This window comes from Streptomyces sp. NPDC005494 (assembly GCF_042872025.1).
In the GTDB taxonomy this organism is placed as follows: domain Bacteria; phylum Actinomycetota; class Actinomycetes; order Streptomycetales; family Streptomycetaceae; genus Streptomyces.
The window spans coordinates 56351-113117 of the sequence record NZ_JBIAJR010000013.1 but is presented as its reverse complement, the minus strand read 5'-3'; the positions used below and the strand labels follow the sequence as shown (position 1 = coordinate 113117).

The 56767-nt window shown below is 71.0% G+C and carries 51 protein-coding genes and 1 tRNA gene (2 of these 52 cut by a window edge); 32 read left to right on the top strand and 20 right to left on the bottom strand.

Annotation, left to right across the window (positions count from 1 at the left end):
* From topA to ACFYQ6_RS31010, 5 genes are all read left to right on the top strand, one after another.
* Nucleotides 1–2847, top strand: partial view of a type I DNA topoisomerase gene (gene topA, locus ACFYQ6_RS31030; RefSeq protein WP_361579628.1) — the 3' portion only. The gene continues 15 nt to the left of window position 1, outside the view; 2847 of the gene's 2862 nt are visible here — the last part of the coding sequence; its start codon lies beyond the left edge, outside the window; its stop codon occupies nucleotides 2845–2847.
* Nucleotides 2848–3006: 159 nt separating this feature from the next.
* Nucleotides 3007–6153, top strand: a complete 3147-nt coding sequence (gene tmk / locus ACFYQ6_RS31025) for a dTMP kinase (protein WP_388766124.1) — start codon at nucleotides 3007–3009, stop codon at nucleotides 6151–6153.
* Nucleotides 6154–6405: 252 nt separating this feature from the next.
* Nucleotides 6406–7611 (top strand): DNA polymerase III subunit delta', encoded by a 1206-nt coding sequence (locus tag ACFYQ6_RS31020; protein WP_388766122.1) that lies wholly within the window; start codon nucleotides 6406–6408, stop codon nucleotides 7609–7611.
* 182 nt (nucleotides 7612–7793) lie between these two features.
* Nucleotides 7794–9323, top strand: coding sequence for an alpha/beta hydrolase (locus ACFYQ6_RS31015; protein WP_388766120.1), 1530 nt, complete (start codon nucleotides 7794–7796; stop codon nucleotides 9321–9323).
* 97 nt (nucleotides 9324–9420) lie between these two features.
* A tRNA-Thr gene (locus ACFYQ6_RS31010) sits at nucleotides 9421–9494 on the top strand.
* Nucleotides 9495–9605: 111 nt separating this feature from the next.
* Here ACFYQ6_RS31010 and ACFYQ6_RS31005 read toward each other — a convergent pair.
* Complete coding sequence (locus tag ACFYQ6_RS31005) at nucleotides 9606–9854, bottom strand: integrase (RefSeq protein WP_388766118.1); 249 nt, start codon at nucleotides 9852–9854, stop codon at nucleotides 9606–9608.
* Between the two features lie 30 nt (nucleotides 9855–9884).
* A complete protein-coding gene (locus ACFYQ6_RS31000; protein ID WP_361579620.1) occupies nucleotides 9885–10028 on the bottom strand; it encodes a hypothetical protein in 144 nt (47 codons plus the stop codon).
* Nucleotides 10029–10610: 582 nt separating this feature from the next.
* Between ACFYQ6_RS31000 and ACFYQ6_RS30995 the strand changes: the two genes are divergently transcribed.
* Entirely contained in the window at nucleotides 10611–10808 is a 198-nt protein-coding gene (locus tag ACFYQ6_RS30995; protein ID WP_361579884.1) for a hypothetical protein, read from the top strand.
* Nucleotides 10809–11119: 311 nt separating this feature from the next.
* On the opposite strand, the gene ACFYQ6_RS30990 is transcribed toward ACFYQ6_RS30995, so the two are convergent.
* Entirely contained in the window at nucleotides 11120–11248 is a 129-nt protein-coding gene (locus ACFYQ6_RS30990; protein ID WP_361579882.1) for a hypothetical protein, read from the bottom strand.
* Nucleotides 11249–12158: 910 nt separating this feature from the next.
* Here ACFYQ6_RS30990 and ACFYQ6_RS30985 point away from each other — a divergent pair.
* From ACFYQ6_RS30985 to ACFYQ6_RS30945, 9 genes are all read left to right on the top strand, one after another.
* Nucleotides 12159–12497 (top strand): MerR family transcriptional regulator, encoded by a 339-nt coding sequence (locus ACFYQ6_RS30985; RefSeq protein WP_361579618.1) that lies wholly within the window; start codon nucleotides 12159–12161, stop codon nucleotides 12495–12497.
* A gap of 661 nt (nucleotides 12498–13158) precedes the next feature.
* Nucleotides 13159–13362, top strand: coding sequence for a cold-shock protein (locus ACFYQ6_RS30980; RefSeq protein ID WP_361579616.1), 204 nt, complete (start codon nucleotides 13159–13161; stop codon nucleotides 13360–13362).
* A gap of 320 nt (nucleotides 13363–13682) precedes the next feature.
* Nucleotides 13683–15194, top strand: coding sequence for a DEAD/DEAH box helicase (locus ACFYQ6_RS30975; protein WP_388766112.1), 1512 nt, complete (start codon nucleotides 13683–13685; stop codon nucleotides 15192–15194).
* Nucleotides 15195–15240: 46 nt separating this feature from the next.
* The gene (locus tag ACFYQ6_RS30970; RefSeq protein WP_361579612.1) at nucleotides 15241–15645 is read left to right on the top strand and encodes a CBS domain-containing protein; all 405 of its coding nucleotides are present in this window, start codon (nucleotides 15241–15243) and stop codon (nucleotides 15643–15645) included.
* Nucleotides 15646–15701: 56 nt separating this feature from the next.
* Entirely contained in the window at nucleotides 15702–16013 is a 312-nt protein-coding gene (locus ACFYQ6_RS30965) for an SCO5918 family protein (RefSeq protein ID WP_361579610.1), read from the top strand.
* Between the two features lie 631 nt (nucleotides 16014–16644).
* The gene (locus ACFYQ6_RS30960) at nucleotides 16645–16956 is read left to right on the top strand and encodes an SCO4225 family membrane protein (RefSeq protein ID WP_361579608.1); all 312 of its coding nucleotides are present in this window, start codon (nucleotides 16645–16647) and stop codon (nucleotides 16954–16956) included.
* A 384-nt stretch (nucleotides 16957–17340) separates the two neighbouring features.
* Entirely contained in the window at nucleotides 17341–17979 is a 639-nt protein-coding gene (locus ACFYQ6_RS30955; RefSeq protein WP_361579606.1) for an SMI1/KNR4 family protein, read from the top strand.
* Between the two features lie 367 nt (nucleotides 17980–18346).
* Complete coding sequence (locus tag ACFYQ6_RS30950; RefSeq protein WP_388766108.1) at nucleotides 18347–18697, top strand: PRC-barrel domain containing protein; 351 nt, start codon at nucleotides 18347–18349, stop codon at nucleotides 18695–18697.
* Between the two features lie 576 nt (nucleotides 18698–19273).
* Nucleotides 19274–19435 (top strand): hypothetical protein, encoded by a 162-nt coding sequence (locus ACFYQ6_RS30945; protein ID WP_361579601.1) that lies wholly within the window; start codon nucleotides 19274–19276, stop codon nucleotides 19433–19435.
* Between the two features lie 138 nt (nucleotides 19436–19573).
* On the opposite strand, the gene ACFYQ6_RS30940 is transcribed toward ACFYQ6_RS30945, so the two are convergent.
* Together ACFYQ6_RS30940 and ACFYQ6_RS30935 are read right to left on the bottom strand one after the other, a co-directional pair.
* Entirely contained in the window at nucleotides 19574–22048 is a 2475-nt protein-coding gene (locus ACFYQ6_RS30940; protein ID WP_388766105.1) for an ABC transporter permease, read from the bottom strand.
* Complete coding sequence (locus ACFYQ6_RS30935) at nucleotides 22042–22782, bottom strand: ABC transporter ATP-binding protein (protein ID WP_361579597.1); 741 nt, start codon at nucleotides 22780–22782, stop codon at nucleotides 22042–22044. The genes ACFYQ6_RS30940 and ACFYQ6_RS30935 overlap by 7 nt, the downstream gene beginning before the upstream one ends.
* A gap of 134 nt (nucleotides 22783–22916) precedes the next feature.
* On the opposite strand from ACFYQ6_RS30935, the gene ACFYQ6_RS30930 reads away from it, so the two are divergent.
* On the top strand, nucleotides 22917–24206 hold the full coding sequence (locus ACFYQ6_RS30930) for a sensor histidine kinase (protein WP_388766103.1): 1290 nt from the start codon (nucleotides 22917–22919) through the stop codon (nucleotides 24204–24206).
* A 7-nt stretch (nucleotides 24207–24213) separates the two neighbouring features.
* Entirely contained in the window at nucleotides 24214–24858 is a 645-nt protein-coding gene (locus tag ACFYQ6_RS30925; RefSeq protein ID WP_388766101.1) for a LuxR C-terminal-related transcriptional regulator, read from the top strand.
* Between the two features lie 26 nt (nucleotides 24859–24884).
* Here the strand turns inward: ACFYQ6_RS30925 and ACFYQ6_RS30920 are convergent, their stop codons facing one another.
* From ACFYQ6_RS30920 to ACFYQ6_RS30910, 3 genes are all read right to left on the bottom strand, one after another.
* Nucleotides 24885–25556: a phosphotransferase gene (locus ACFYQ6_RS30920; RefSeq protein ID WP_388766099.1), complete on the bottom strand. Its 672-nt coding sequence runs from the start codon at nucleotides 25554–25556 to the stop codon at nucleotides 24885–24887.
* A gap of 36 nt (nucleotides 25557–25592) precedes the next feature.
* Nucleotides 25593–26648: a DUF2804 domain-containing protein gene (locus ACFYQ6_RS30915; protein WP_361579589.1), complete on the bottom strand. Its 1056-nt coding sequence runs from the start codon at nucleotides 26646–26648 to the stop codon at nucleotides 25593–25595.
* A 142-nt stretch (nucleotides 26649–26790) separates the two neighbouring features.
* Nucleotides 26791–28491 carry a bifunctional 3'-5' exonuclease/DNA polymerase gene (locus ACFYQ6_RS30910; protein ID WP_361579587.1) on the bottom strand — a complete coding sequence of 567 codons (1701 nt, stop codon included), beginning with the start codon at nucleotides 28489–28491 and terminating at the stop codon, nucleotides 26791–26793.
* A 363-nt stretch (nucleotides 28492–28854) separates the two neighbouring features.
* On the opposite strand from ACFYQ6_RS30910, the gene ACFYQ6_RS30905 reads away from it, so the two are divergent.
* The 3 genes from ACFYQ6_RS30905 to ACFYQ6_RS30895 all read left to right on the top strand — a co-directional run bounded on the left by ACFYQ6_RS30905 (nucleotide 28855) and on the right by ACFYQ6_RS30895 (nucleotide 33399).
* Nucleotides 28855–29784, top strand: a complete 930-nt coding sequence (locus ACFYQ6_RS30905) for an NADP-dependent oxidoreductase (RefSeq protein WP_361579585.1) — start codon at nucleotides 28855–28857, stop codon at nucleotides 29782–29784.
* 28 nt (nucleotides 29785–29812) lie between these two features.
* Nucleotides 29813–30988, top strand: a complete 1176-nt coding sequence (locus ACFYQ6_RS30900; protein WP_388766096.1) for a DUF2786 domain-containing protein — start codon at nucleotides 29813–29815, stop codon at nucleotides 30986–30988.
* 326 nt (nucleotides 30989–31314) lie between these two features.
* Nucleotides 31315–33399, top strand: coding sequence for an FUSC family protein (locus ACFYQ6_RS30895; RefSeq protein WP_361579581.1), 2085 nt, complete (start codon nucleotides 31315–31317; stop codon nucleotides 33397–33399).
* Between the two features lie 10 nt (nucleotides 33400–33409).
* Here the strand turns inward: ACFYQ6_RS30895 and ACFYQ6_RS30890 are convergent, their stop codons facing one another.
* A complete protein-coding gene (locus ACFYQ6_RS30890; protein ID WP_361579579.1) occupies nucleotides 33410–33898 on the bottom strand; it encodes a hypothetical protein in 489 nt (162 codons plus the stop codon).
* Between the two features lie 274 nt (nucleotides 33899–34172).
* Here ACFYQ6_RS30890 and ACFYQ6_RS30885 point away from each other — a divergent pair, with 274 nt between their 5' ends.
* Nucleotides 34173–34415 (top strand): DUF397 domain-containing protein, encoded by a 243-nt coding sequence (locus tag ACFYQ6_RS30885; RefSeq protein WP_356744416.1) that lies wholly within the window; start codon nucleotides 34173–34175, stop codon nucleotides 34413–34415.
* Nucleotides 34416–34445: 30 nt separating this feature from the next.
* Here the strand turns inward: ACFYQ6_RS30885 and ACFYQ6_RS30880 are convergent, their stop codons facing one another.
* Nucleotides 34446–34985, bottom strand: a complete 540-nt coding sequence (locus ACFYQ6_RS30880; protein ID WP_361579577.1) for an ATP-binding protein — start codon at nucleotides 34983–34985, stop codon at nucleotides 34446–34448.
* Nucleotides 34986–35357: 372 nt separating this feature from the next.
* Between ACFYQ6_RS30880 and ACFYQ6_RS30875 the strand changes: the two genes are divergently transcribed.
* From ACFYQ6_RS30875 to ACFYQ6_RS30860, 4 genes are all read left to right on the top strand, one after another.
* Nucleotides 35358–36221 carry a helix-turn-helix transcriptional regulator gene (locus ACFYQ6_RS30875; protein ID WP_361579575.1) on the top strand — a complete coding sequence of 288 codons (864 nt, stop codon included), beginning with the start codon at nucleotides 35358–35360 and terminating at the stop codon, nucleotides 36219–36221.
* Nucleotides 36222–36269: 48 nt separating this feature from the next.
* Nucleotides 36270–37727 (top strand): aldehyde dehydrogenase family protein, encoded by a 1458-nt coding sequence (locus ACFYQ6_RS30870; protein ID WP_361579574.1) that lies wholly within the window; start codon nucleotides 36270–36272, stop codon nucleotides 37725–37727.
* A gap of 104 nt (nucleotides 37728–37831) precedes the next feature.
* A complete protein-coding gene (locus tag ACFYQ6_RS30865; protein WP_361579573.1) occupies nucleotides 37832–38386 on the top strand; it encodes a DinB family protein in 555 nt (184 codons plus the stop codon).
* Nucleotides 38387–38404: 18 nt separating this feature from the next.
* Nucleotides 38405–39046, top strand: a complete 642-nt coding sequence (locus ACFYQ6_RS30860) for a PadR family transcriptional regulator (RefSeq protein WP_361579571.1) — start codon at nucleotides 38405–38407, stop codon at nucleotides 39044–39046.
* A 130-nt stretch (nucleotides 39047–39176) separates the two neighbouring features.
* On the opposite strand, the gene ACFYQ6_RS30855 is transcribed toward ACFYQ6_RS30860, so the two are convergent.
* A complete protein-coding gene (locus ACFYQ6_RS30855) occupies nucleotides 39177–40601 on the bottom strand; it encodes a glutamate decarboxylase (RefSeq protein ID WP_361579569.1) in 1425 nt (474 codons plus the stop codon).
* A gap of 67 nt (nucleotides 40602–40668) precedes the next feature.
* Nucleotides 40669–41034, bottom strand: coding sequence for a YbjQ family protein (locus ACFYQ6_RS30850; RefSeq protein ID WP_361579567.1), 366 nt, complete (start codon nucleotides 41032–41034; stop codon nucleotides 40669–40671).
* A 149-nt stretch (nucleotides 41035–41183) separates the two neighbouring features.
* On the opposite strand from ACFYQ6_RS30850, the gene ACFYQ6_RS30845 reads away from it, so the two are divergent.
* A complete protein-coding gene (locus ACFYQ6_RS30845; protein WP_388766091.1) occupies nucleotides 41184–42578 on the top strand; it encodes a DedA family protein in 1395 nt (464 codons plus the stop codon).
* A 58-nt stretch (nucleotides 42579–42636) separates the two neighbouring features.
* Here ACFYQ6_RS30845 and ACFYQ6_RS30840 read toward each other — a convergent pair whose 3' ends face one another.
* Nucleotides 42637–44352 carry a threonine/serine exporter family protein gene (locus ACFYQ6_RS30840; RefSeq protein ID WP_361585527.1) on the bottom strand — a complete coding sequence of 572 codons (1716 nt, stop codon included), beginning with the start codon at nucleotides 44350–44352 and terminating at the stop codon, nucleotides 42637–42639.
* Between the two features lie 199 nt (nucleotides 44353–44551).
* On the bottom strand, nucleotides 44552–45046 hold the full coding sequence (locus ACFYQ6_RS30835) for an inorganic diphosphatase (RefSeq protein ID WP_145809691.1): 495 nt from the start codon (nucleotides 45044–45046) through the stop codon (nucleotides 44552–44554).
* A gap of 86 nt (nucleotides 45047–45132) precedes the next feature.
* On the opposite strand from ACFYQ6_RS30835, the gene dacB reads away from it, so the two are divergent.
* The 6 genes from dacB to folE all read left to right on the top strand — a co-directional run bounded on the left by dacB (nucleotide 45133) and on the right by folE (nucleotide 52751).
* A complete protein-coding gene (dacB, locus tag ACFYQ6_RS30830; RefSeq protein WP_361585524.1) occupies nucleotides 45133–46617 on the top strand; it encodes a D-alanyl-D-alanine carboxypeptidase/D-alanyl-D-alanine-endopeptidase in 1485 nt (494 codons plus the stop codon).
* Between the two features lie 48 nt (nucleotides 46618–46665).
* Nucleotides 46666–47802, top strand: coding sequence for a zinc-dependent metalloprotease (locus ACFYQ6_RS30825; protein ID WP_361585521.1), 1137 nt, complete (start codon nucleotides 46666–46668; stop codon nucleotides 47800–47802).
* A 189-nt stretch (nucleotides 47803–47991) separates the two neighbouring features.
* Nucleotides 47992–49065, top strand: a complete 1074-nt coding sequence (gene tilS / locus ACFYQ6_RS30820; RefSeq protein ID WP_361585519.1) for a tRNA lysidine(34) synthetase TilS — start codon at nucleotides 47992–47994, stop codon at nucleotides 49063–49065.
* Nucleotides 49066–49164: 99 nt separating this feature from the next.
* A complete protein-coding gene (gene hpt / locus ACFYQ6_RS30815; protein ID WP_014155504.1) occupies nucleotides 49165–49704 on the top strand; it encodes a hypoxanthine phosphoribosyltransferase in 540 nt (179 codons plus the stop codon).
* Between the two features lie 210 nt (nucleotides 49705–49914).
* Nucleotides 49915–51963, top strand: coding sequence for an ATP-dependent zinc metalloprotease FtsH (ftsH, locus tag ACFYQ6_RS30810; RefSeq protein WP_361585516.1), 2049 nt, complete (start codon nucleotides 49915–49917; stop codon nucleotides 51961–51963).
* Between the two features lie 182 nt (nucleotides 51964–52145).
* Nucleotides 52146–52751 carry a GTP cyclohydrolase I FolE gene (folE, locus tag ACFYQ6_RS30805; protein WP_361585514.1) on the top strand — a complete coding sequence of 202 codons (606 nt, stop codon included), beginning with the start codon at nucleotides 52146–52148 and terminating at the stop codon, nucleotides 52749–52751.
* A gap of 37 nt (nucleotides 52752–52788) precedes the next feature.
* On the opposite strand, the gene ACFYQ6_RS30800 is transcribed toward folE, so the two are convergent.
* From ACFYQ6_RS30800 to ACFYQ6_RS30775, 6 genes are all read right to left on the bottom strand, one after another.
* Entirely contained in the window at nucleotides 52789–53274 is a 486-nt protein-coding gene (locus ACFYQ6_RS30800) for a DUF3180 domain-containing protein (protein WP_361585511.1), read from the bottom strand.
* A 94-nt stretch (nucleotides 53275–53368) separates the two neighbouring features.
* Nucleotides 53369–53980, bottom strand: coding sequence for a 2-amino-4-hydroxy-6-hydroxymethyldihydropteridine diphosphokinase (folK, locus tag ACFYQ6_RS30795; protein WP_388766087.1), 612 nt, complete (start codon nucleotides 53978–53980; stop codon nucleotides 53369–53371).
* Complete coding sequence (folB, locus tag ACFYQ6_RS30790) at nucleotides 53977–54336, bottom strand: dihydroneopterin aldolase (RefSeq protein ID WP_145809563.1); 360 nt, start codon at nucleotides 54334–54336, stop codon at nucleotides 53977–53979. The genes folK and folB overlap by 4 nt, the downstream gene beginning before the upstream one ends.
* 193 nt (nucleotides 54337–54529) lie before the next feature.
* Nucleotides 54530–55012 (bottom strand): nuclear transport factor 2 family protein, encoded by a 483-nt coding sequence (locus ACFYQ6_RS30785; protein ID WP_361585509.1) that lies wholly within the window; start codon nucleotides 55010–55012, stop codon nucleotides 54530–54532.
* A complete protein-coding gene (gene folP, locus ACFYQ6_RS30780; protein ID WP_361585507.1) occupies nucleotides 55009–55869 on the bottom strand; it encodes a dihydropteroate synthase in 861 nt (286 codons plus the stop codon). Before folP ends, ACFYQ6_RS30785 begins: the two co-directional genes overlap by 4 nt.
* A gap of 402 nt (nucleotides 55870–56271) precedes the next feature.
* Nucleotides 56272–56767, bottom strand: the end of a protein-coding gene (locus ACFYQ6_RS30775; RefSeq protein WP_361585505.1) for a betaine/proline/choline family ABC transporter ATP-binding protein. It continues 680 nt past the right edge of the window; the window shows 496 of its 1176 coding nt (coding positions 681–1176); its start codon lies beyond the right edge, outside the window; its stop codon occupies nucleotides 56272–56274.

Sequence of the window (56767 nt, the reverse complement as noted above, 5' to 3'; positions counted from 1 at the left end):
GAGACCGCAGGCCGCCGACTCGTCATTGTCGAGTCGCCTGCCAAGGCGAAGACGATCAAGGGCTACCTCGGCCCCGGATACGTCGTCGAGGCGAGCGTCGGGCACATCCGCGACCTGCCGAACGGCGCCGCCGAGGTGCCGGACGAGTACACCGGTGAGGTACGCCGCCTCGGCGTGGACGTCGAGAACGACTTCCAGCCGATCTACGTCGTCAACGCTGACAAGAAATCCCAGGTCAGGAAGCTCAAGCAGCTCCTTGCCGAATCCGACGAACTCTTCCTCGCCACCGATGAGGACCGCGAGGGCGAAGCCATCGCGTGGCACCTGCAGGAAGTTCTCAGGCCCAAGGTCCCCGTCCACCGGATGGTCTTCCACGAGATCACCAAGGACGCGATCAGGGCCGCCGTCGCCAACCCGCGCGAGCTGAACCAGCGCATGGTCGACGCCCAGGAGACCCGCCGTATCCTCGACCGCCTCTACGGCTACGAGGTCTCGCCGGTCCTGTGGAAGAAGGTCATGCCGCGGCTGTCCGCCGGCCGCGTCCAGTCCGTCGCGACCCGCCTCGTCGTCGAGCGGGAGCGCGAACGCATCGCCTTCCGCTCCGCCGAGTACTGGGACCTGACCGGGACCTTCGGTACCGGCCGCACCGGTGACGCCTCCGACCCCTCCACGCTCACCGCCCGCCTCAGCGCGGTCGACGGGCGCCGTATCGCGCAGGGCCGTGACTTCGGTCCTGACGGACAGCTCAAGGCCGGTTCCGCCCAGACGCTGCACCTGGACGAGACGAACGCCCGGGCACTGGCCGTCGCGCTCGCCGACTCCGCGTTCGCGGTCCGCTCGGTCGAGTCGAAGCCGTACCGCCGCTCGCCGTACGCGCCCTTCCGCACGACGACCCTCCAGCAGGAGGCGAGCCGCAAGCTGGGCTTCGGGGCCAAGGCCACGATGCAGGTGGCGCAGAAGCTGTACGAGAACGGCTTCATCACCTACATGCGTACGGACTCCACGACCCTCTCGGACACCGCGGTCTCCGCGGCCCGGGCGCAGGTCACGCAGCTGTACGGGGCGAACTACCTGCCCGAGAAGCCCCGCACCTATGCGGGCAAGGTCAAGAACGCGCAGGAGGCGCACGAAGCGATCCGCCCCTCGGGCGACCGCTTCCGCACCCCGGCGGAGACCGGACTCACCGGCGACCAGTTCCGGCTGTACGAGCTGATCTGGAAGCGGACCGTCGCCTCCCAGATGAAGGACGCCACGGGTAACTCCGTGACCGTGAAGATCGGCGGCCGGGCGAGCGACGGCCGTGACGCCGAGTTCTCCGCGTCCGGCAAGACGATCACCTTCCACGGCTTCATGAAGGCGTACGTCGAGGGCGCGGACGACCCGAACGCCGAGCTGGACGACCGTGAGCGCAGGCTGCCGCAGGTCGCCGAGGGTGACGCGCTCTCCGCCGAGGAGATCACCGCGGACGGCCACTCCACCAAGCCGCCGGCCCGTTACACCGAGGCCTCGCTGGTCAAGGAGCTCGAAGAGCGCGAGATCGGCCGCCCGTCGACGTACGCCTCGATCATCGGGACCATCCTGGACCGCGGCTACGTGTTCAAGAAGGGCACGGCCCTGGTGCCGTCATTCCTCTCGTTCGCCGTGGTCAACCTGCTGGAGAAGCACTTCGGCCGCCTGGTCGACTACGACTTCACCGCGCGCATGGAGGACGACCTCGACCGCATCGCCCGGGGCGAGGCCCAGTCGGTGCCGTGGCTGCGCCGCTTCTACTTCGGCGCGAGGGACGACACGACCGGTGCCGGTGCGGCATCCGACGCGGGCAACGGCGACGGGGACCACCTCGGCGGCCTGAAGGAGCTCGTGACCGACCTGGGCGCGATCGACGCCCGCGAGATCTCCTCGTTCCCCGTCGGCAACGGCATCAAGCTCCGTGTCGGCCGCTACGGCCCGTACATCGAGCGTGGCGAGAAGGACTCCGAGGGCCACCAGCGCGCCGACGTGCCGGAGGACCTGGCGCCCGACGAGCTGTCCGTGGAACTCGCGGAGGAGCTGCTGGCCAAGCCGAGCGGCGACTTCGAGCTCGGCGCCGACCCGGTCAGCGGGAACCAGATCATCGCGAAGGACGGGCGCTACGGCCCGTACGTCACCGAGGTGCTGCCCGAGGGCACGCCGAAGACCGGCAAGAACGCCGTGAAGCCGCGGACCGCCTCGCTCTTCAAGACGATGTCGCTCGACACGGTGACGCTGGCCGACGCGCTCAAGCTGATGTCGCTGCCGCGCGTGGTCGGCGAGGACGCCGAGGGTGTCGAGATCACCGCGCAGAACGGCCGCTACGGCCCGTACCTGAAGAAGGGCACCGACTCCCGCTCGCTGACCTCCGAGGACCAGCTCTTCGACATCACCCTCGAAGAGGCCCTCGCGATCTACGCGCAGCCGAAGCAGCGCGGCCGGGCCGCCGCCAAGCCGCCTCTGAAGGAACTGGGCACGGACCCGGTGAGCGGTGCGCCGGTGGTCGTGAAGGACGGCCGCTTCGGCCCGTACGTCACGGACGGCGAGACGAACGCGACGCTGCGGACCGACGACAGCGTCGAGGACATCACGCCGGAGCGCGGCTACGAGCTGCTCGCCGAGAAGCGGGCCAAGGGGCCGGCGAAGAAGAAGACGGCGAAGAAGGCCCCGGCCAAGAAGACCGCGGCCAAGAAGGCGACCGCCGCGAAGAAGACGACGACCGCCAAGAAGGCGACCGCCACCAAGACGGCGGCCAAGAAGACGGCCACCGCGAAGAAGGCGACCACCAAGAAGGCGGCCACCTCGAAGACGGCTTCGGCTCCGGCCGACGAGAGCTGACCGCTGAAGGCGCCGTACTCGTACGCCGTCCACCGGAACACCGGAGGAGCTGGGACGACCCGGCTCCTCCGGTGTTCTCGTACGGGTGACCCGGGTCCCTGCGGGCACTTGTTCGGACGCGGCCCCCGGGTACCCCGCCGGTCCCGATAGGCTGGGCGGATGACGCGAGCCGAGCAGCCACCGGTCGTGAGCCCCACCTCCGACACACTTGCCGCAGACTCACGCGAGCGCGCCGTACGAGCCCTGTTGCGTGTTCCCCCGCTCCGGCGGTTGTGGAGCGCACAGCTCGTCGGGAGTATCGGCGATTCACTCGCCCTTCTCGTGCTGGTGTTGTTGTCGCTGCAAGCGGCGGTCCTCGAGGGCTCATTCGGCGCCGGATACCGCGGGGCGGCCTTTGCCGTCGCCGCCGTGTTCGGTGCCCGGATTCTTTCCACCGTGCTCTTCGGAGCCGTACTCCTGGGGCCGTTGACGGCACTCACGGCGCCCGCCGGTCCGCTGGACCGGCGCTGGCTGATGATCGGAGCGGACGGGCTGCGGCTCGCCCTGCTGGTCGTCGCGCCCCTGTGGATCGACTGGATGCCGGACAAGGCACTCATGATGATCCTGATCACCGTCTTCGTGGCCGGAGCCGGCGAGCGGGTGTGGACGGTGGCCAAGGAGAGTGCCGCCCCCGCCCTGCTGCCCGCACCGCCCCCCGAGGGCGCTGCCGTGCGCCCGCTGCCCGACCACCTCGACGCCCTGCGCAGGCTCTCCCTGCGGACGAACTTCCTGGCTGTGCCCGCCGCCGCGGTCGTACTGGTGGTCGCCGCACTGATCGGTGAACTGCTCGGTACGGGCTTCGACTGGTTCTCCGCCCACCAGGCCGCCCTCGGTTCCTACGTCGCGGCGGGGCTCTTCTCCGCCTCGATCTCGACGCTGTACTTCCTCCAGCTGCCGGGCACCCGGACGCCCCGCCCGCGCTCGCCCCTGGAGGGGCTGCGCCGGCCGGCCACCGGTACGGGGCCCGACAGGGGGCGCACCGGCAGCCTCCCGCTGGTCGTCGCCGCCTGCTCCATGGTCGCCGGGGCCGTGGCCGCCGCTGCCGGTGTCTCCGTGCTGCACGCCGCCGACCTCGGTGGCGGGCCCGCCACCTTCGCCCTGCTGATCCTGGTCCTGACCGGGGGCACCGCACTCGGTATCCGTACGGCGCGCGGCGTGCTGCCCGCGCTGTCACGGCGGCGGCTGCTCGCTCTGGCCATCGCGGTCACGGGAGTGGCGCTCCTCGCGCTCGGCCTGGTGCCGGACACGGCCACCGGCCTGCTGATCGCGCTGGTCGCCGGTTACGCGGCGGGCGTCGCCGCACACATCGGGCACGCGGTCATCGACCAGGAGACGGAGGTGACCCGGCAGGCCAGGGCCACCGAGCACCTCCAGGCCGTCGTCCGGGTGCTGGTCGCACTCGGCGCGGTGGGCGGTCCGCTGGTCGCGGCCGCCATCGGCCGGCACCGTCTGGGGTCCGGTGACTTCGTCTTCGCGCACGGCGGTGCCGCTTTCACCCTGATGCTCGTCGGCGCCCTGCTGCTGCCCGTCGCGGTGATCGTCCTCGCCAAGACCGACGACCGCGCCGGTGTGCCGCTCCGTCGCGACCTGCGTGAGGCGCTGCGCGGCGGTGACTCCGCGGAGGCGCACACGGCGAACGGCTTCTTCCTCGTTCTCGAGGGCGGCGACGGTGCCGGCAAGTCCACCCAGGTCGAAGCCCTCGCCGACTGGATCCGGGCCAAGGGCCACGAGGTCGTCGTCACCCGCGAACCGGGCGCCACCCCGGTCGGCAAACGGCTGCGCTCGATCCTGCTCGACGTGTCCTCGGGAGGCCTGTCCAACCGCGCCGAGGCGCTGCTGTACGCCGCGGACCGCGCCGAGCACGTCGACTCGGTCGTCCGTCCGGCGCTGGAGCGCGGCGCGATCGTCATCTCGGACCGCTACATCGACTCGTCCGTCGCCTACCAGGGCGCGGGCCGCGACCTCGCCCCGACCGAGATCGCCAGGATCTCGCGCTGGGCGACGAGCGGACTCGTACCGCACCTGACGGTCCTCCTGGACGTCGACCCGGAGACGGCCCGGGAACGCTTCACCGAGGCGCCCGACCGGCTGGAGTCCGAGCCGGCCGAATTCCACACCCGGGTGCGCTCCGGCTTCCTGACCCTGGCCGCGGCCGACCCGGCGCGTTACCTGGTCGTGGACGCCGCCCAGGAGCCCGAGGCGATCACCACGGTCGTACGCCACCGGCTCGACCAGCTCCTGCCGCTCTCCGAGGCCGAGATCCGGGCCCAGGAGGAGGCGCGCAGGGCGGCGGAGGAGGAGGCCCGGCGCAAGGCCGAGGAAGAGGCCGCCCGCAAGGCCGAGGAGGAGCGGCTGGAGCGTGAGCGGCAGGCTCAGCTCGCCAAGCTCCGTGCCGAGGAGGAGGAGCGCAAGCGCCGCGAGGAGGAAGAAGCGCGCCGGCGTGAGGCCGAGCGGCAGGCGGAGGAGGCCCGTCGGCGAGCCGAGGAGGCGCGCCGCCGAGCCGAGGAGGAGCGGGCGCGCATCGAGGCCGAGGAGCGTGTGCGCGAGGCCGAGCAGGAGCGGCTGAGGCTTCAGGCCCAGGAAGAGGCACGGCTGCGCAAGGAGGCGGAGGAGCTGCGCCTGGAGAAGCAGCGCAAGGCCGAGGAGGCGCTGGTCCGGGCCGAGGAGGCTCGCCGCCGCGCCGAGGCCGAGGCCGCTGCCCGGGCGGAGGAGGCCGAGGCCGCCGAGGCGGCGAAGCGTTCCCGCGAGACCGGGCACCCGGAGTCGGGACCGTCCGGGCCGGCTGGGTACTCCGGTCGACCGGGGTCGGCCGTACCGGACAACGAGCTCACCGTCCCGACCCCTGTCGTGAATCCGAACGAGATCACCCAGCCGGTCCCGATCGCCCGGCCGGACCAGCCGGCGCACGACGCGGAAGAGACGACGGTGATGCCGGCCGTACGCGACGCGGACGAGACGGCCGTGCTGCCGCCCGTCCGGGGGGAGGGCCCGACCGACCGGGTGCCGCCGGGCGTCTTCCGTGACGAGCGTGGCGCTTCCCGCTCCGAGGGCGAGAACGAGCGCACGCGCGAGCTGCCGCAGGTCAGCGACGACCCGCGGGCCGGACGGGACCCCCAGGGCGGTTCCGGACGCCAGAAGCGGCAGCGTTCCGACTGGGCGGAGGAGACGCCGCTCGACGATCTGCCGTCGCTGGCCGACGAGCTGCTCGGCGGTCAGGACGACGACCAGGGTGGCTCCGGCCGGGGTGGTCGCCGGCCGCGCCGCTGACGGTTCCGCGCCGCTCCTGGGCGGGCCGCTTGCGGGCGGGCCCGCTCACGGGCGCGCGGGGGTGACGTGACGGTCGCCCGGCGCCGGGCCACCTGCGCCGGCTGGCCCTGCGGACGGGCGGACGGGCGCCCTGCGGACGGGCGGACGGTGGGAGCGAGGCCGGAGCGCCGGGATTGTCAGACCCTTCCCGCACAATAGGGAAGCGCCGGGATTCCGGTTCTCCCGCACGACGCCTCCGGAAGGGCGGTGACCATGACCGTATGGGACGACCTGGTCGGACAGGACCGGGTGCAGGAGCAGCTCGGTGCCGCCGCCCGGGACGCCGATGCGCTGGTCACCGCCGTCTCCGCGGGCGAGACGATGCCCCCCGGCTCGAAGATGACCCACGCCTGGCTGTTCACGGGACCGCCCGGCTCCGGCCGGTCCACCGCCGCTCGTGCCTTCGCCGCCGCGCTCCAGTGCACCAGCCCGGACCGGGCCTTGGGCGGCGCGCCCGGCTGCGGTTTCTGCGACGGCTGCCACACGGCGTTGATCGGAACGCACGCCGACGTCGAGGTGATCCGCACGGATCTGCTCTCCATCGGCGTGAAGGAGACCCGTGAGCTGGTCCGCCGCGCTCAGCTCTCGCCGGCGGTGGGCCGCTGGCAGGTCATCGTCATGGAGGACGCCGACCGCCTCACGGAGGGCGCGGGCAACGTCCTTCTGAAGGCGGTGGAGGAGCCCGCGCCCCGCACGGTGTGGCTGCTCTGCGCTCCCTCCCTCGAGGACGTGCTGCCCACGATCCGCTCCCGCTGCCGCCATCTCACGCTGCGCACACCGCCGGTGGACGCCGTGGCGGACGTGCTGGTCAGACGCGACGGCATCGACCCCGAGCGGGCCGCCTCCGCCGCCCGTGCGACCCAGGGCCACATCGGGCGTGCGCGCCGTCTCGCCACGGACGAGCGGGCGCGGGCGCGCCGTGCAGCCGTGCTCAAGCTCCCGTTGCGTGTCCACGACGTCGGTGGCTGCCTCAAGGCGGCACAGGAGCTCATCGACACGGCCACGGACGACGCCAAGCAGGTCGCCGAGGAGGTCGACGTCAAGGAGACGGAGGACCTGAAGGCGGCGCTCGGGGGCGTGGCCGGGGGCCGGATGCCGCGCGGTACGGCCGGTGCGATGAAGGAGCTGGAGGACAGGCAGAAGCGCCGCCGGACGCGTACACAGCGCGACAGCCTCGACCTGGCGCTCAGTGAGCTCACCGGTTTCTACCGGGATGTGCTGGCCCTGCAGCTGGGCTCCCGGATCGCCCTCGCCAACACCGATGTTCGGGACGCCCTGGACCGGGTCGCCGAGTCCTCCACCCCCGAGCGCACCCTGCGCCGGATCGAGGCCGTGATCGCCTGCCGGCGCGCCCTCGACCGCAATGTCGCGCCTCTGCTCGCCGTGGAAGCCATGACGATGTCGCTGCGGGCCGGCTGACGCACGCCGGAGGCGGCGCAGCCCGGCCGGGGCGGATCCCGCCGGTCCTCCCTGGTCTGTGGGGAGCGTCTGTGAAGGGCCTCGGCCGCAGCACGGGTGGCTCGTGGGCCGCCAGGAGGAGTGAATTCACCCGTACGGGGAGGGAATCGGTCGACTCGTCACCCGGGGGCTACGCTCCGGGGATGGACTCCAGGCGCCTGCTCCGTACGTTCGCCACCGCGCTCGGCACTGCCGGCCTTCTCGTCTCGGGCTGCAGCAGCGGCAGTTCCGCCCCCAGCGCCTCGGCGACGGGTTCGGCCGTCGCCGAGGAGCTGGAACCGTATTACGGCCAGAAGCTGCGCTGGCGGGACTGCGGGGTGGAGGGCTTCCAGTGCGCCACGATGAAGGCCCCGCTGGACTACGCGAAGCCCGACGACGGTGACGTGAAGCTGGCCGTCTCCCGCAAGAAGGCCACGGGCCCCGGGAGGCGGATCGGCTCGCTCCTGGTGAACCCCGGCGGGCCCGGCGGCTCGGCCGTCGACTACCTCCAGGGGTACGCGGCCATCGGCTACCCCGCCCCCGTCCGCGCCCGGTACGACATGGTGGCCGTCGATCCCCGCGGGGTGGCCCGCAGCGAACCGGTCAGGTGCCTGACCGGCAAGGAGATGGACGCCTACACACAGGTGGACCAGACCCCCGACGACAAGGGTGAGGTCAACGCGCTGAGCAAGGCCTTCGACACGTTCGCGAACGGGTGCGAGAAGCGTTCGAGCAAGATCCTCCCGCACGTGTCCACGGTCGAGACGGCGCGTGACATGGACATCCTGCGGGCTCTCCTCGGTGACGAGAAGCTGCACTACGTGGGTGCTTCGTACGGCACCTTCCTCGGTGCGACGTACGCCGACCTCTTCCCCGCGCGGGTGGGCCGTCTGGTCCTGGACGGAGCGATGGACCCCTCGCTCCCCGCGATCGACATCAACCGCGACCAGACCGCCGGCTTCGAGGCGGCGTTCCAGTCCTTCGCCGCCGACTGCGTGAAGCAGGCCGACTGCCCGCTCGGCACCACGAACACCTCCGATGCGGCGACGGCGCTGAAGAAGCTGTTCACCGATCTGGACTCCGCACCGGTGAAGACCGGTGAAACCAGGCAGCTGACGGAGTCCCTGGCGACCACAGGGGTGATCGCCGCCATGTACGACGAGGCCGCATGGCCGCAGCTCCGAGAGGCCATCGACAGTGCGCAGCGTGGTGACGGGTCCGGCCTGCTCGCGCTGGCCGACAGCTACTACGAGCGCGAGCCGAGCGGCAAGTACGCCAATCTGATGTTCGCCAATGCCGCCGTGAACTGCCTCGACCTCGCCCCCGCCTTCGCGGACCCCTCGGCGGTGGAGAAGGCGATCCCCGACTTCGAGAAGGCCTCTCCGGTCTTCGGCAGGGGTTTCGCCTGGGCCGCTCTCAACTGCGGCTCCTGGCCCGTCGAGGCCACCGGCACCCCGCGCAGCACGGAAGCGGCGGGCGCCGCCCCGATCGTCGTGGTCGGAACCACCCGCGACCCGGCCACTCCCTACAAGTGGGCCGAGTCCCTCGCCGGCCAGCTCTCCTCCGGCACCCTTCTCACCTATGAGGGGGACGGGCACACCGCGTACGGCCGGGGAAGCGACTGCATCGACACCGCGATCAACACCTACCTGCTGGAGGGCACACCGCCCAAGAACGGCAAGAAGTGCAGCTGACCTGCGGATACGCCGACGAGGGCGGGCGGTGCGGAGCACCCCCGGAAACTGTGTAGACTTGGCGTCGCTGCTGCCGCACCATGGTGCGCCAGGGCGCGCCGCCTTAGCTCAGTTGGCCAGAGCAACGCACTCGTAATGCGTAGGTCTCGGGTTCGAATCCCGAAGGCGGCTCGGATCAGCCCCAGGACTCACTCGCCGTGACCTGGGGCTTTTTCATGCCCGGGGCATGCCGAGCCGCACGACGGGGATGCCGTGGAAGTGCCTGCGTGAGCGGAGCGGCCGTCAGCCCTTCTTCGCGGCCTTCTTGACCTTGCCCTTCGCCTTCTCGGCCTTCTTCGCTCCCTTGGCAGCCTCGCTGGCCTGCTCTTCTTGGTCAGCCTTTCGCTGGAGGGGGACGAGCTTCGCGGTGGCCTCGGCGGCGGTCTTGCCGACGTGGGGGAGCACGCTCTGGTAGATGTCGCGCGTGATCCGGGTGTCGCTGTGCCCGGGCGTGTCCGACATGATCTTGATGTCGATGTCGGCGGCCGGCATGAGTGTGGCCCTTCCGTGGGGGGTGGCCGGTCAGCGGCCTGTTGCGACGAAGCGGAGGTAGCGGCGCAGGCCAAAGGTGCGGCGGTGCGCCGCGCCCGCCGTGGCGAGCTGGGTGACCAGCAGGCCGTGCGTGGTGGTGGCGTCGGTGAGTTGAGCCTGGCGCTGAAGCAGCACCGCGCGCTGCTGCTGGTGGCCCCCTGGTGCTGCTGCTTCTCCGTGTTGGCCTGCTGTAGACGGGTGGTGATCCGCTGCTGAAGCTGGTCACGTTTGTGACGGGCCGCGTGCTCGGCCTGCGTGATTTCCGCTTCGTATCTCTTCTTCTGAGCAGCGAACTGTTGTCGGATCGCGGCCCGTTCCTGGACGCCTACGCTGGTGGGAGCCGACTTTCGGGCCCGCTGCTCCAGCGAGGTCCGCCAGCTTTCGAGCGCCGCTGCTCGGACCTCGCCGACGCCTGGGATCTTGACCTGATGTCCGTTGGAGCGGATGAGGTACGCGTCCCGGTTGCCGTATCTGCTGCCCTGTACGTACCGGACCCGGGTGAGGTCGGCGGCTGTGTGGATACCGGCGGCGGTCAGGTTCGTGACCGTCCCGCTGCCCATGTTGGAGAGCTTCTTGACGTCCTGGATGGACGGCCGGCGGAGTCTGTCCTGGACGTGCGTCCTGACCGTCGACGCCAGCGCGGCGTCCAGCTGATTCTGTTCCTTGCTGGTCAGACCGCTCAGCTTTGTTCTGAGATTGCCGGTTTCCTTGTTGAGCGTGACGGTGATCCGCGACTGCTCGTCGCGCAGCTCGGTCTGCAGGCTCTTGATCTGCTGGCTGATCTGCGTGTCCCGGCTCGCGCTGGCGGCGTTCAGGGCTTCGATCTCCTGGTGGATCTTCTGCGCCGCTGCCACCGAGTCCGCCCATGCGTCCACCTGCTGCTGGAGCACCACTATTCGGGCCTTCGAAGCCTGAGCTTCGGGGCGAGAGCGTCGGGTGGCGTGGAGGGCCCCGCCAGACAGGAGCAGAGCTCCCAGCTGAACGGCGCCCACGTAGCCGGTCGGCAGCATGCTGATGGCCGTCAGTGCGGCCGGTGCTGCCGATCCGGTCAGCGCGAACACACCAGCGAGGATGTCTGTGGGGCGCCGGCGGGCAAACCCTGTACCGGCGGCCGTACCCGTACCCGCGCCGCTTGCCGCGGGCGTGTTCCGGGGCTGCGGAATGTGCCCGGCCAGCCAGGAGGGGGCTCCGCCCTGCTGGATCGCGCACCGGGTCGATCGCCGCCTTCATGGCCATGCGGCGGGCACGGCTTGCCGCACCCTTCCAGGGGACTGCGCCAACTCCTCGACCGCGACACGCCCCTGGGTGTTCTGCTCCAGGATCTCGGCGTTGGCGTCGGTGATGGCGGTGAACATGGTGCTGAGGAGTGTCGGCGGCCGGTCTGCCAGAGCGCTGTGCCGCGGCCGGCCGCGTTTCACCTGTGTCCGCCCCGACTGTGCGGCGTCTCCACCGGGTCGGCGGCGCAGCCGGGGAAGTCCTCGGGTGGCGTTCCTGGTCAGTTGCTCCAGGCTCGGGCCGGGAAGGCCTTCCGGTGCACCGCCTGTGGTTCGGGTAGAGAGTCTTCCTGGCGAGCATCTGAAAATCTGTTCCGGTCAAGGTAGACATTGGCGTGCGAGGTAGTTATGGTTTTTCTCGTAGCCAAGAAGGACAGCAGCACGTGGCAGAGATGAACTGCCAGGCAGTAGTACCCAGTAGTGGCAGTGTGCAGGTCGGTGCGGTGGTGGAGTTCCGGAGCCGGGGTTTTCGCAGGATGGCGACGGGGCTGGCGACCGGACCGGGTGGCCCGCGGTTTTCAGGGGCTGCCGTCAGCAGTGCCGTAACAGGTAGGTGCAGTCGCGGTACCAGCGGTTCCTCGGTGAATGGCGTCAGACTGCGGCGCGCGCACCGGGAGGTTCGGCAGTGGGGTTCTGAGTCGGAGCAGATGCAGGACGGGCGACGGGGCCGGCTGCCGGAAGTGGCGCTGGGAGAGGCCACCAGCAGTAAGGAAGTAGTTGGTGCAGAGGGAAAGAACGGAGGAGTTGAGCGCCATCAGGATCGCCCGGGCGAACGACATGTGCCCGGGTACCGCAGGACATCGATAGTGAGGTGGTCCCCGGTCAAGCAACCGCGATCCCCGCAGCCCCCGGGCCTCTTCCCGGCAGGTATGCGGAAACACAGAGCCGGCGTAGCCGATCAAGGCCGGCTGATGGTGTAGCAGTTCCTTCGGGGCCCGGGTGCCATATGGCACCCGGGCCCCTCCGACGCGTGTTCCACAGGAAGGTACAGATGACAGCAGACGACTCGTTCGGCCGCCTCGACGACGACGACTACCCCGCCTACACCATGGGGCGGGCCGCCGAGATGCTCAACACCACGCAGGGATTCCTTCGTGCCATCGGCGAGGCTCGTCTCATCACCCCCCTGCGTTCCGCGGGTGGCCACCGCCGCTACTCCCGTTACCAGCTCCGTATCGCCGCCCGGGCCCGCGAGCTCGTCGACGCCGGTACTCCGATCGAGGCGGCCTGCCGCATCGTCGTCCTTGAGGACCAGCTCGAAGAAGCCCAGCGCATCAACGCCGAACTCCACCGAGGCGCCAAGCCGACCAGCGCACCACCCGCCGCCTGAAGCCCATCGCGGCCGGTGGGAGCCCGGCAGGTGGCGCCCCTTCCGGGATTGCGCTCAAGGGCTGCCTTCCGCTGTGGTTGTCATGCCGAAAGCGGGCTCTCGCCCTGGGCGCGAGCGCTCTGTCGTGCCGCTGCCTACTCGCGCAGGTGCCCGTCGGCTGCCGGCGCCGGTGTCTGCCGGTCGTTTTCAACACGGTCAAGGGGCCCGAATCCGGAGGCAGCGGAGCCCGGAGATGCATCGATCAGATTGTGGTGGGCTCTACCAGGCCCGCTTCCCTTACCCTTCGGCAGGCTGGCTACGCGCTGACCTGCGTCGGGTGGTCGGCATTCTCGCGCTGTGAGCAGTGGGCGTCTTTTCGGCAACGCTGTGCTCGGGGCGGGCCAATATCTATGGCCGCGGCATGAGGATGTAGCGCCCCGCGCTGGGAGTGTTATTAGAGCGGTAAAGAGAGTGGAGTTATTCGCCGTACGCGGATCATTACGGCATGCTACTGTCGATCTCGGTTGCAGTTGTGGTTCCCAGGATTTCAGGCTTCTGCGTGGCATTTTGGCCGGCGCGAGCTTCATTCTATTTCCGGCTCTCTCCGGTCGGGGCATCATCACGGCGACGCGGGATCCGTACCCACGGGTCTCGGCGCACCTGCCCCTGAAGGAGATATGACATGGCGTCAGGCACTGTGAAGTGGTTCAACGCGGCCAAGGGTTTCGGCTTCATCGAGCAGGACGGTGGCGGCGCTGACGTGTTCGCCCACTTCTCGAACATTGCCGCTCATGATCTCCGAGAGCTGATCGAAGGCCAGAAGGTCACCTTCGACATCGCATCGAGCCAGAAGGGTCCCACGGCCGAGAACATCGTTCTCGCCTGACGCTGACACGTACTTCGTAGCTGGGTCCCGCATCCTTCGGGGTGCGGGACCCAGCTCCGGGCATACTCCCGGCACGGCGCCGTCTGCGGCAGAAGTGTCGCCCGCAGAGTCGCTGCTCACTTCTTCGGAGTTCCGCTCGCCGGTGGGCCGGATTCCTCGCCCCTGTGGCTCCACTCATTTCATGGCCCGCATCCCGATCCGGGATGACCCACCGGCCGCATTTGACTTCTGTATTTCGCTCGGCCCGTTCTTGTGATTCCTTGCGCTGTTCTTCCGCTGCGGGAATTCCTTGATGCGTGCCGTATCAAGGAAGGTTCTGAATGAACCCCACCCGTTCGAACGACCGCTCTTCCCGCGCACGCAGCCGTACCGCCGACTCCGGTCGTGGCGGCAGCCGCTTCAACTCGACCGCCGCGACCCGGTCGGCTGCCCCGGCCCGTCCTGGCCGGTCTGTTCGCTCGGGTGGTAGTGGGCGGCGGCTCGCCGTGGTCCAGGGCGAGTTCGCTCTGCCGGTCACGGTCACTCCCGCGCTTCCCGCGGTCGAGGCGTTCGCCGACCTCGACATGCCGAAGCAGTTGCTGGCGGCGCTGACCGCACAGGGAGTGAGCGTTCCGTTCCCGATCCAGGGGGCTACCCTGCCCAACACCCTCGCGGGCCGTGATGCCCTGGGTCGAGGGCGCACCGGGTCCGGCAAGACCCTTGCCTTCGGCCTCGCCCTGCTGGCCCGTACCGCCGGTCAGCGGGCCGAGCCGCGACAGCCGCTGGCCCTGGTTCTCGTGCCGACGCGCGAGCTGGCCCAGCAGGTGACCGATGCGCTGGCTCCGTACGCCCGTTCGGTCAGGCTGCGGCTGGCCACCGTGGTCGGGGGAATGTCGATCGGCAGGCAGGCCAACGCGCTACGCGGTGGTGCCGAGGTGGTCGTGGCGACGCCGGGCCGGCTCAAGGACCTCATCGACCGTGGTGACTGCCGACTCGACCACGTCGCGATCACCGTCCTCGATGAGGCCGACCAGATGGCCGACATGGGCTTCATGCCCCAGGTCACCGAACTTCTCGACCAGGTCCGCCCCGAAGGCCAGCGGATGTTGTTCTCCGCCACTTTGGACCGCAACGTCGACCGCTTGGTCCGCCGCTATCTCAGTGACCCGGTCGTCCACTCCGTCGACCCCTCCGCCGGCGCGGTCACGACGATGGAGCACCACGTGCTCCACGTGCACGGCGCGGACAAGAACCGTACGACCACCGAGATCGCGGCCCGCGAAGGCCGGGTGATCATGTTCCTGGACACCAAGCGGGCCGTGGACAAGCTCACCGACCACCTGCTGGCCAGCGGTGTGCGGGCGGCGGCTCTGCACGGCGGGAAGGCGCAGTCCCAGCGCACCCGGACCCTGACCCAGTTCAAGACCGGGCACGTCACCGTGCTCGTGGCCACGAACGTCGCCGCCCGCGGCATCCACGTCGACAACCTCGACCTCGTCGTCAACGTCGACCCGCCGACCGACCACAAGGACTACCTCCACCGCGGCGGTCGAACCGCCCGGGCGGGGGAGTCCGGCAGCGTCGTCACCCTCGTCACCCCCAACCAGCGCCGCGACATGACCCGCCTCATGGCTGCCGCCGGCATCGTGCCCCAGACCACCCAGGTCCGCTCCGGCGAAGAGGCGCTCGGCCGCATCACCGGCGCCCAGACCCCTTCGGGCATTCCCGTGACGATCACCGCGCCGGTAGTCGAACGGCGTCAGCGCAGCGCGTCCTCACGAGGCAGGCGCAGCTCCGCCTCCGCAGCACGGCGTGCGACCGCGCATCAGTCCTCCTTCGACGCCGCAGCTTGAGAGCTCCCTGATCCGGAAACTCACCCCTCACCGCAGGAGGCACCTTTTGACGCCCGTCCAGATGCAGACCCGCACGACGCATGTCACTGCCACGGGCGGGACGGTGGCCGACGCCATGGACACCGCCGGGCCACAGGTCTGTGACGACATGACCGTCGAGGTGGCCCTGTCCGTCATGGCCAGTGCCCGTACGGGGCATCTGCTGGTCTGCGACGTCAGCGGCTTGTGCATCGGACTGGTCACCCACGCCCGGCTCGCAACAGTCCGTGAGGGCTCGGCGTACTCGGACAGGGTCCAGCTGCGGGACATCCTCGGCGACCGGGCACCGTTCACCTCACCGGTGACCACCATGGCCGAAGCCGGGCAGATGATGCGCTACAGCGACGTAGATGCCCTGCCTGTGGTCGACGAGCACGGCAGTGCCCTGGGCGTACTCGCCCGCGCCCGCTGAGCCGTCCCATCCGTTGCAGGACCACTCCATCGTCGTTTCTCTCCCTGTGAGGCATCATGCGCTGTGTCATCGCCCGCTTCCCGTTCGACCTGACCAGGAGCGGCGTCCTGGAATCGATGAAGGGCATCAAGCCCGAGGATGCCTCCGGTGAATCGGTGATCATCGGCCGGCGCACTTACCCTGCCAAGCAGGTCGGACAGGTCATCACACGCCAGGACCGCCGCGACTTCAGCGCAGGAGAAGTCCTGCGGGCCATGACCCAGCTCGGCTTCACCTGTCGCGACCTGGCCCCGGCCCCCACACCCGAGCGGGTTCTCAGTCCGGTGCAGCAGGCATCCGCGATGCTGGGTGCTCCTCTGGCTGCCTGAGGGACGGGCAGACGCGAGCTGCCGGCCAGAGCATTGGTGAGGGTCCGGCCGGGGTGTTCCGGCCGGACCCTCATCGCGTACGGAGGTCCCCGGCGAGGCGGCGGGTCGGTGGTCGGAGCACCTGCGTGGGGATCGGTGAACAGCATCAGTGCCACCACGCGTTGGGTCACTGCGAGCCAACCGTCAACCTCGGGCCGGGCAGCGCCGCACCCCGGACCGACACGCGACGAAACGGCCGGGTGGTCAGGCGTAGAGGGCTGTTGCCCGGGCTCATCCGGGCCGTACCCGGGCGGACTTGACCGGCTTGCCGAACGACCCCGACTCTGTCACGGCCCAGGACCCCCACGAGAAGCCACCCGTTCTGACTGGAAGTGCAGCGCCTTCAGGGAACGAGGGCGCCCTGAAGGACGGACAGGACGTGGACCCGGCGAGCGTCTCGGCGCCCGCATCAACCGCCCCTGCATGCTCAAACCCGGCCTGCAGCGGTGGAGAATGAAAACGAACATGAGTATGACTACTCATGTGGCGGAGGTCGGTTGACGGGCATTGTTCAGATCGTCAGCAGATCAGCCACCACCCCGGGCATTCCGGCATCTCCAGGAGATCCGACAAGGACAAGAATTCTCTTTCGTTGCCCAAGGCTCTCCGCCACTACCTGGTCAACCCACTGGCTCTGGGATATCTGGGCGTCGTACTCGCGGTGTGCCTGTGGGCGATCGTGAATGGCGTCTCCGCTTCCTCCTCCGGAGACGCCAGCTTCGCGGGGCTATGGGCAGTCCTTGCCACCGCACCGACCTCCATGGTGTTCCTCTTCGCCGGCCCCGTGGGACTGATTGGCATTCCCGTCGGCGCCGTGGTCCAGGCCACCGCGCTCGGTGCCCTGTACCGCTACATCACCGAACGGCGGGCGCTCGGGACCGAGAGTGGCATCAGCAACGCCTGACCTCCCGACACTCATTCCATCCCTGGGCCATGACAAGCCGTCAGACGCTGTGTCTGCGTCGAAGTCGGCGACCATGAGCTGGATGTCGCACACGGCAGTTGGCGTCCGCCGCGGGAATGCCCAGAGGTACGGAACCGGCGCCGGCAGACCAGGGCTTCCCGGAGTGGGCCACTGCGCGACTCGTCGGCTTCGGCCTCCTCGTACGGACCGAGGGTGACACCGCCGTACTCGTCGACGATGTCCGTACCGGCTGCTGCTGCGCCTCCTCGGCTCCGACGAGACGCGCACCTGCTGATGGCATCTGGTCGCAGAACCCGCCGGTGTTCTGATCGCGGAGGACAGTACGGTCAGCGGCCCTCGGCATTGTCCTGGCCACATGGCACCGTGATCGGCATGAGCAATACAACTGAGTCTGTAGGCACCGAAGTTGCCGGCGTGCTGACCACCCCGGAACAGTGGCGCGCCTTTCTGGAGCGATACGGCGAGCTGTATGTCAAGGTCCGTGCCGACGAGGAAGAGCTGGACGATCTTCTTGATGATGACCAGCTGGAGGCTCTGGACCGAGGGGACCGGATCGAGGCGTGGTTGGGTGGAGCCGCTGCTGGGGAGGAGGCTCTGGCGGCATCCGAGGAGCGGCTTGGCGTGCGGTTTCCACCGAGCCTGCGGGGATTCTTCCTGGCGAGCGACGGGTGGACGCACCTTGATGACAACGTGGACGGTGTCCATCCGTGCGGAAACGTCGTGTGGATGCGTGACAGCGAGGCCGGTGGCCGCGTGACCGACACCTATGCCTCGATACCCGGCAACGAGGACGATGTTCAGCTGGTCCGCCGGTCCCTCGAGATCGCCCGGGGAGAGGACTTCTGGCTTCTCGACCCGACCGACGTCGGGCCGGACGGCGAGTGGGCCGCCTACGAGTTCGCACCGAAGTACGGCGACCCGAGCAGGTACCCCAGCTTCTTCGCGCTCTTGCACTCCGGGTACGAGAGCATGGAGGAGGACGCGGACGAGGACCTGGACTGAGTTGGATCGTCGGGCCGGCTCTGCGCCTGCCACTGCCGGCCGCTGCGCTGCGGCTCGATTCGGGCCCGTGATCATTCGTCGCATGTGCCAGAACGAGTCCTTCACCTCGCCGGATACTGCTGTCGTACTTCCTTCGACCGGCCCTGGCACGCTTTTCGCGCAATGGCCACCTCCGCCGCAGGGCTTGGCGGCCGCGGAAGTCACCGGTCAGCCTGCGCCGCCGGCTGTCGACGTGGCCTGTCCGCGAGCCGACCGTCGCCTCGCATGCCTGATTGCCCGGCGGGTGGCAGGGAAGGAAGAGACCGTCGTAGAAGACCAGGCCGCCGTCAGCGGTGGTTGGCCGGGACGAAGGGCCGATTCTGTGAGCATGTGGATTTTTGCGCGGGACAGCGGTCATACGCACGGCCAGTCGCTGGTGGGCTTCACCGTGGAGGCCGCGGACGGGAGCATCGGCCACGTGGACCGGCAGCAGGACCAGCCCGGCATGCAGCACCTGGTCGTCGACACCGGTGTGTGGAAGTTCGGCAGGAGCGTGCTCATCCCGGCCGGTGCCGTCCTCGCCATCGACACCAGGGCGCAGACGGTGAAGGTCGCACCGTCCCGGGAGGAGATCAAGGCCGCTCCCCGGTTCGCCACCGACAGCGAGACAGGTGATCCCGACTACCTGTCGGCGGTCGGTGACTACTACTTCTCCCTCCGCCCTGCGCCCCTACGCTGAACCTGGGTGCGATCGGGGCCCATCTACCAGGGAAGCTGGCACTCCACTGTGGCGAGAACGGCCCTGGTACGCCTGTCTCGCCACCTCCCGTTCCGGTGTGCCGACCGACAGCCGTGTTCGGGGTGAAGTGGCAGGGAGGGCGTCGGTTGCCAAGTGGAGCCCACTCAGATGCCTTTGCGCCGGCCACGAGTGATCGCCGCCTTGCTGCCGCAGGTGCCCCGTATGCACCCCGGAAAGACCTCAGTCGTTTCCATGTTCAGTCCCTCGGACTTTCGCTGGCTCTGCGGTGATCTGACCCGCGGGTCTTGCTGCCCGTGGCAGTGTCAGCGGGAGAGGAAGGCCGTGACGGTCTTGCCTCCGGCTGCCCGGCGCGTGACCGCGGCCGTGCGGGCCGGTCGGCTGACCATGGGCCGGCCGAAGCCACCGCCGGAACCGGTCAAGTCAGCAGTCCGCATGCGTGGCCATCGCTTTTCCTGGATGCGGTGACGCCGCCGGGCGCGGGCGGGTGAGACGGTCCCCGGCCTGTCCGCACCGTGCGGCCCGGCAGCGCCTGACGGATGCCGCTAAGGTCGGGGCATGGGGGGACCGGACGTCAAGCTGCGGCGCAAGCCGTGCAAGTGGTGCAAACGGCCGATGAAGCAGGGTCGTTGGTGGCGCCCGAAGCGGTACTGCAACCGATGGCACCAGGTGAAGTACCGGGTCGTGGACCTGGTCGACAACGTGCTGGGCGGCCTCTGAGCACTCCGCTCGGCATCCTCGTCACGGCTCACGGCTCACGGCTCACGGCTCACGGCCCCTGGGTCACGGCTCACGGCTCAGGCCCCCGGCCCCAGCCCCCAGAACCCGGTACCCAGCCCTCGGCCCTCGGTGCTCCGCTCACTCGCGGGCGCCCGCCGTCTCGATCGGCCTCGTCCGCAGCGCCGCCAGCGCGGGCAGTACGGCGGAGACCGTGGCCAGTACGGCGCATGCGGTCAGGACCACGCCGAGCGCTGTCCAGGGCACGACCACCGGCGAGCTCACCGAGAGCAGTCCCAGAGCTCCCTTCACCCCCAGCAGGTTCAGCCCTGCCACCGCCGCTCCCAGGACCGCTCCCACCGCCACCACGACCAGGGCCTCGACCCCCACGAGGCGGAGCACCTGCGCGTTCGTGGCGCCGGTGAGGCGGAGCACCGCCAGGTCGCGTACCCGGTCCGATGTGGCCATGACCAGGGTGTTCGCCAGCGCGATGCCGGTGTAGAGCAGGGCGATGCCCAGGATGAGCAGCATGCCGGTCCGGGTGTTGCCACCGGTGGGCGTGTAGTGCGCCGCCACCCACGCGTCCCTGGTCAGGACCCGGGTGCCCGTGTCCTGCCCCGCCTCTTCCAGGAGAGCGCGTACCGCCGTGGCGTCAGCGTCGTCACGGAGCTTGACGTCGATACGGTCGACGGCGGCACCGGCCGCGTTGGCCGGTGTGACGTACACCCCGTTGCTCCCGGTGCCGGTTCGCATCACGGCCGCGATCCGGAGCGAGGCCCTGCGGCCGTCGCCCAGCCACACGTCGACGCTCCGCCCCACCGTCCGGGTCGCCCACTCCTCGTTGACCACGATGGAGTTGTCGTCCAGATCGGCGAGCCGTCCGGCGACGAGGGGCAGTCGGGCCGTCGCTGCGAGCGCCGCGGGGTCGGCCGCTCTCGCCTCCGACGAGATGAGCGCGGTGCCCTCCTCCAGGACGACGACGCCGGTGGAGCGGGAAGCGCTCGTGACGGTGCCGGGAATGCTCCGTACGCGTTGGACGAAGCGCGGGTCGAGCGGCCCGTCCCCGCCCACCACGTAGTCCGCCGCCGAGGAGACCGCCGCTTCGGTCGCCTTGGCCTCGTCGAGAGTGGCCACCGTGCCGGGCAGCGAGCCCGCCAGGGCCACGGTGATCAGGACCGGCGCTGCGACCGCCGCGGTGCGCCGGACGGTGGCGGACGCGTTCTGCCGGGCCAGCAGCCCGGTGGCACCCGGGAGCCGGGCGGGCAGCCAGGTGAGCAGGCGTGTCAGCGGGCGCACGAGCAGGGGCGCCAGCAGCGCGAAGCCGACGGTGATCCACATCGGCTGCAGGATGTACGTCTTCCGCTTGAGGACGTCCCCGGGGTCGGTCAGCAGGGCCCAGCCCAGCAGCGCGAGGCCGGTCAGCAGCACGGCCGCCCCCAGCAGGACGCGGCTCGGCGGCATCCGGCCCTCGTCCACGGCCGCGTCGCGGAGCGCCTCCACGGGCCGGACCCGTCCTGCCCGGTGCGCGGCCACGACCACCCCGGCGAGCGCTACGCACAGGCCGGTCCAGAACGCGGTGTGCAGGGGCCACGTCGCGTCCCCGACGGCGAACCACGCCGGGGCCAGGCCCTCGTCGACCAGCCGGCCGGCCAGCAGGGGCGCGGCGGCCTTGCCCAGCAGACAGCCGGCGGCCGAAGCCAGTACGCCGATCACGAGCGCCTCCGCGACGACCGCGCGCCGCACCTGTCCCGGGGTCGCGCCCGCCGTGCGGAGCAGCCCGAACTCCCTTCTGCGCTGGGCCACCGCGAAGGAGAACGTCGAGGCGACGACGAAGACCGACACGAATCCGGTGATGCCGGCCGCCGTGCCCAGCATCGCGTTGACGGCGGTCAGGGCCTCGGCGTCCCGGTCGGGATCGGGGTCGGCCCGTTGCCTGTCGTCGCCGGTGAGGACGCTCATGCCGGGGACCGGCGAGGTCAGCGCCCGTACGGCCTTCGCGTCGGCGTGCACAGCCACCGCGTCGACGGCCGGGTGGATGCGGGCGGCCTCCGCGTCGGCGAAGAACACCGCCTTCTCGAAGCCGGCGTCCGCCACGGTCCCCACGACCGTGCGGGACCCGGTTCCGGCGAGGGCCCCGGGAGTGGTGACCCGGACCCGGTCTCCGGGGCGCGGCCCCTCACCGGCGGAGACCGTCACGGCCACCTCACCGGCCGCGCCCGGAGCGCGGCCCGCGGTGAGGCGGTACGGAGTGGCGGCGGCGACCGACCAGGGGTGCCCGGTGCGGGGCTGCCCCGCCAGGCCCACGGGGAAGGTGCGGTCCTCCGCAGTACGCCCCAGACCGGCGAGCGCGGCGGCCAGGCTCGCGGGGACCGGGCGCGGGTCGGCGAGCTTCGCCGTGCGCTCCCCGACGGGGGTGGCGACCCGAAGGGTGTCCGACGGCGCCACCACCACGGGGACCGCGGCGAATCGTTCCGGGACGCGCTGGGGGGCGTCGAACGTGGCCGCCAGAGCCAGGCCCGTCATGGCGATCAGTCCGACGCCCAGGGCGAGCGCGACGAACGAGCCGATGAAGGTGACCCAGCGGGTCCGCATCGAGCGGAGGGCGGAGATCAGCACGGGACCACCGCCAGGGAGGTCATGAGCGCGGCGATCTGCTCGGCCGCCGGATCGAGCAGCTCGTCCCGTATCGATCCGTCGGCCAGGAACACGACGCGGTCCGCGTAGGAGGCCGCCACCGGATCGTGGGTGACCATGATGACCGTCCGGCCGTTGTCGGCCATCGACCGCAGCAGCTCCAGGACCTCCCGTCCCGTACGGGAGTCGAGTGCTCCGGTCGGTTCGTCACCGAAGAGCACCTCGGGGCGGGTGACCAGCGCACGTGCCAGGGCGACGCGTTGCTGCTGGCCACCGGAGAGTTCGGCGGGCCGGTGGCCGGCCCGGGAGCCGAGGCCGACCTGCTCCAGTACCGCACGCACCTCCGCCCGCCGGGGCCTGCGGCCCGCCAGCCGGAGGGGGAGTGCCACGTTCTGCTCGGCGGTGAGCGCGGGGAGCAGATTGAAGGCCTGGAAGACGAATCCGATCCGCTCACGGCGCAGCAGCGTCAGTTTCCGCTCGCTCAGCCCGGTCAGGTCCGTCTCGCCGAGGAACACCCTGCCGGAGGTGGGCCGGTCGAGCCCGGCCGTGCACTGGAGGAGCGTCGACTTCCCCGAACCGGACGGCCCCATGATCGCGGTGAAGGAGCCCCGGGGGACGGTGAGGCTGACGCCGTCCAGGGCCGTGACCGCGTCGGCGGCCTTCCCGAAGGACCTGGTGACGGTGTCGAGCCGGACGGCTGCTGGTGACTGATTCATGTGCACCACTCAACCGGCCGCGCTCGCCGCCCACATCGCAGCGAGGGAGAGTCCTGGGGGTGGAGCCAGCTCCACCCCCGTACCCCCGCCCGCCGGGTGGTGGACGCGCGTCCGGGGTGTCTACCGTGCGGCCCATGAGCTCCCACACCCTGCGGCAGGCCCTCGTCCACCGCCGCTATCCGCTCGGCGGCTGGCCATGGCGCGCGGCGCTGTATCTGCTGAGCAGCGTCCCGGCCGGCCTGGCCCTGCTCGTGACCGTCCTGCTGCTGGCGGCGGCGGGCGGCGCGCTCACCCTCGTACTCGTCGGCCTGCCCCTGCTGTTGGTGCTCGCCCTCATCGGCATCCCGGTGGCGGCCGTGGAGCGGCGCCGGCTGCGGCTGATCGACCCCGTGCCCCTCGGCGACCCGCACAGGGCCCCGGAAGGGCCAGGGCTGACCGCGTGGTTGCGGACCCGGCTCCGGGAGCGGGCCACCTGGCGGGAGTTCGGCTACGCGCTGCTGTTCGCCGGGGTGCTGTGGCCGCTCGAAGGGCTGCTCGTCGGCGGCGTAGTCGCCGTCTGCGGAGGGCTGTTGGCGACGCCTCTGGTCATGGCCGCGGTGACGGGTGGTGACGAGGTGCGGGTGCTGAAGCTCGGTCTGGCCGATTCGTATCCGGAGGCATTCGCCGCCGCACTCCTCGGACTGGTGCTGCTGCCGTTGTTCGCCTATCCGCTGGGGTGGGCGGCGGTGGCGCGCGCCGCGCTGACCCGGGTGCTGCTGTCGTCGGACCCGGGCGGACTCGACGCCCGTATCGAGGAGTTGAGCGGTTCCCGTAAGCGGCTGGTGGACGCCTTCGAGGCGGAGCGCCGCAGGATCGAACGCGACCTGCACGACGGGGCGCAGCAGCGGCTCGTCGCCCTCTCGATGACGCTGGGGCTGGCCAGGCTGGAGAATCCGGCCGAGCCGCTGGGCGGTCTGCTGGCCAAGGCGCACGAGGAGGCGGGGGAGGCGCTGGTGGAGATCAGGGAGCTGATCAGAGGCATCCATCCCCAGGTGCTCACCGACCGGGGCCTGGCAGCGGCGGTCGAGGACATGGCCGACCGCTCGGCCGTACCCGTGGACGTCGATCTCGACCTCCCCGACCGGCTTCCACAGCCTGTGGAGACCGCCGTCTACTTCGCCGTCTGTGAGGCGCTCGCCAATGTGGCCAAGCACAGCGGGGCGACCCGGGCGTGGGTGACGGGCGGCGCCGACGCGGGGAGGCTGACCGTCGAGGTACGGGACGACGGGGACGGCGGCGCCGCCACCGCCGGGGGCACCGGACTCCAGGGCGTCGCCGACCGGCTCTCCGTGGTGGACGGCCGGCTGCTACTGTCCAGCCCGCCCGGGGGACCGACCGTGTTCCGGCTCGACGTACCGCGGGTCCCCGCCCACCTGGTCGAATGAGGGTTGGATGCTGCGCATCGTGCTGGCCGAGGACAGCGTGCTCCTGCGAGAGGGCCTCGTCGGTCTGCTGGAGAGGTTCGGCCACCAGGTGGTGGCCGCGACCGGCACCGCCGAGGAGCTCACCGCCGCCGTGGCGGAACACGTCCCGGACATCGTGGTGACGGACGTCCGGATGCCACCGGGCTTCTCCGACGAGGGCCTGCGTGCCGCCGTGGCACTGCGCGAAGTCCGGCCCATGCTGCCGGTCCTGGTGCTCAGTCAGTACGTCCAGAGGGCGTACGCCGAGGAGCTGCTCGACTCCTGCGACGGGACGGGGGTGGGCTATCTGCTGAAGGAACGCGTCGGCAAGGTGGAGGAGTTCGTCGACGCGCTCCAGTGGGTCGCCGAGGGGGGTACCGTCGTCGATCCCGAAGTGGTGCGCCAGCTCCTGAGGCACCGCCGCGATCCGCTGTCCCGGCTCACCGCTCGTGAGCAGGAGGTCCTGGCCCTGATGGCGGAGGGCCGGTCCAACGCCTCCGTCGCCGAGGCGCTGACGGTCAGCGAGGGCACGGTGAGCAAGCACTTCGGCTCCATCCTCACCAAACTCGACCTCTCCCTGACGGACGCGACGAACCGCCGGGTCCTCGCGGTGCTGGCCTACCTGCGGAAGTGACCTGGTCCAGCCGGTGAGCGGCGCGGTCAGCCCGCGAGCGAGCCGACCAGCGAGGCCGCGTCCGCCAGCACGGCGGTCTCCTCCGCCGTGAGCCGGGGGTCCACCGCGCGCAGGGCGGTGGCACGGGCCAGGGACACCGCCGGTACACCGCCGTCGTCGGCGAACCGGGAGAGGAGAGCCGCCAGCAGTTCCCGGGCCGGGCCCCCGGCGGCGGAGAGTGCCACCTGGGCCAGGATCAGCGCGGACATGGATCGGTCCAGCGCGGGCGGCCCCTCGGAAGCCGTCAGCCAGTCGATCACCATGGCGCCCTCCGGGGCCAGGATCACGTTCTCCGGGTGCAGGTCCAGGTGCAGGATCCGGTCCTCCGGGTCCTGGGAGAGCCGTGGGGGTATCGCATGCAGCTCCCTCAGCAGCCGCGCGAGCAGGTCCGCCCCCTCGGCGCCGGTGACCGTGCCCGCCAGCAGGGCGTCCGCCAGCGTCGGTCCGGTCAGCCGCTGCAGCACGAGGTCCGTGGGCCGCGCCGGCTCGGCGGGAGGGCCGAGGCGCGGAACCGGGAAGCCCGAGGCCGAGAGGTACGACATGACTGCCAGTTCACCCGTGCTGTCGATGCCGTCGCGGTAGCGGCGCAGGACCCAGGGGCCGTCGAGTGCGTACACGTCGGCGGTGCGGCCCGAGCCCAGGAGTGGGCCTATATGCATGGGGGAAACCTACCCGCGCCGTTGCCCTCGGGGGAGTCACCAGCGCATGTGGACGTCTTCGGCCCAGCCCAGCAGCTGGTCCACGGTGATCTCGGTGCCGTCGTCCGTGCGGATCCGTCCGCTGTAGTGGCCGAAGCACTGGTCGGTGCGGTTGGCGATCAGCCCTGCGTCGGTGTGCACGGACCGTTTGTGGAACGGGGTGAACGTCAGATCCACCTGGCCGGACGAGGGCGCGCGGACGGTCCAGGGTGCCAGCAGGTCGGAGGCGGACCACTGCCAGTCCAGCTCCTCACCGATCTTGGTGAGCCGGCCGTCGACGCAGAGGGCGTTCTCGGTGGCCCCGGTGCCCTCGGTCCAGCGCCCGCCGAACTGGAGGCCGACCGTGTGCCCGTCCGTACGGCCGGAGGCGGCGCCCCAGTTCCAGTCGACGGTGCGCGGCCAGCGCCCCCTGCCGTGGTCCAGCACGGCCCAGGCGTCGGTCCCCTCCCCACCGAACGTCAGGATCTCGCGGCCGATCCGCACCCGGCCGGTCGCGGGGAGCGCCGTGTGCTTGGAGGTGTACTGGAAGCGCTGACCGCTCCAGGGCACGACCACCGAGAGCGACTCGTGGCGCTCCGGCCGCGCCACCAGGATGTCGACCTCCAACGGCAGGCGCTCCGGGGTGAGGCAGCGGGCCCGCAGTCTGGTGCCGGCGTTCTCGTCGCGGATCTCCACACGCACCTTGCCGCCCGTCGGCCGGGCGGGGCCGACCACCACGTCCTCGGAGCCCGGCGCCCCGGCGATGGTGTCCGGAAGGCTGACCCCCCGGGCGGCCGGGACCAGCGAGGAACACTCGAACTCGCGCCCGCCAGGCCCGTATTCGAGGGTGTAGACCGAGTTCAGCGCGAGGAAGTCGAGGTCGCTCACGGTCAGCGCGACCAGATGGGTGGGCGTGGTCACGCACCAGTACTCCCACCGCTTGGTCCGCCCCCAGCCGCGCAGATTGGCACGGTGCAGCGGTTTCCTGGACCAGCCGACCGCTGCCGGGTTCAGGGTGCCGTCGGGCAGGCAGAGGTCGACAGGCTCGGTGATCTCGTGCTCGTGCGTCGCCATGGCCGGAGCCTATAGCGGCCTGCCGCCCGGGCAGGGAACCGCTCGGGGTGTGCCGGGCACGGCCCCCTGACCTGGGTGTCCTGCTGTACGGACAGGCTTTGGGCGTCCGGGGGCCTGCCGGGCTACGTGGCGCCTTGTCGGGCTATTTGGCGTCCGAATAGCGCTCGACGACCGCCGTGCTGAACGGGAACCGCACCGGCGTCTCGCCGAACGCGACCCGTCCCGCAAGCTCCCCGGCCTCCCTGATCGCCTCCACCACCGCGGGCGCTTCCCCGGCCGGACAGTGCACGATCACCTCGTCGTGCTGGAAGAACACCAGCTCCGCCCGCATCTCCCCGGCGGCCAGTGTCTGCCGCAGCGCGGCCAAGAGCAGCAGCGCCCAGTCCGCTGCGCTGCCCTGGACCACGAAATTGCGGGTGAACCGGCCCCGCGCCCGGGCGTTCGACGAGGCGTAGCCCGGTGTGAAGCCGTAGGTGCTCCCCTCGGACGCGGGCTCCTCGCTCTCCTGCGGGATGCCCGCCTCGTCCCCCTCCTCGGCCCCGGCCGCGGGCGGGCTCGTGCGGCCCAGCCAGGTGCGGACGAGACGGCCCTCCTCGCCGGCCTTCGCCGCGTCGTCGACATAGGCGACGGCATGCGGGAACCGGCGCCGCAGCGCCGCGAGATTCTTCAGGCCGTCGCCCGAGGTCTGGCCGTAGATCGCGCCCAGCAGGGCCAGCTTGGCGTGATCGCGGTCACCGTGGAACGCCCGGTCGGACAGGGCCTTGTAGAGGTCGCCCTCGTGTCCGGCCACCTCCATCAGCCCCCGGTCGCGGGAGATCGCCGCCAGCACGCGGGGCTCCATCTGGTCGGCGTCCGCCACGACCAGCCGCCAGCCCTCGTCGGCGACGACCGCCTGGCGTATCACCTTGGGGATCTGGAGGGCCCCGCCCCCGTTGGTGGTCCACCGCCCGCTGACCGTGCCGCCCGGCTGGTACTCGGGTCGGAAACGGCCGTCACGCACCCAGTCCTGGAGCCAGCTCCAGCCGTGCGCCGTCCAGACGCGGTACAGCTTCTTGTAACGGATGAGGGGCTCCACCGCAGGGTGATCGAGCTCCTGCAGTTCCCACTGCCGGGTCGACTTCACCCTGATCCCGGCCTGTGCGAACGCCTTGACGACATCCGCCGGCAGATCGGGCCGCACCCGTCTGCCGAAGGCCGCCGACACCTCGTCCGCGGCCTCGGCGAGGCGGCGGGGCTCGCCCCCGCCCGCGTACCGCTCGCCGAGCAGGCCGTTCAGCACCTCGCGGTGAACGTCCGCCCGCCAGGGGAGGCCCGCCCTGTTCATCTCGGCGGCGACCAGCATGCCGGCCGATTCGGCGGCGGTGAGCAGCCGCATCCTGCCGGGGTGCTCCGCCGCGTCGTGGCGGCGCTGCTGCTCCGCGTACACCTCGAGCAGCGCATCGAACGGGAGGTCGGTGCCGGAGCGGGGCTCGAAGAGGGACGACTGGGAGCCTGGCTCGGCGGAGCGGGGCGGCGGATCGGGCGGCACCGGTGCGTTGCGCAGCCGGGCCCACGCCGCCGCGGCGGAGCGGGGCTCGCCGAGCCGGCCCTCGTGGCCGAGCAGCAGCAGCTCGGCGCACTCGATGTCGTAGCACCTCTCGACCCGGACGCCCGCGGCGAGCAGCCGGGGATAGATCCCGGCCGTGGAGCGCCAGACCCAGCGGACCACCTCGGGGCGGGAGCGGACGGACTCGACGAGGTCCGGTTCGGCCAGGACGGGACCCGCGGGCAGGCCGTCGCGCGCCAGCGGCACCAGGAGTGCGCCACCGGTCTCGGCGGAGGCCAGAGCCCAGCGTTCGGTCATGAGCCGAGTCTTGCACCCGGCACTGACACCACCCTGGACTCGCGCGATGCCGGGCTCGCCGCACACCGCCGGCGTCCCCGGCGCCCGGCAGATCTGGGACGGCTGGGCGCGCCTTGCTCCGGCAGCGTCCCCGGTGGACCTGGGGCGGCTGGGCGCGCCTTGCTCCGGCAGCGTCCCCGGTGGACCTGGGGCGGCTGGGCGCTCCTCGCACCGACACCTCCCCCGGCACGCCCCGCGCCCGCGCCCCCTGGCAGCGCCCCTGACTCGCCGGGCGCCCACGTCCGACTGCCGCGAGTATCGGTGGGGGAGCACCCGGCACGGTGCGCCGGGCACGCGCGAGCACGGCCTGGAGGAGAGACGGCGATGGAAGCGATCGTGTACGAGGAGTTCGGCGGCCCCGGCGTGCTGCACCCGGCCCAGGTCGACGACGTCCACGCGGGCCCCGGCCAGATCCGGGTGGCGGTCAGGGCCGCAGGGGTCAATCCGGTCGATTACAAGATCCGCAACGGTTGGATGGAGGCGGCGTTCCCCACCCCGCTGCCCGCTACACCCGGCAGCGAGTTCGCCGGTGTCGTCGACGAGACCGGCGAGGGCGTCACGGAGTTCACGGTCGGCGACGAGGTCCTCGGCCGGAGCACGACCGGTGCGTACGCGGAGTACGTCCTGGCCGACGTGGGCGCCGTCGCCCCGAAGCCGGAGGGTCTGGGCTGGGCCGAGGCCGCCGCGCTGCCGGTCGCCACGGCGACCGCCGCCCGGGTGCTGGACGAGCTGGCGGTGGCCGAGGGCGAGACGCTGCTGTTGCACGGGGCCTCCGGAGCGGTGGGTTCCGCCGCCGTGCAGCTTGCCGCCGCCCGGGGCGCGACCGTCATCGGCACCGCCTCCCCGGCCAACCACGACTACCTGCGGGTGCTCGGCGCGGTGCCGGTGGCGTACGGGGACGGGCTGGTGGAACGGGTCCGGGAGGCCGCGCCGCAGGGGGTGGACGCGGTGTTCGACGCGGCCGGCCGGGGCGCGCTGGAGGACTCGGTGCGGCTGCGCGGCGGTACGGCCGAGCGGGTCTCGACCATCGCGGACCCGGACGCCGCCCACTACGGCGTGACCTTCTCCGCGGGGGGTGGAGTCCGTCCCGAGGAGGGCAGACGGCTCGCGGAGTACGCGGAACTGGCAGCGGTCGGCGGGCTGCGGATCCCCGTCGAGCGGACCTTCGCGCTCCGCGAGGCGGCCCGGGCGCAGGAACTGAGCGAGGCCGGACATGTGCGCGGCAAGCTCGTCCTGCTCCCCGGGGAACACTGACCGGCCGCTGGCCGCCTACCCTGGCCCGATGGAATCGGTGATCGACCGGGCGTGTGCCGCGGCGCTGTACTCGGAAGGCGACGCGGGCCTGGACACCGGTGCCTCCCTCCTGGCGGCGGACCCGTCGTCGGACGAGGAGCTGCACCGCCGGGGTGAGGAGTTCGTGCGGCGGGCCTGGGCGCGCGGCTGGCAGCCGGCCGACGTCGTACGGGCCGTCCGCCGCGAGCTGGAGGAGCCGGCGCCCGCGCTCGTCTCCGCGCTGATCACGGCCGAGACCGGGGCCTACGCGACGCTCCCGCCCCGCTGGGCGGACCAGCTCGCGGGGCTTCCCGCCCCTGCACCGCGCAACCGGCCCGACCGCTTCACGTACGCCTCGGCCCTCCTGGAGCTGTACCGGCTGCTGTTGCGGCTCCCCGTCATCGAGCCGGTCGGGCCGCCCCCCGGCACCGCCGCCGACGCCCCGCACCGGGCGCCGGTGGCCGGCGAACCCCGCATGCTCACCAGGATCCGCGCGCTGCTCGCCAAGGCGGAGGCGACGGGTTTTCCGGAGGAGGCCGAGGCGCTGACCACCAAGGCCCAGGAGCTGATGGCCCGGCACAGCATCGACGAGGCGCTCCTCGCCGCCCGTACGCACAGCGCCGGGACGCCGGGCGCGGTCCGGATCGGGGTCGATGCACCGTACGAGAGCGCGAAGGCGGTGCTGCTCGACTCCGTCGCCTCGGCGAACCGCTGTCGCGCCGTGTGGAACAGCGATCTCGGCTTCACCACGGTCGTGGGCTTCGAGCCCGATCTGGATGCCGTGGAACTGCTCTTCACCTCCCTGCTGGTGCAGGGCACCGCCGCGATGACGAAAGCGGAGGCCGGGCAGCGGGCCGGGGGGCGCAAGCGGACGAAGACCTTCCGGCAGTCCTTCCTGATGGCGTACGCGCAGCGACTGGGCAGCCGTCTCGCGGCGGACACCGCCCGGGTCACTGCTGAGGCGGGCGAGGAGAGCGACGGCGGAGGGCGGACCGGGAGCGCCGGGGCCCTGCTGCCGGTCCTGGCGGCCCGGGATGTGGCGGTGACGGACACGGCGGAGCGGATGTTCCCGCGGACGACCACGACCCGGTTGCGCGGGGTGACGGACGCCGAGGGCTGGACGCACGGCACGGAGGCGGCCGACCGGGCCAGGATGGGCGGCGGGAAGCCGCGCATCCGCCCGTAGGGCCCCTCCCGTCCCCGGCGCCGCGCACTCCTCGACGGCGCCCGCCTGACGCGGCGCCCCGGCCCCGTTCCCCTGCCCCGGCCGCTTCCGGCAAGAGTCCCGGGCCGCTCCTGGCAGAAGACCCGGGCCGCTCCCGGCCGCTCCTGGCAGAAGACCCGGGCCGCTCCCGGCCGCTCCTGGCAGAAGACCCGGGCCGCTCCCGGCCGCCCCCGCCGAAAGCCCTCGGCCGCCCCCGGCGAGAGCCCCCAGCCGCCCCCGCCGAAAGGCCCCCTTCGCCCAGTGCGGCACAAGTCGGACTTGTCGGTGAATCCGGCTAGGCTCGGCTCATGAGCTGGCTCCGGGCGCTGAAGGAGACCGCCCGCTCGGGGCTGACGATCGAGCGGCGGAGTCTCGAACCGCTCATCGCGGTGCGCGGAGCAGCCGGGCTGGCTCTCGTGGTCGGCGTGAGCCTCGCGCTCTTCGGCCCGGTGATCGCGGCCGGCTCCGCCTTCGGCGCGTTCCAGGCCGCCATCGCCACCTTCCAGCGCAGCTGGCGCCCCCGGCCCGTCCTCGCCCTGGTCTCCGGTGCCAGCCTGGCCGTGTCGACGTTCGTCGGCTACGTCACCGTGTCCCACACCCTGTTGTTCCTCGCCCTCCTGGTCCTCTGGACGTTCGCCGCCGGGATGACCTGGGCGGCGGGCCCCACGGGCGGCATCATCGCCGGATCCAACGTCGCGATCATGCTGGTCACCATCACCCTGCCCACGTCGGTCGCCGACGCCGCGGCGCACGCCGGGATGATGGCCGTCGGCGGGCTGGTCCAGGCGGCGCTGATCGTGCTCTTCCCGGTCCGAAGATGGGGCGCCCAGCGCGACGCGCTCGCCGACGCCCTGGCCGCCGAGGCCGACTACGCCCGCAGACTGCGCCATGACCCGGTCGCGCCCTTCGACCCCGTACCGCTGATGACCGCGCGCAACGCCGCCGCCGTCACCCCCCGTCAGGCCCGGAGTCGCCCCGCGGACCTGCACGGAGCACGCGGGGTCGCCGAGCGGCTGCGCCCGGTCCTCGCCTCGCTGGCCGACCCCGCCCTGGGTGTGCCGGCGGAGGGGCCCGAACGCTACTGGGCACGGGAGCTTCTCGGCGCCGCCGGATCGCTCCTGGACTCGGCCGCGCGGGCGGTGCGCCACGGTGACCCGGTACGGCTGGACGAGACGGCGCTCTCCGTGCTCAAGTCCCCCGACACCGAGGTGATCCTCGTCGGACCGCCCCGCCGGGCGGCCGACCGGCTGGCCTCGCTCCTCGCCGACGTCATCGAGATCGCCGAGGGCACCGGTACGGACGACAAGACACCCGGTGAGCCCCTCGTCCCGCACCGCCGCCGCCCCACCCTGCTGCGGCTGATCCCCGTCGTGTACCGGTCCATGCGCCGAGAGCTGCGCCGGGGATCGACGATCCTGCGCCACGCGATCCGGGTCTCGGCGGTGACCGCGGTGGGCTACCTGCTGGGGGCGGCCCTGCCGCTCGGCCACGGCTACTGGGCCCCGATGACCGCGGTCATGGTGATGCGGCCGGAGTTCACCCAGACGTACTCCCGCTCCGTGGCCCGCTTCCTGGGCACCGTGCTCGGGGTCGCCGTCGCCACCGGGATCGTCCAGGCTTTCCACCCGACGGCTGGGCTCTCCGCCCTGCTCGCCGTCATCAGCGCCGGGCTGATGTACCTGCTGATGCGCACCGGGTACGCCGTCGGCCAGGTCTGCGTGTCCGCCTACGTCGTCTTCCTGCTCGGCATGGGGGGCGACGACTGGTCGCAGACCGTACCGGAACGCGTCGTGCTGACTCTCGTCGGAGGGCTGCTCGCGATGACGGCGTACGCCCTCTACCCGGCCTGGGAGACGCCCAGGCTGCGCGACAGGCTCGCCAACTGGCTGGTCACGGACGGACGGTACGCGGCCACGGTCCTCGACCGGTACGCCGATCCGGCATCCCGGAGCCTCGACGACGTACGCACCGCGCTGCTGACGACCAGGGAGGCCCGCGTCGCCTGGCAGGAGGCACTGGAGAACGCCCAGCACGAGCCCGTACGCCACCGGGGCATCTCCCGGACCGCCGCGTCCGACGCGCAGGACGCGCTCGCCCAGTTCGGCAGGGTGGCCATGCTCATGGAGGCCCATCTGCCGGCCGCGTCCGCGGGCCCCGTCCCCGAGGCGGCCGACCTGGCCCGCGTACTGCGCCAGGTCACCGAGGCGGGAGCGAAGGCGGTACGGGAACGGCGCGTCCCGGACTGGGGGCCCGTCCGGGAGGTGCTGGCTTCCCGGGACGCCGGTACGGAACCGTCCTCCGACTCCTTCGTGCGCAACGGGGCCACCCTGCTGCTGCGCGCTCTGGAGGACTTCTCCCGGTCGCTGGAGATCAGCAGCGGGCGGGCGACGTAGAGCAGCGAGCTCAGGGGGTGGGAGGGCCCGGCGAGAGGGTGCCGGCTGCGGTCTTGGCCAAGGTGTCCTCGGCCCCGGCCTCCCAGGAGACGACGAGCTTCTCGCCGTCGTTCGAGGTGACGGTGCCCGAGGTGCGGTCGGTGTCCCCGTCGAGGCAGGTCAGCGCGAGTTCCACCTCGCCCGTGTGCTTCACCTCGCCCTGGCAGACGTGCCGGTCGGCGATGAGAGCCACCTTGCCCGAGGTGACGGAGAGGGCGACCGGGTCGCTCCTGGTCCCTCCGGTCCAGGTGCCCTCCAGCGCCGCCGCCGCTTCCGCCGTCTCCGCCGTCGCGGCACCGTCGTCGGTGGGGGCCGTGCTCCGTGCGGAAGCGGACCCGGCGGACGGAGTCACGCCGCTCGAGTCCTCGTCGCCGCTGCTGCAGGCGCTGAGGGTGAGGGCGGCGACGAGCGCGGCAGCGCTCAGGGCCCCGCCGCGCGGAAGCCTGTGCATGTGGCCCATGGGGAGTTCCCCCTTACTGATTCACGGCCCGAGGACGGCGCCAAGCTATCAGTGGCTTCAAGAACAACTCCGTTGTGCGGGAGCCAAATTGGCGTGCGGTTCGTCTCTTCCTCATGGAAGCGTGGGAACGGGGAACACGGTGAGGGGATCGGGGGGAAAACTGTAATCGTGCGCGCACCCCGCGTGCACGTGCATCTGCTCATGCATTGGCATATGAACACAGCTATGATCCGAGCTAGTTGACACTTGCACCTTGCAACTCGGGGAGCGTCCTGTGCACGACGTGTACAACGGCATGGCGGCCACAGAGCTTCGCGGAGTCGTCTGGCAGAAGAGCAGACACAGCAACTCCCAGGGGTCCTGCGTGGAGTTCGCGAAACTGCCCGGCGGAAATGTGGCGATGCGGAACTCGCGCCACCCGGACGGGCCCGCGCTCGTCTATACGCCGGCCGAGATAGAGGCGCTGCTGCTGGGCGTCAAGGACGGGGAGTTCGACCATCTGGTCGCGGGCGGCTGACCGCCCGCGAGGAGACCAGGACGTGGCGTCCTACGGGCGGTCGGAGAACGCATCGGCCGGAACGGGGCGCTCCGCCGTCGCGTGGTCCGCCAGCCTGAACAGCGCCCAGACCACCTTGCCGAGCCCACCGTCGGGCGGCGTGTCGCCTGCGGGCACGGGGGAGGGGTACCAGCCCCATCCGTCACTGAACGACTCGACCAGGAACAGCCCCCGGCCGGACTCGGCCGAATCCGGGGCCTCGCCCGCGACCGGGCTCTCCTCGCTGGGGTCGCGCACCGCGCACACCAGCCGCGAGGTCCAGCGCATCAGATGCAGCCGCACGGCGCAGTCGTGCCGCTCCCGTGGCGCGTCGGCCGGAAGGGCGTGCCGCAGCGCGTTGGTGACCAGCTCGGACACGACCAGGGCGACATCGTCGAACCGGTCGCCCAGATCCCATGAGGTGAGTGTCGTGCGGGTGAACTTCCGTGCCCCGCCCACCGCTTCGTACCGGGCCGGCAACGTGCAGGAGGCCGAGCCCGCGACCGCCGAGGGGTCGATGGGGGGAAGCCCCTGCCGTAACGGCTCGAGCATCGTCGATCCATTCGTCCCCATGCGAGGCACTCCCGGGATTCGCGGCTGTAGCGGCACTGCTTGCGGGCACTGCTTGAAGCGGGCATTGCGGGTACAGCGGCACAACACGAACGAGCACGCAGGTGCGCGAGGCCCATGGTTCCGAATGCGTTCGGCAGATGCAAGGGCAGATGCACGTGCACGCGCCGGACCTGCCCGGTACCGTGCCGGTTCGGACTCATTTCTTCCGCTTCATAGTTTTGGAGCTTTCGGAAAGTCTTGCCATTTCTGTAATCGAATGAGTACGGGCTGAAGCGTTTTGGTGGCAGAATCCGGCTCCGGGGTTCGGGGGAGCTCCGGTGTACGGGAAGCGATGGGGAGGGTCGGAAGCCAGTGTCGGCAGGCGAGTCGAGTGGTTCTGTGGTGCGGCGCATCCTGCTGGGCTCACAGCTCAGGCGTCTGCGCGAATCGCGCGGTATCACCCGTGAGGCGGCCGGCTACTCCATCCGCGCCTCCGAATCGAAGATCAGCCGCATGGAGTTGGGACGGGTGAGCTTCAAGGCCAGGGACGTCGAGGACCTGCTCACGCTGTACGGAGTCACGGACGAGGCGGAGCGGGACTCCCTCCTCGGGCTGGCCCGTGAGGCCAATGTGGCGGGTTGGTGGCACAGCTACGGCGACGTGCTGCCCGGCTGGTTCCAGACATACATCGGTCTGGAGGGGGCGGCCTCGCTCATCCGGATCTACGAAGTGCAGTTCGTGCACGGGTTGTTGCAGACGGAGGCCTACGCCCACGCGGTGGTGGCGCGCGGGATGCGCGGTGCTCCGGCGGCGGAGATCGACCGCAGGGTCGCACTGCGCCTGGCCCGCCAGAAGGCGCTGGTCTCCGAGCGGGCCCCCCGCTTCCACGCCGTACTCGACGAGGCGGCGCTGCGCCGCCCCTACGGCGGGCGGGAAGTGATGCGGGCCCAGCTGCGGCACCTGATCGACATGTCGGAGCAGCCGAACATCACCCTCCAGGTGATGCCGTTCAGTTTCGGCGGCCACGCCGGTGAGAGCGGGGCATTCACCATGCTGCGTTTCCCGGAATCCGATCTGTCGGACATCGTCTATCTGGAGCAGCTGACAAGTGCGCTCTATCTGGACAAGGCAGAGGAAGTCGCCCAGTACGAAAAGGCGATGGTGCGGCTCCACGAGGACAGCCCGGGGCCTGAGGAGAGCCGGGATCTTCTCCGAGGACTCCTGCAACTGACCTGATTCGTCGGTAAGATGAGCGTCCAGTCTGCGCCTGCAGTAAGGGATTGAATGTCCTTCCCCAGTGAACTGGCCCGCCAGTACATCGACGGTGAGTGGCTGACCGGCAGTGGTTCGTGGGACATCATCGATTTCAATCCCTACAACGGCGAAAAGCTCTGTTCCATCACCGTGGCGACCGCCGCCGAAGCCGATCTCGCCTACCGCGCGGCCGAACGCGCGCAGCGGGAATGGGCCGCGGTCAGCCCCTATGAGCGGCGCGCCGTTCTGGAGAAGGCCGCGCGCCTCGTCGAGGACCGCAGGGAAGAAATCGTCGAGCTGATCATCGACGAACTCGGCGGCACCCGTTTCCGTGCCGAGTACGAGGTGCGGGCGGCGCTGGAGTTCCTGCGTGAGGCGGCAGGCCAGGCGCTCGGTGTCATGGGCCGGCTGCTTCCCTCGCTCGCGGACGGCAAGGAGAACCGGGTCTACCGCCTGCCCGTCGGGGTCGTGGGGGTCATCAGCGCCTTCAACTTCCCCTTCCTGGTGACGATGAAGACCGTGGCCCCCGCCCTCGCCCTGGGCAACGCGGTCGTGGTGAAGCCCCATCAGAACGCCCCGATAGCCGGGGGCGGACTGGTCGCCCGGATCTTCGAGGACGCCGGTCTGCCCGCGGGACTTCTCAACGTGCTGATCACCGACAGCGCCGAGATCGGCGACACGTTCATAGAACACCCGGTGCCGAAGGTGATCTCGTTCACCGGTTCGGACCGCGTCGGCCGTCATGTCGCGGCGATCGCCGCCGGGATGTTCAAGCGCACCATCCTCGAACTCAGCGGAAACAGCGCCCTGGTGGTGCTGGAGGACGCGGACCTCGACCACGCGGTGCGGGCCGCCGTCCACAGCCGCTTCCTGTTCCAGGGGCAGATCAGCATGGCGGCCAACCGCATCCTGGTGGACCGGTCCGTCGAGGCGGAGTTCACCGAGCGCTTCACGGCCGAGGTCGCCGCCCTCAGGACGGGCGATCCGCGCGACCCGGAGACGCGCATCGGCCCGGTCATCAGCGAGTTCCAGGCGGAGGCGCTCACGGCGCTCGTCGACGGGGCCGTCGCGGCGGGAGCCACCGCGCTCGTACGGGGGCGCACCCGCGGCAGCCTCGTCGAACCGACCGTGCTGACCGGCCTGCCGGAGGACTCTCCGCTGCTGAAGCAGGAGATCTTCGGGCCCGTGGCGCTGCTGATGCCGTTCGACGACGAGGGCGACGCCGTACGCCTCGTCAACGACAGCCCCTACGGGCTGAGCGGAGCCGTGCACACGTCGGACGCCGAGCGCGGGGTGCGGTTCGCCCGGCGGATCGCCGGCGGGATGTTCCACGTCAACGGCGGGACCGTGCAGGACGATCCGCTGGTGGCGTTCGGTGGCGAGAAGCAGTCCGGCATGGGACGGCTGAACGGCGAGGCCGCCGTGGAGGCGTTCACCACCTGGAAGTGGATCTCGGTCCAGCACGGCCGGACGGTCTTCCCCTTCTGATCCGTCCTTCCGGGGCGGCTCCGCGCCATACAGGTCAGGACCTGACCTGTTGCGTCCCTACGTTGGCGTCCGACGCAGAACACGTACGGACGAAGGCGGACACCATGGTCACTCACGTTCCCGCAGAGGCTCCTGGAGACGAGCGCGGAGCGCTCCTCGCATTCGTCGAGGCGCAGCGCGGCGCGATCCGGCGCTCGGTACTGGGGCTCACGGAGGAGCAGGCGGCTCGCCGCCCCGGTGCGAGCGAGCTCTCGCTCTCCGGACTCCTCAAGCACGTGGCCGAGATGGAACTGAACTGGCTGCGGCTGGCACAGCAGCGCCCGAACGAGAAGCAGCGGACCCAGGAGACCTGGGCCGACAGCTTCCGGCTCGTCGGCGAGGAGACGGTGCCCCGGATGCTCGAGTTCTGGGCGAAGGCCGCCGCCGAGACGGAGGCCTTCGTGCTCCACGAGGTCGAGAGCATGGACGACACCTTCCCGCTTCCTCCGGCCCCCTGGTTCCCCGAGGACGGGCGCTGTTCGATGCGCTGGATGCTGCTGCATCTGGTCGAGGAGCTCGCCCGGCACGCGGGGCACGCCGACATCGTCCGCGAGTCGCTGGACGGCAGGAATGCGCTCGACCTCGTCGCGGAGGAGGCGGGCTACCCTGGTCGAAGTTGACCACAAAGGGTGGGTGGTATGTCCGCGATCCGGCTCCTGGTCCTGGGCGCCGTGCGACAGCACGGCCGTGCGCACGGCTATCAGGTGCGCAACGACCTGGAGTTCTGGGGCGCCCACGAGTGGTCCAGCGCCAAGCCCGGTTCGATCTACCACGCGCTCAAGCAGATGGCGAAGCAGGAACTGCTCGTCGCCCACGAGGTCGCTCCGTCGACGGCCGGCGGTCCGCCCCGTACGGAATACGAGATCACCGAGCAGGGCACCGAAGAGTTCTTCGCCCTGCTGCGGGCCTCGTTGACCTCGTACGACCAGAGCGTGGACGTCCTCTCGGCCGGTATCGGCTTCATCGTCGACCTTGAACGGTCCGAGGCGGTGGCGCTCCTGCGCGAGCGCATCGCCGCGATCGAGGGGTGGCGGGCCTCGGTCACGGACGACTACACGCCGCCCGAAGGCCCCGAGTCGCTCGGCCACATCGGCGAGATCATGAACATGTGGGTGCACTCGGCGGACGCGGGCGCGGAGTGGACCCGCGGCCTGATCGCACGGATCGAGGCAGGGGCGTACACCTTCGCCGGTGAGGGCGAGCCCTTCGTGGGCGTGCTCACCCAGGGCCACGAGAACCCCTACGCGACGGGGGTCCCCGACCCCGGGGACGCCGTCTGACCACGTCGGCCGACGGCGTCCCCTGCCCCGGGGACGCCGTCCGGCCGCTGGTGGCTCGGTGGTGGAACGCGTGGAACGCCGGCCGCGGGTGGCTCGGTGATGGAGCGCTGGAACGCCGGCCGCGGGTGCCTCAGTGGTGGAACGCCGTCTGGGCGGCCTTGTCCCTGTTCAGCGGGTGGGCCTGGCCGCGCAGTTCCGGAAGGAGCCCTCGCAGATCGTCCAGCAGCATCTCGGCGAGGTCCGACGAGAAGCCATTGCGGCAGACCACGCGCAGCACCGCGAGGTCCTGACGGTTGGCGGGGAAGGTGTACGCGGGCACCAGCCAGCCACGCTCACGCAGCCGCCGCGACACGTCGAAGACGTCGTACGCCCGTACGTCGGGCTTGGTCGTCACGGCGAACACCGGAAGCTCGTCGCCCCTGCTCAGCAGCCGGAAGTCGTCCAGGGCCTCGAACTCCCGGCCCAGGTGCATGGCGATGTCCCGGGACGCCTGCTGAACGGACCGGTAACCCTCCCGGCCCAGCCGCAGGAACGTGTAGTACTGGGCCACCACCTGTGCGCCGGGCCGGGAGAAGTTCAGCGCGAAGGTCGGCATGTCGCCGCCCAGGTAGTTGACCCGGAACACCAGCTCCTCCGGCAGTTCCGCCGGTGTGCGCCACAGCGCCCAGCCCACACCCGGGTAGACCAGGCCGTACTTGTGACCGGAGGTGTTGATCGAGGACACCCGGGGCAGCCGGAAGTCCCACACCAGGTCGCTGTCGAGGAAGGGGGCGATCATCGCCCCGGACGCCCCGTCCACATGGACCGGGATGTCGAGACCCGTGCGCTCCTGGAGGTCGTCCAGCGCGGCGCACAGCTCCGCGATCGGCTCGTAGGATCCGTCGAAGGTCGAGCCCAGGATGCCGACGACGCCGATGGTGTTCTCGTCGCACAGTTCTGCCGCCGCCTGCGGGTCCAGATGGAAACGCTCGCCCTCCATCGGCACCTGGCGGGGCTCCACCTCCCAGAAGGTGCAGAACTTCTCCCAGCAGACCTGCACGTTCACGCCCATCACCAGGTTGGGCCGTGCGCTCCCCGGATAGCGGTCGGCGTTCCTGGCCGTCCAGCGCCGTTTGAGCGCCATGCCCGCCAGCATGCAGGCCTCGCTCGACCCCGTGGTCGAGCAGCCCACCGCGGTCGAGGGATCGGGGGCGTTCCAGAGATCGGCGAGCATCGACACGCACCGCCGCTCCAGCTCCGCGGTGCGCGGGTACTCGTCCTTGTCGATCATGTTCTTGTCCCGGCACTCGGCCATCAGCACGCCGGCCTGAGGCTCCATCCAGGTCGTGACGAAGGTCGCGAGGTTGAGCCGGGAGTTCCCGTCGAGCATCAGCTCGTCATGGACGAGCCGGTAGGCCGTCGACGGCGGCAGCGGCCCCTCCGGGAGCTGGTGCGTCGGGGGCGCGGCGATCATCGGCGCGGTGGGGTCGGCTTCCCCGAAGAAGGGGTTGAGGGCTAGCCGGCGGTGCTCGTCGGACGACGCGTCCGCGTCGCCCGAACCCTTGTGGAGTGCCATGTGCGGACGGTCCTCTCGGCTCTCGGTGACAAGGCCGGTCGAGCCGGCCGAAGGGAAGACGGGCCGGTCAGGAGTTGCTGATCACGGCCGCCGTGCCGTACGCGCAGACCTCGGTGCCTACGTCGGCCGCCTCGCTCACGTCGAACCGCATCATCAGGACCGCGTTGGCCCCGCGCGCCCTGGCCTGGTCGACGAGCCGCTCCATCGCCTGGTTGCGGGTCTCGACGAGGGTCTTGGTCAGCCCCTTCAGCTCTCCGCCGATCATCGACTTCAGACCGGCCCCGATCTGGCTGCCGAGATGGCGGGAGCGCACCGTGAGTCCGAACACCTCACCGATGATCTGTGTCACCTGATAGCCGGGTACGTCGTTCGTGGTGACGACCAGGACGTCCGCCCGGGGCGTCTGTCCGCCTCCGTAGTCCTCAATGCCCATGTGTGGCACCTCCTGCGAAAATTTTTGCCCTGGTTCGTCCCCTGCGCATCCCTGCTTAGGCCAGTGGAACCCAGGGCTCCTCCCCGGCGTTGATAGCTTGGGGCGGCCACGCAGCCGCCGCACATCGACCGACCCTGGAGCCCGGACCCTTGAATACGCTTGCGCTCGGCCCGAGCTGGCTGGACCCGGATTACCTGCTCAACACCTTCGGGCTGCCCGGCCTCCTGCTCATCGTCTTCGCCGAGTCCGGGCTGCTCATCGGCTTCTTCCTGCCGGGCGACTCCCTGCTGTTCACCACGGGTCTCCTGGTGACGACGGGCGATCTGAAGTACCCCCTGTGGCTCGTCTGCCTGCTGGTCGCGCTGGCGGCGATCATCGGCGACCAGGTGGGGTATCTCTTCGGCCGCAAGGTGGGGCCGGCCCTCTTCAAGCGCCCGGACTCCCGTCTCTTCAAGCAGGAGAACGTCGAGAAGGCCCACGAGTTCTTCGAGAAGTACGGGCCGAAGTCGCTGGTGCTGGCGCGCTTCGTGCCCATCGTCCGGACCTTCACGCCGATCATCGCCGGTGTGAGCCGGATGAACTACCGCTCCTTCATCATCTTCAACATCATCGGCGGCGTGCTCTGGGGCGTCGGGGTGACGCTGCTCGGGGCGGCCCTCGGCAAGATCGACTTCGTGCACGAGAACATCGAGATGATCCTCATCCTGATCGTGCTCGTCTCCGTGCTGCCGATCGTGTTCGAGTTCCTGCGCGCCCGCAGCAAGTCGAAGAAGGAAGAGGCTGCGCGGGAGGACGAGGACGACCACGGCCCCTCGGACGGCGGCCCCGGCACGGGCGGCAGCCCGCAGTCCGGCCCCGGCAACGGCCAGGGCCCGGCGGCCGGCCCGTACGACAACGACCCGGCGGCCTCGTACGGCGCCCAGCAGTACGGCGGCGCGCAGGCGGGCCAGTACGGCGGGCAGCAGTACGGCGGTCAGGGTGGTCAGTACGGCGCAGCGCAGGCGGGTCAGTACGACGGCGGGCAGTACGCCGACCAGGGCAATCAGTACGGCAACGGCCAGTACGGCGGCGCCCAGGCGGGCCAGTACGGCGCCCAGGCGGGCCAGTACGGCGGCCAGGGTGGCCAGTACGGCGGCGCGCAGGGCCAGTACGGCGCCCAGAGCGGCCAGTACGGCGGCCAGCAGTACGCCGACCAGGGTGGCCAGTACGGCGGTCAGGGTGGTCAGTACGGCGCAGCGCAGGCGGGTCAGTACGGCGACCAGGCGGGTCAGTACGGCGGCGGGCAGCAGTACGCCGACCAGGGCAATCAGTACGGCAACGGCCAGTACGGCGGCGCCCAGGCGGGCCAGTACGGCGGCGCCCAGGGCGGGCAGTACGGCCACGGCCAGGCTGCCCCGTACGGCGAGGCCCACGACGGCCGGTACGACGCCGGTCAGCAAGGTCAGCAAGGTCAGCAAGGTCAGCAAGGTCAGCAGGGCCAGTACCGCCAGGACGAAGGCCAGGAAGGCGACCAGGGCCAGTACGGCTGGCAGAACGGTCGCTGAACCGCGTACACGAGACGGCGCCCTGGTCCCCGCGCGGGGACCAGGGCGCCGTCTCGTGTCAGAAGCCGCGGGTCCGCTTGGCGGCCCGGCGGGAGGCGCCCCCGACCGCACCCGGCACCCGCATGAACAGCCGGGAGATCTCGCTCCCCAGATTGACCCCGATGGCGATCGCCAGCGCCGTGGCGACCGCGGTGAAGAGCGAGGCGAGCCCGGTGTCCACCTCGTTCTGGGCCACGCCGAGCAGCCCGAAGTAGGTCGCCGAACCGGGCAGCAGCGGGCCGATCGCCGCCGTGATGTACGGCAGCGACGAGGTGTAGCGGTAGCGCGAGAGAAGCTGGCCGAACAACCCCACCAGCCCGGCCGCGACCGCCGTCGCCGCCACCGGTGAGATGCCGCCCGTGCGGGCCATCGCGCCGTAGACGACCCAGGCCACGCCCCCGTTCAGGGTCACGGCGAGCACGGTCGAGCGTTCCTGCTGGAGCAGGACGGCAAAGGCCAGCGTGAGGAGCATGGAGGCCAGGATCTGGAGCACCGGCCGGTCGTTGGGCTCGAACCGTGCCTCCGGGTTCAGCTGCGCGCCGAGCTGGACCCCCAGATAGAGCATCAGCAGCACGCCTGCCACGATGCCGATGAAGAAGTACATGACCTCCAGGAGCCTGGCTCCCGCGGTGATGTAGTACCCGGTCAGGCCGTCCTGCACCCCGGCCACGAGGGCCCGCCCGGGCAGCAGCGCGAAGAGCCCACCGGTGATGACCGCGGAGGGCCGGATATCCGTCGAATGGGTGAGGGTCAGCGCGATGCCCATCGCGGCCGGAGGCATGGCCGCCACCGTGAACTGGTAGAACTCGGGCAGTCCGCGGCCGGCGCAGAGCCAGGCCAGCCGGTCGCCGAGCATCGCGCCCGCCGCCGCCACGAGGAAGACCAGCACACCACCGCCGACCAGCACCGATGCCGAACCGGCGAGCAGTCCGGCGGCGGCCGTGAGCACCCAGCCCGGGTAGGGGTGCCGGTTACGGCGGATCTCGGCGAGACGCCGGTAGGCCTCCTCCAGCGAGACCTCCACGTGCTCCGCCGTGGTGATGTCGTCGATCAGCTGGAACACGGCGGCCAGCCGGGTGTAGTCGGTACCCCGGCGGCGCACCGTGCGGCTGGCGGTCACCGGGTCGTCGACCAGGGACGGCTGGTGGGAGATGGACAGCAGCGTGAAGGTGACCGTCGGCTCGCAGCGGTCGAGCCCGTAGGAGCGGGACACCGCGAACATGGCCGCCTCGACGTCCTCGGCCCCCTCACCACCCGCGAGCAGCAGCTCGCCGATACGGAGAGTCAGGTCGAGCACGCGGGGGACGGCAGGACCCGAATCGTCCGTCTTCTGCACCATCTCGGGTGCCGGACGCTCGAACACGGGCATCCGGAGCATCGTGCGCATCCGGTCCTGCCAGGGGGCTTCCTTGGTCAGCCGGACCATCGGGATGCCGTGCGCGGGAGTGAAGGCCGGCGGGTGAGGCTGTGCCTGGTAGCCGCTCGGAGGCACGAAGGCGGACGAGAGCGTGTCGGACCCCGAGCCACCGCCACCGGGCCCGGAAGCGGAACCCGATCCGGAACCGGACGACGCCGACGGATCGGTGTGAAGTCCGGCCGGCAGAGCGAATTCCGAGGTGGGGTGGTCGTCCTCGGCCGGCGGCGGCTGCTCCACACCGGCCGGCGGGACGAAGGCGCTGCGTGCCTCGTCGGACTGGGGCTTCTGGTCCTCGGGACCGCCCTGTTCCGCCACCACTCGACCTCGTTCCTCCTCGACCGCCCGTCCGTCCTGGGAGCGCTTCTGCCCAGTATGGACACGGACATGGGGGGCAACGCACAACGGGCGGCACACCCGGTGAAGGTGCGCCGCCCGTGTACACGGTCAGCGGGGCCGGTCTGCCCCATGCGCCGTGAGCCGCCCCGTCCCGCCCGTAAGCGGAACCGGAAGGATCAGGTCAGTGCGAGCCGCCCTGCGCCTCGAGGCGCTTGTAGGAGGCCTCGATCTCGGCCTCGGCCTCGGCGCGGCCGACCCAGTCGGCGCCCTCGACGGACTTGCCCGGCTCCAGGTCCTTGTAGACCTCGAAGAAGTGCTGGATCTCCAGGCGGTCGAACTCCGAGACGTGGTGGATGTCGCGCAGGTGCTCCACCCGGGGGTCGGACGCCGGGACACACAGCAGCTTGTCGTCGCCGCCGGCCTCGTCGGTCATGCGGAACATGCCGATGGCACGGCACTTGATGAGGCAGCCGGGGAAGGTCGGCTCGTCCAGGATGACCAGCGCGTCCAGCGGGTCGCCGTCCTCGCCGAGGGTGTTCTCGACGAAGCCGTAGTCGGCCGGGTAGCTGGTCGAGGTGAAGAGTCGACGGTCCAGGCGGATCCGACCGGTCTCGTGGTCCACCTCGTACTTGTTCCGCGAACCCTTCGGGATCTCGATGGTGACGTCGAACTCCACGGGTGGCTCCTCCATGATCAACACATACGACTGGTGGTTAAGTGTCCCTCACGCAGACGAGTGCTCGCGAAAGGGGCTGGTCAACGGTGGCCGAGCCGGTGGAGAAACCGACGGACGAACCGTTGAACAGATGGGGCGGGTGGAAAGCCCCGACGTACCTGAAGCGTGGGAGCGGCTCGCAGGACCTCCGGCTCGTCGCAGGCTCCGCCGTGCTCGGCCTGGTGGTCGCCGTCGGTGCCGTCCTGGCCGCCGGTCCGTGGGACTCCGGTCAGCGTAAGGCCGAGCGGGACCTGGCAACCGTCCGGGAGCGCGCAGGTGGCGCACATCACCAAGGGGAGGCGCCGGACGGGCCGGCGCCCGCCCCCAGCGCGCCCCCGGTCCTGAACGCTCTCGGCGACACGGCCGGGCTCTCGGCCACGGCGGGGAAGGGCGCCCTGGCGGCCGCCCTCGCCCCGTTGCTGGACGCTCCTGCCCTGGGTTCCGTACGCACCGCGGTGGTCGTCGACGTGGCCACCGGCGAGCAGTTGTACGCCGACGGCGCCACGACCCCGATGACCCCCGCCTCCACGGTGAAGATCGCCACGGCCGCCGCCGCGCTCTCCGCGCTCGGACCCGGTCACCGCATCGCCACGACGGTCCGGCTCTCCCCGGACTCCCGGACCCTCACCCTGGCCGGGGGCGGCGACCCCACCCTGGACGAGGCGGCCCTGCGCTCCCTGGCCGCCGAGACCGCGCGCTCCCTGCGCGACGGCGGCGCCGGGGCCGTCCGGCTGACGTACGACACGTCGCGCTACTCCGGCCCGGCCCTGCACCCGATCGGCCCCAACGAGAACATCGCACGCGTCAGCGCGCTCATGACCGACGAGGGCCGCCTGGACGGCAGCAGCCGGGGGCCGGCCCCCCGCACCGGCGACCCCGCCGGCGACACGGCGCGCACCTTCGCTGAGCTGCTGGACGAGGCCGGTGTCGAGACCCGGTCCGAGCCCGCACCCGGGCGGACCGCCGCCGGGGCCCGGACGGTGGCGACGCACCTGTCCGCACCGCTCTCAGCGCTCGTGGAACGCGCGCTGACCAACAGCGACAACGACATCGCCGAGGCACTGGCCCGGCAGACCGCGCTGAAGGCGGGGGAACCCGCCTCCTTCGAGGGGGCCCGCCGGGCGGTCACCGCGCGGCTCAAGGCGCTGGGCCTGCCGGTCGCCGGTGCCCGGCTGGCCGACGGCAGCGGTCTCGACCGTGCCGACAAGGTGACGGCCACCCTGCTGGCCGGACTGCTCGCACTGGCGGCCGACCCGGCCCACCCCGAGCTCCGTCCGGTCCTCACGGGCCTTCCGGTGGCGGGTTTCAGCGGGACCCTCGGCGACCGCTACACGGCGACGTCGCGTGGAACCGGGCTGATCAGGGCCAAGACGGGCACCCTCACCGGGGTGAACAGCCTCGCCGGTACCGCAGTCGACGCGAAGGGGCGGCTGCTCGCCTTCGCCTTCCTGGCCTCCGGCACCACGTCCCCGGGCGAGGCGGAGGCCTCCCTCGACGCCCTGGCCACCACCCTCACCAAAGCGACCGGATGAGCGCCTGACACCCCACCACGGGGCGAGCACCTCACGTACGGTTGACGCATGACGAGCATCGGTGGTGCCGAGATGGTCGACTGGAAACTCGCGGTCGCGACCGCGACCCGGTTCGTGCGGCCGGGTCCGGAGATCAGCCGTGAGGAGGCCCGTGCCGTCGTCGCGGAGCTCCGGCGGCATGCCAAGGCCTCGGAGGAGCACGTCCGTTCGTTCACCCGGATGATCCCGGACGGGCACGAACCCGAGGACACCCCCGTCCTGGTCGTCGACCGGGCGGGCTGGATCAAGGCCAACGTCGCGGGCTTCCGCGAGCTGCTGCGTCCGCTGCTGGGGAAGATGCAGGACCGGCGCGGCGGCGGCCCGGGCAATGCCGTGCTCGGCGCGGTGGGCGGCAAGGTGACCGGTGTCGAACTGGGCATGCTGCTGTCGTTCCTCTCCTCCCGTGTCCTCGGCCAGTACGAGACCTTCGCCCCCGTCACGCGCGAGCTGCCCGGCGCGGCCGCGGGCGGCGGCCGGCTGCTGCTGGTCGCTCCCAACATCGTCCACGTCGAACGCGAACTCGAGGTCGACCCGCACGACTTCAGGCTCTGGGTGGCCCTCCACGAGGAGACCCACCGCACCCAGTTCACCGGGGTCCCCTGGCTCCGTGACCACCTGCAGGGCGAGATCCAGGCCTTCCTGGACGAGACCGACGTCGACCCGATGACCGTCCTCGAACGCCTCCGCGAGGCCGCGCAGACCTTCACCGGCGGCAGCCGTCCCGAAGGGGAGGAGGGCGACGACGGTGGACGCAGCCTCGTCGAGATCGTCCAGACGCCCTCCCAGCGCGAGATCCTGGGCCGCCTCACCGCCGTGATGTCCCTGCTCGAAGGGCACGCGGACTTCGTGATGGACGGGGTGGGCCCCGAGGTGGTGGGCTCCGTCGCCGAGATCAGGGAGAAGTTCCAGCAGCGCAGGGCGCGCGGGGCGAGCCGGCTGGACCTGGCGCTGCGCAAGCTCCTGGGGCTCGACGCCAAGCTCCGGCAGTACCGCGACGGTGAGAAGTTCGTCCGGGCCGTGGTCGACGAGGTCGGCATGGACGGCTTCAACCGGGTGTGGACCTCCCCCAACACCCTCCCGACGAAGGCCGAGATCGCCGCACCGGCGGACTGGGTGGCGCGGGTGCACCGTAAGGCAGATTCGTGATCATGGCCGGTCCGGTGGCAGAAGATTGCCTCTCCAATCACCCATCCGAGGGACCATAGGGGCATGGGAAGGCGTGCAATGCTCGATGAACAGCTTGGCTCTGTCACCATCGACGCACTCTGAGTGACGGGATTCCGTCCCGGCGCCCCGAGGCACCCCTCCCAGAACTCCACCCGAAGGGCACCGGACATGGGTCCCCATCCTGCGGTCGCGGCGATACGCCTGGCGGTCCGCCGCGTACTCCACGATGTCGTCACCGAACACAGCCGCCTCACCGAACAGGCCGGGCACGCCGAGTTGGCCGAAGCCGGTGCGGGCGGCCGCCGTCCCGGGCTTCCGGAGCGGCCCGACACCCCGCTGGTGCTCGTCGCGTGCTCCGGGGGTGCCGACTCCATGGCGCTCGCCTCCGCGCTCGCCTTCGAGTCGCGCAAGCTCCCCGTCCGCGCCGGCGGCATCACCGTCGACCACAACCTCCAGCCCGGTTCCGGCCTCCGCGCCGACGAGGTCGTCGCCCGGCTCGGCGAGATGCGGCTCGACCCGGTCGAGGCCGTCGCCGTCCAGGTCGGCAGGGAGGGCGGGCCGGAAGCCGCCGCACGTGACGCCCGCTACGCCGCCCTGGACGCCGCTGCGGAGCGTCTCGGAGCCGCCGCCGTCCTGCTGGGCCACACCCGCGACGACCAGGCCGAGACCGTCCTGCTCGGGCTCGCCCGGGGTTCGGGGATCCGCTCGCTCTCCGGGATGGCCGCCGCCTCGGGCCCGGCCGGCCGCTACCGCCGCCCCTTCCTCCAGCTCGACCGGCAGACCGCCCGCAAGGCGTGCCTGGTCCAGTCGATCCCCGTCTGGGACGACCCCCACAACATCGATCCCGCCTACACCCGCTCCCGGCTGCGTCACGAGGGCCTGCCCGCCCTGGAGAAGGCGCTGGGCAAGGGTGTCGTGGAGGCTCTCGCCCGTACGGCGCAGCTCTCCCGCGACGACGCCGACGCCCTGGACACCTGGGCGGCCGAGGCCGCCGGTTCGGTCCGCGACGACGACGGACGGCTGGAGTGCGCCAAACTCTCCGTCCTGCCGCCCGCGGTACGCCGCCGGGTGCTGCGCCGCGCGGTCATCGACGCCGGCTCCCCGGCCGGTTCCCTCTTCGCCCGTCACATCGAGGAAGTCGACCGGCTCATCACCGGCTGGCGGGGCCAGGGCGCCATCAACCTGCCCGGCCGCGTCGAGGTGCGGCGGCAGGGTGGCAGACTGGTGATTCGGCAGAGCTGAAGCGCAAGCGGCTGAAGTGCAGGCGAAACGCCGGTCCGGCCCGGGGCACAGTCCGGGTCCGGCAGGGCAGAGAAAGAGACGCGGGTGAACGAGAAGGACATGGGCACCGACCTTCAGTCGGTGCTCCTCACCAAGGAAGAGATCGACGCGAAGCTCGTCGAGCTGGCAGCGAAGATCGACGCGGAGTACGCGGGCAAGGACCTGCTCATCGTCGGCGTCCTCAAGGGCGCGGTGATGGTCATGGCGGACCTGGCCCGTGCGCTGTCCACCCCCGTCACCATGGACTGGATGGCCGTCTCCTCGTACGGCGCGGGCACCCAGTCCTCCGGTGTCGTCCGGATCCTCAAGGACCTCGACACCGACATCAAGGGCAAGCACGTCCTGATCGTCGAGGACATCATCGACTCCGGGCTGACGCTGTCCTGGCTGCTGACCAACCTCGGCTCCCGCGAACCCGCGAGCCTGGAGGTCTGCACGCTGCTCCGCAAGCCGGACGCCGCCAAGGTCGCGATCGACGTGAAGTGGGTCGGCTTCGACATCCCCAACGAGTTCGTCGTCGGATACGGGCTGGACTACGCGGAGAAGTACCGCAACCTCCCCTTCGTCGGTACGCTCGCCCCCCACGTCTACGGCGGCTGACCCGCCTGGCCCCACGGGGCCCGGCCGAACCCGGCCGGACTCCCGGGAACCCTTGTGGCGTTCGGGCCGTTGGAGCCTTCGAAGACAAGTTTGTCGGACGTCCGCTGCGGTCACGGGTGACAATGCTGGGGTACCGTCCGAAGAACAGTCTTTTCTCACAGCAGCATTTACCTACGGGCAGGAGGGACGGGGCGACTTCGCTCCGTATGGATGGACGTGAAGCGATACTTCCGTGGGCCGGTCATGTGGATCGTGCTGGCCGTCCTCGCCGTGGTCGTGTTGATGCAGGTCGTCGGCTCGTCCGGCGGCTACAAGACGGTGGACACCGGCAAGGTGATCCAGGCGATCAGCAAGAACCAGGTGGAGCAGGCCAAGCTGACCACCGGTGACGAACAGATCCTGAAGATCGAGCTGAAGGACAAGCAGAAGCTCGAGGGCGAGTCCGGCAGCAAGTTCCAGGCGAGCTACATCGGCAACCAGGGTGTCGAGCTGGCCGACACGCTGCAGAAGAAGTTCGAGAGCGGTGACATCGAGAAGGGTTACACCGTCTCGCCGTCGAAGCAGTCCCCGTTCGTCTCGATCCTTCTCTCCCTGCTGCCCTTCGTCCTGATCGTGGTCGTGTTCCTGTTTCTGATGAATCAGATGCAGGGCGGCGGCTCCAAGGTCATGCAGTTCGGCAAGTCCAAGGCCAAGCTGATCACCAAGGACACGCCGAAGACGACCTTCGCCGATGTGGCGGGGTCGGACGAGGCCGTCGAGGAACTGTACGAGATCAAGGAATTCCTCCAGGAGCCGGCGAAGTTCCAGGCCGTCGGCGCCAAGATCCCCAAGGGCGTCCTGCTGTACGGGCCGCCCGGAACGGGTAAGACGCTTCTCGCTCGCGCTGTCGCGGGTGAGGCCGGCGTGCCGTTCTACTCGATCTCCGGTTCCGACTTCGTCGAGATGTTCGTCGGTGTCGGTGCCTCCCGTGTCCGTGACCTCTTCGAGCAGGCCAAGGCGAACGCTCCGGCGATCGTCTTCGTCGACGAGATCGACGCCGTCGGCCGGCACCGTGGTGCGGGCATGGGCGGCGGTCACGACGAGCGCGAGCAGACGCTCAACCAGCTGCTCGTCGAGATGGACGGCTTCGACGTGAAGGGCGGCGTCATCCTGATCGCCGCCACGAACCGGCCGGACATCCTGGACCCGGCGCTCCTGCGCCCCGGACGCTTCGACCGGCAGATCGCCGTCGACCGCCCGGACATGCAGGGCCGCCTGGAGATCCTCAAGGTGCACCAGAAGGGCAAGCCCGTCGCGGAGGACGTCGACCTCAACGCGGTCGCCCGTCGTACCCCCGGCTTCACCGGTGCCGACCTGTCGAACGTGCTGAACGAAGCGGCGCTCCTCACGGCGCGCAGCAACAAGAAGCTGATCGACAACCACATGCTCGACGAGGCCATCGACCGAGTCGTGGCGGGGCCGCAGAAGCGGACCCGGATCATGTCCGAGAAGGAAAAGAAGATCACCGCGTACCACGAGGGCGGACACGCCCTGGTCGCGGCGGCCTCACCCCAGTCGGACCCGGTCCACAAGATCACGATCCTCTCCCGCGGCCGTGCCCTCGGTTACACGATGGTGCTCCCGGAGGAGGACAAGTACTCCACGACGCGCAACGAGATGCTCGACCAGCTGGCGTACATGCTGGGCGGGCGCGCGGCCGAGGAGCTGGTCTTCCACGACCCGACGACCGGCGCTGCGAACGACATCGAGAAGGCCACCGCAACGGCCCGCGCGATGGTCACGCAGTACGGCATGACCGAGCGTCTCGGTGCGATCAAGTTCGGCGGCGACAACACCGAGCCCTTCGTGGGCCGGGAGATGGGCCACCAGCGGGATTACTCCGAAGAGGTAGCCGCGCTCGTCGACGAAGAGGTCAAGAAGCTCATCGAGACCGCGCACAACGACGCGTGGGAAATTCTCGTGGAGAATCGCGACATCCTCGACGCGCTGGTCCTGGAGCTTCTCGAGAAGGAGACGCTCGGCAAGGAGCAGATCGCCGAGATCTTCGCCCCGATCGTGAAGCGCCCGGCCCGCCCCGCGTGGACCGGTTCCGCCCGGCGTACCCCGTCGACGCGTCCGCCCGTGCTGTCTCCCAAGGAGCTGGCCCTGACCAACGGCGCTGCCAATGGTTCGGCCACGCCTGAGATCGCCCCGACGGACATCACGAAGCACAACGGCGCTTCCCCGGAGCCGCATCCGGAGGACCGTCCCGAGAGCTAGCCCCCTGCCCGCCCTGGTGTGGCCCCTGTCACGGGTGCTCCACCAGGCCCGGAATGGATGCCGCGCCCCTCAGGTTCTAGCCTGTGGGGGCGCGGCTTTTTCGTACGCCTGCGCCATGCCTGCCTTGTTCTCGAGGTCCGGGCGGGCCTGCGCATGTGACTGCACAGAGGAACGAGGCACAGATGACCGACCCGGTGACGCTCGACGGGCAGGGTTCGATCGGCGTATTCGACGAGAAGCGGGCCGAGGCCGCCGTACGGGAACTGCTCATCGCGGTCGGGGAGGACCCGGACCGTGAGGGTCTGCTGGAGACACCTGGTCGCGTCGCGCGTGCGTACAAGGAGATATTCGCGGGCCTCCACCAGGAGCCCGAGGACGTCCTGACGACGACGTTCGACCTCGGTCACGACGAGATGGTGCTGGTCAAGGACATCGAGGTGTACAGCACCTGCGAGCACCACCTGGTGCCGTTCCACGGCGTCGCCCACGTCGGCTACATCCCCGCGACCTCCGGCAAGATCACGGGCCTGTCGAAGCTGGCGCGGCTGGTCGACGTCTACGCCCGCCGGCCGCAGGTCCAGGAGCGGCTCACCACGCAGATCGCCGATTCGCTCATGGCGATCCTGGAGCCGCGCGGGGTCATCGTCGTCATCGAGTGCGAGCACATGTGCATGTCGATGCGGGGCATCCGCAAGCCCGGGGCCAAGACGCTGACCTCCGCGGTGCGCGGGCAGCTGCGCGATCCGGCCACGCGCGCCGAGGCGATGAGCCTCATCATGGCGCGCTGACGGCCGATCCCGGACCGGTGCGACCCGGGCCGCGGTCCTAGGCGGCCTGAGCGGTATTCCTGTCGTTGTCGCCGTCCTCCGGGAGCTTGCAGACGCGCTCGAGGAAGAGGGCGGCGGCGACGACCGCGACCCCCGCCAGAACCGCGAAGCCGGCGTAGATGGCCTGGTCCCGACGGGGCGGTACGTCGAGGGAGCCGAGCAGGAAGACGCCGGTGCCGCCGTACATCCCGGCGACCAGGGAGGCGACGAGCGCGCTCGCCTGGCCGAAGACCAGGGCTCGCGCCGCCATCAGCGGCTCCACGCCCTTCGCCCCCGGACGCCGCTCGCGCTGGGCGCGCAGCCGGGACCGGATGGACAGGGCCGCGGCGAGCAGGACGACGGCGATCGCGGCCAGCACGATGGGCGCGGCGAGGGGCACGCTCGGCAGGGTGCCCAGGGAGTCCCAGAGGCGGGATGCGCCCCAGGACAGCACGCCGGCCCCGGCGAAGAGGCCGGCCAGGAGCCGGAGCCGTAGTTGCTTCACCGAGAGTGCCGCCCTTCGCCGCCGTGGCCCGTGGCGCCCAGCCCGGGTCGTCCACCCGGGCCGTCGCCCGCTTCGTTGTCCTTGAGCCTAACGACTACTCGGGGAGACGGAGTTCCAGGTCGGGCCGGGGAAGTACTCCCTCGCAGCCGAGACCGGCCAGCAGGTCCGAGACGGGGCCCGCGCCGGGCAGTTGGCCCTCCGGGTCCACGTCGTGCCAGGGGGCGAGGACGAAGGCGCGCTCGTGGGCGCGCGGGTGCGGCAGGGTGAGCAGCGGGTCGTCGGACACCACATCGGCGTACGACACGATGTCGACGTCGATGGTGCGCGGCCCCCAGCGCTCCTCGCGGACACGGTCGAAGGCCTCCTCGATGGCCTGGCCGCGTTCCAGCAGGGAGGAGGGGGGCAGGGTCGTCTTCACGACGATCACCGCGTTGAAGTACGACGGCTGGGAGCCGGGGTCGACGCCCCAGGGCTCCGTCTCGTAGACCGGGGAGACGGCCTTGACCCGGAGGCCTGGGGTGTCCTCCAGGGCGTCGACGGCACCCTGGAGCGTCTCCAGGCGGTTGCCGAGGTTCGAGCCGAGGGAGATCACGGCGAGTTTGGGGTTGGAGAGGGTGACGTCTGCCGCGTCGACCTGCTCGACCACGGCGGCGGGAACCGGCTGTACGGTCGGGTCGCTCTGCCCTTCGGTGGAAAATGCAGTCATGCTCGGCTCCGGGTGATGGTGATGGTCACGTCGTCGAAGGGGACGGTGATCGGGGCGTCCGGCTTGTGGACGACGACCTCGACCTCCTCGACCCCGTCGTGCTTGAGGCACTGCTGCGCGATGCGTTCCGCGAGGGTCTCGATCAGGTCGACCGGCTCACCCTGGACGACACCGACCACCTCTTCGGCGACCACGCCGTAGTGGACCGTCTTCGACAGGTCGTCGGCGGCTGCCGCGGGACGGGTGTCGAGGCCGAGCACCAGGTCCACGATGAAGGTCTGGCCCTCTTCGCGTTCCTTGGGGAAGACACCGTGGTGCCCACGGGCCTTGAGGCCGCGCAGCGCGACACGATCCACGCGAATCACTCCTGCTGTTCGTCGTCTCTGGAGGCACCAGGCCGCGTGCGGGCGGTGAGGTGCCGTCTTCCGAATCTACCCGCGAGCACCGACAACGCCCGCGCACGGGGGGACGCGGGCAGGCCCGGCGAGGGTTGATAGCCGCGTATACCCCGTGATCGCGCTGCTCAATCCCCGACGAGGGCGCAGCGGCTCACGGAGACGGCTCTTCGTCCTCTTCCTCACCGGTTTCGGCCAGTACCGGGGAACCGTGGTGGGACCACAGCTTCCAGCCCTCGGGTGTGCGCCGGAACACATTGGTGGCAACGACGAGCTGGCCGACCAGCGGGCCGAGCGCGTTGCCGTCCTCCGCCGGGCCGCCGCTGAGGATGTTCTCGGTGCAGGTCACCAGGGCCGTGTCGCCGGTCATGGACACCCCGACGTCGGTCAGGAAGAACTGGATGTACTCCGTGTTCGCCATGATCAGCGCGTAGCTCCGCAGCACCTCGCCGCGGCCCCTGAGCACCGGCCAGCCGGGGTGCACGGAGGAGACCGTGAGGTCCTCGCCGGGGAGCCAGAGGCCGGAGAGCGCGGCGAGATCGCCCCGCTCCATCGCCTCGTAGAAGTCGGTGTTGGCCTGCTCGACCGCGGCGATGTCGGCGGCGGCCTCCTCGTGTTCGTCGCGGGCGGCGCTCACGCGGCTCCTTCGACGGCGCGGGCGACCCGCACCGCGTCGGCGGTGGGCCGTACCGCGTGGACGCGGACCGCCCAGGCGCCGGCGTTGGCCGAGAGGGCTGAGATCGCGGCTGTCGCCGCGTCCCGTTCACGCGCGGGTGGCGGGGTCGCGTCCTCACCGGCCAGGACATGGCCGAGGAAGCGCTTGCGGGACGCGGCGACGAGCAGCGGCCTGCCCAGATCGTGCAGCCGGTCCAGATGTGCGACGAGTGCGAGGTCCTGCGCGGCGTCCTTGGCGAAGCCCAGACCGGGGTCGATGACCAGTTTGGCCGGGTCCACCCCGCCCGCGATCACGGCGTCCATGCGCTCGCGGAGTTCCGCCACGACCTCGCCGACGACGTCCGTGTAGACCGCGCGGCTGTTCATCGACTCGCTGAAACCGCGCCAGTGCATGACGACGAAAGGCACCCCGGCGGCGGCGACGACCGGGACCATGTCCGGGTCGGCCAGGCCGCCGCTCACGTCGTTGACCAGGGCCGCTCCGGCTGCCACGGACTGCTCGGCCACCCTGGCGCGCATGGTGTCCACGGAAACGGTGACGCCCTCGGACGCCAGCCCCCGCACGACGGGGATGACCCGTCGTAGTTCCTCGTCCGCGTCCACCCTGCTCGCGCCCGGGCGTGTCGACTCACCGCCGACGTCGATGAGGTCCGCTCCTTCGGCCGCCAGTTCGAGGCCGTGCTTGATGGCCGCTGTGGTGTCGAACCAGTGGCCTCCGTCGGAGAAGGAGTCCGGCGTCACATTGACGACCCCCATGACCGCACAGCGGTCCCACTCCGGCAGACCTCGGACCGTGCCCCGCCCTCGCAACGTACTCATGCGACCAGCGTAGGCCCGGGAAGGGGCTGCCAGGGCCGCGAGCGCGGGGGCCCGCCTGCACGCCGGGCGCGGGCGGGGCGGGGCAGACCTCCGGCCCGCCCCGTGAGCCCGCCGCCCCCGGGGCCGCCCGTGAGCCCGCGGATCCCGGTCCGCCCCGTGAGCCCGCCGACCCCGGGGCCGCCCGTGAGCCCGCGGACCCCCCGGGGCCGCCCGTGAGCCCGCGGACCCCGGGTCCGCCCAGTGAGCCCGTCGACTTCCGGTCCGCCCAGTGAGCCCGCCGACTCCGGGCCCGGGGCGTCGGTGGATCCGGCCGGACCGCTGCCGCCCCGGCGAGCGCGACACGGACGGCGGGTGGTCACGTCCCGGAGGCTCACCGGGGCCCACCGCCCGCCTGTCGCGGACTCACCGGGTGCCGGCGCCCGCCACCGTCTCCACGGCGACCTCCGAGCGCGGCACGTCCTGCGCGTCGGCGTCGATCGACCGGCGCAGCGCCTCGTGGAGCCGGGCCGGGGTGAGGACGCCGAGGAAGCGGCCGGCGCCCTCCTTGTCGATCACGGCGATCCAGCCCGCGTCGTGCTGCAGCATCGTGGCGAAGGCCTGCTTCAGCGGCGCGCCCAGCGGAAGCCACGCCTCCATCCGCCGGGCGTGCTCACGGACCGTGCCGTCGGCCGCCGCCGCGTCGCCCGCGGGGAGCCAGCCGTGCAGATTGTCCTGGCCGTCCAGGACGACCGCCCAGCGCGCGCCCTGCGCCCGCAGCCGCTCGGTCGCCTTCGAGAGTGGATCGTCGAGATGGACGACGGGCGGCTGCTCCAGGTCGCCCTCCTCGACGGGGGTGACCGAAAGCCGCTTCAGGCCCCGGTCGGCTCCCACGAAGTCGGCGACGTAGGGCGTCGCGGGG

Bases quoted from the DNA above. Each gene is read 5' to 3' on its own strand.
- tmk (WP_388766124.1), top strand. From the start codon at position 3,007: ATGACGCGAGCCGAGCAGCCACCGGTCGTGAGCCCCACCTCCGACACA.
- ACFYQ6_RS31020 (WP_388766122.1), top strand. From the start codon at position 6,406: ATGACCGTATGGGACGACCTGGTCGGACAGGACCGGGTGCAGGAGCAG.
- ACFYQ6_RS31015 (WP_388766120.1), top strand. From the start codon at position 7,794: ATGGACTCCAGGCGCCTGCTCCGTACGTTCGCCACCGCGCTCGGCACT.
- ACFYQ6_RS31005 (WP_388766118.1), bottom strand. From the start codon at position 9,854: ATGCCGGCCGCCGACATCGACATCAAGATCATGTCGGACACGCCCGGG.
- ACFYQ6_RS30990 (WP_361579882.1), bottom strand. From the start codon at position 11,248: ATGTTCACCGCCATCACCGACGCCAACGCCGAGATCCTGGAGCAGAAC.
- ACFYQ6_RS30985 (WP_361579618.1), top strand. From the start codon at position 12,159: ATGACAGCAGACGACTCGTTCGGCCGCCTCGACGACGACGACTACCCC.
- ACFYQ6_RS30980 (WP_361579616.1), top strand. From the start codon at position 13,159: ATGGCGTCAGGCACTGTGAAGTGGTTCAACGCGGCCAAGGGTTTCGGC.
- ACFYQ6_RS30975 (WP_388766112.1), top strand. From the start codon at position 13,683: ATGAACCCCACCCGTTCGAACGACCGCTCTTCCCGCGCACGCAGCCGT.
- ACFYQ6_RS30965 (WP_361579610.1), top strand. From the start codon at position 15,702: ATGCGCTGTGTCATCGCCCGCTTCCCGTTCGACCTGACCAGGAGCGGC.
- ACFYQ6_RS30950 (WP_388766108.1), top strand. From the start codon at position 18,347: ATGTGGATTTTTGCGCGGGACAGCGGTCATACGCACGGCCAGTCGCTG.
- ACFYQ6_RS30945 (WP_361579601.1), top strand. From the start codon at position 19,274: ATGGGGGGACCGGACGTCAAGCTGCGGCGCAAGCCGTGCAAGTGGTGC.
- ACFYQ6_RS30935 (WP_361579597.1), bottom strand. From the start codon at position 22,782: ATGAATCAGTCACCAGCAGCCGTCCGGCTCGACACCGTCACCAGGTCC.
- ACFYQ6_RS30930 (WP_388766103.1), top strand. From the start codon at position 22,917: ATGAGCTCCCACACCCTGCGGCAGGCCCTCGTCCACCGCCGCTATCCG.
- ACFYQ6_RS30925 (WP_388766101.1), top strand. From the start codon at position 24,214: ATGCTGCGCATCGTGCTGGCCGAGGACAGCGTGCTCCTGCGAGAGGGC.
- ACFYQ6_RS30920 (WP_388766099.1), bottom strand. From the start codon at position 25,556: ATGCATATAGGCCCACTCCTGGGCTCGGGCCGCACCGCCGACGTGTAC.
- ACFYQ6_RS30915 (WP_361579589.1), bottom strand. From the start codon at position 26,648: ATGGCGACGCACGAGCACGAGATCACCGAGCCTGTCGACCTCTGCCTG.
- ACFYQ6_RS30910 (WP_361579587.1), bottom strand. From the start codon at position 28,491: ATGACCGAACGCTGGGCTCTGGCCTCCGCCGAGACCGGTGGCGCACTC.
- ACFYQ6_RS30905 (WP_361579585.1), top strand. From the start codon at position 28,855: ATGGAAGCGATCGTGTACGAGGAGTTCGGCGGCCCCGGCGTGCTGCAC.
- ACFYQ6_RS30900 (WP_388766096.1), top strand. From the start codon at position 29,813: ATGGAATCGGTGATCGACCGGGCGTGTGCCGCGGCGCTGTACTCGGAA.
- ACFYQ6_RS30895 (WP_361579581.1), top strand. From the start codon at position 31,315: ATGAGCTGGCTCCGGGCGCTGAAGGAGACCGCCCGCTCGGGGCTGACG.
- ACFYQ6_RS30890 (WP_361579579.1), bottom strand. From the start codon at position 33,898: ATGGGCCACATGCACAGGCTTCCGCGCGGCGGGGCCCTGAGCGCTGCC.
- ACFYQ6_RS30880 (WP_361579577.1), bottom strand. From the start codon at position 34,985: ATGCTCGAGCCGTTACGGCAGGGGCTTCCCCCCATCGACCCCTCGGCG.
- ACFYQ6_RS30870 (WP_361579574.1), top strand. From the start codon at position 36,270: ATGTCCTTCCCCAGTGAACTGGCCCGCCAGTACATCGACGGTGAGTGG.
- ACFYQ6_RS30865 (WP_361579573.1), top strand. From the start codon at position 37,832: ATGGTCACTCACGTTCCCGCAGAGGCTCCTGGAGACGAGCGCGGAGCG.
- ACFYQ6_RS30860 (WP_361579571.1), top strand. From the start codon at position 38,405: ATGTCCGCGATCCGGCTCCTGGTCCTGGGCGCCGTGCGACAGCACGGC.
- ACFYQ6_RS30855 (WP_361579569.1), bottom strand. From the start codon at position 40,601: ATGGCACTCCACAAGGGTTCGGGCGACGCGGACGCGTCGTCCGACGAG.
- ACFYQ6_RS30850 (WP_361579567.1), bottom strand. From the start codon at position 41,034: ATGGGCATTGAGGACTACGGAGGCGGACAGACGCCCCGGGCGGACGTC.
- ACFYQ6_RS30825 (WP_361585521.1), top strand. From the start codon at position 46,666: ATGACGAGCATCGGTGGTGCCGAGATGGTCGACTGGAAACTCGCGGTC.
- tilS (WP_361585519.1), top strand. From the start codon at position 47,992: ATGGGTCCCCATCCTGCGGTCGCGGCGATACGCCTGGCGGTCCGCCGC.
- hpt (WP_014155504.1), top strand. From the start codon at position 49,165: ATGGGCACCGACCTTCAGTCGGTGCTCCTCACCAAGGAAGAGATCGAC.
- ftsH (WP_361585516.1), top strand. From the start codon at position 49,915: ATGGACGTGAAGCGATACTTCCGTGGGCCGGTCATGTGGATCGTGCTG.
- folE (WP_361585514.1), top strand. From the start codon at position 52,146: ATGACCGACCCGGTGACGCTCGACGGGCAGGGTTCGATCGGCGTATTC.
- folK (WP_388766087.1), bottom strand. From the start codon at position 53,980: ATGACTGCATTTTCCACCGAAGGGCAGAGCGACCCGACCGTACAGCCG.
- folP (WP_361585507.1), bottom strand. From the start codon at position 55,869: ATGAGTACGTTGCGAGGGCGGGGCACGGTCCGAGGTCTGCCGGAGTGG.